This window comes from Vibrio sp. Isolate22 (genome assembly GCF_022398115.1).
Taxonomy (GTDB): Bacteria; Pseudomonadota; Gammaproteobacteria; order Enterobacterales; family Vibrionaceae; genus Vibrio.
In genome coordinates, this window is sequence record NZ_JAKEUW010000005.1 from 1 (window position 1) to 57,671 (window position 57,671).

A 57,671-nucleotide genomic window follows, 5' to 3' on the forward strand; every position below is an offset into this window, starting at 1 on the left:
TATGAGTAGGAAAGGAAACTGCTGGGACAATGCTTGTGTTGAGAGTTTCTTCCATTCTATGAAAGTGGAAGCGATCCAATATGAGCCGATTATGACGAGAGAGCAGATGCGCCAAACGATCTTCGAGTACATAGAGGTTGATTATAATCGAACGAGAAGGCACAGTGCTCTTGGGTATCTAAGCCCAGTTAACTTTGAACAACAAAATGTCGCTTAATGAAGTGTCCAGTCTGGCTGGAGCAGATCAGTGCAAGAAAAGCGACTCTTCAATACACTCTCTAAACGATAGCAAGCACCAAATGTCGGCAGTGGATTGGACAATAACTTGATGAGTGCAGCCAAAGCAGGCTAATAAGTCGGCACAAGCGAGTCGTTCCCCCTCTTTTGCTAACCCTTGCTTATACGCTTTCTTGGTGTATTTGTCAGACTTACTTCCGAAAGGGGCGTCGCAACTACTGCCATTTGATGTACGACTAAGGTTCGGTATATAAATCGCATTCTCTTTTTCAATCACAAGAACATCAATACCAAGGTTCTTTTGTGCATCTTCTGGCGACACACCATTCTTTATTTGTTCTTCACGAATGGCCAGAGAGTCTTGCAGCATCCCATTATTGCTTTGCTTATTACCCTGACTGTAATGTTTTTTCCGAACATTAGGTGTATTTCCAAGCATAATGTCGTTAGTTATTTCACCTTGATGGTATGCGGTTAATTGAGCGCCCGTTTCACGGAATCGACTAATGACAGGGCGCAATCGTCGTCCTGTTTGATCGGTGAAAGTAAAGTACTTTTCCATCCAAGATTGAAGGAAGCTTTGTAGGGTTGCCCTTTTGATAGGTTGAACTTTTTTCGAGGCAATGTTTTGCAGTAGTAGGGCATTTTCACCAGTAGAAATTAATCGTGAAGCCTCAAGTAACTTATCGAAAAAATCCATCGAATACTTTGGTATTTCTAGTTCGTGCTCACCCACTTCAACACTAATGGTTTTAAAAGCTCGGCGCTTAAATGCTGGCATTGTATACCACACTTCACCCACCTTAAGTGATGCATTTGTAGGCTGCTTTAACTTAAACAAGTCACCTGTATTGGCATAGGTGTAATACGCCATTAGAAATGTACCAGCTGCCATCATTTTTGTTATGCCACTACATAATTGATATTCACTTCCTTTCCAGATAAAGGTCATGGTTGGTATGCTTTGGTGAGCCTGAATATGCTTATCAGGGACGCTTACAAATTGTTGATGCGTTTGTTTAAATAGTGCTCGTAAAAAAGGCAGTATTTGTTTTAAATCGCTTCGTGTATAGGCTTCAAAAGGCTCGACATCACTACAATATCGCACAACAATATTGTCAAAGTACGATCGAGGCAAATCTAGGTATTGAGTAAAAAGATTCAATAATAACGTATGAGTTTTTCTATAGGTTGAGTTTTTGATTTGCCCTAACATCACACGCTCATTTTGATGCGTCATATATTCCTCAATTGAGGACTGAGTAAAGGATTTAACATCGCTCTTGTCACACCATCGAAGGTATTGCAATAATTTGAAGAAATAGGAGTGTAGTTTTTCGTGACTACCACCTTCCTCGATAGCTTCGTCAAATCGAGCTTTTATTTGATGAATACAGCCTTTTCTATCGGCACTTTCAAACTGTTCACCTTGCTGTAAAGCTTCAGTGGATGGAGCGTTTTTAACCAAAAATCGATTAAAATCAGCTAGTTTGTTCCCCTCTACCTTCAAGTGAATACACAAGTCGGGATTCCAGTTATGAAGGTACGTGATGTTACTCATTATCTGCCACCAACACTTCATGCATAATGTTATCTAGAATGCCAAATTTTACTTTGAATGCTTCCTTACGTTTTAGGTAACGCAGGTACTTCCAAGTGGTAGATTCATTTTTATGTCCCATCCAACTCATTAGTAGTTCCATACATTCCACAACAGGCAAGCCAGCTTCAAGAAGGTCATTGAGGCGATAAGTGCAGTATGTTGAGCGAAAGTCATGATAACGGTGCTCAAAGGCAGGGTGCGCTTGCTTGATTTTTGTCCTTAATTCTCCCCATCTTGCCTCTATGGATTTTGCTGAAACAGGGTTGCCCTGTTCACTAATAAATAAGGGTTCATGATTTAGGCAAAACTCTAGTTTTCCGACCATTTCATGGCTTAACCCTTTTGTGGACTCTTCGAAATTATCTAGCTTTGTATTGAGCTTGTTTGCTCGCTTCAAACGACGATTGGAGGTGCGGTAAGCCCCTAGCTCAATAAGTAATACTTTAGATATTTCAATGGTTCTCTCTTTGCCGTATTTAGTGTGAACCCCGTTACGATGGGGAGAGGTGGTTATTTCATATCGGTGCTCAGACTCGGCAAGAGGTCGAGCAATATCAAGTGCATCAAGCGTTAGTGTCGCGACTTCTTGAATTCGTAACCCTGTATCAATAGAAATCAGAATTTGTAGTCTAAGCTCTTCGGATGCCATAGGTAAGTAGCTGGTTAACGTGGATAAGTCTTCTTGGCTTAATGGTGTTAAAGGGCGTATGTTTTTACTATCGTTGTCTCTTGGTACTTTGATGCGTAAATCGCTCGTTTCTACCATGAAGCTTGGAGTGGTATGAGCTAGCATATCGGTTCGATTAACAGAAACAAACTCGATATTAAATGGTGCTTCTTTCTCATTCTTAATCTTTAGATAACCATCGTGCATCAACCATTTGTAGTAATTTACCACCTGATTCATGCGTACACTGGCTGTAGAGTGAGCCAGGTCCTCCCTTTTTATTAATTTCAATAAGTAAGAACGAAATAGGTAAGTCGGTTTTAAACGCTTGATGGGTGGGAATACATCCCATTGAAGACTGCTGTCCTCAAGAAATTGGTAGTAACTTTTTAAAGCTTGAGCATATGGCTGTAAATCTATCGTTTGCTTGACCGCTTTTTGATAGAAGAAGTAGCTGTTTGCTTGGTGATTAAATTCACCGTTTTCTGAATAGAGAGTCGGTAGGGAGCTGATATTATCAGCAGAAGGTGTAACAAAGCATTGTCCATCACTTATAGATAGCTGAGATTCTTTAAAAACATTGTCGGAACTGATTAGAAACGCCATAAAATCCTCATGGAAAACACTGTTCATACACCCAGTATGGTCGGTAGTGATATATTTTCCAGATTTATTTATATGTGTAAGATGCTTTTCCTACATTAACCTGTCATAGTACCTAATTCTATCCTGTAGCTCCTATAGAAAAGCACCCCAATAGTATGAATAAATCTGAGCTCCGCCAAATAATCTTAGAGCAACTTGAAGCCCGATTACGTATCGCGCAGTCCGCTACACAGCGTGCCATTGACGCAGCTACTGATGAAGAGACGGTACCTGAACACAAGTACGATACGTTGGCGTTAGAAGCCTCGTACCTTGCTCACGGGCAAGCGGTGAGAGTGCTAGAGTGCGAAGAGGATATTCAGTGTTACCGAAACCTAGTTTTACGGGATAGTGAGAAAGTGACAGTGAGTAGCTACGTTGTGGTGATTGACGAGCATGACCAATATAAGCATTTTTTCATGGGGCCAAGAGTCGGTGGGCTTTCTGTTACCTGGAACGGTAATGAAGTATCTATTGTGACTGCGAATGCACCGTTTGGTCGGGCTCTTATGGGGAAAGAAGTCGGCGACGAGGTTGAGTTTAGCGTCGCTGATAAACCGTTTTGTTACGAAGTGGTTTCTATTGATTGAGCTCCGAGTGAATTGATATAAAACCTAGCCCTGACAAAGAAGCATAAACTCAGGGTATAGTAATCTGGCAGATTGATGAGAGGATGTTATGAAAAGCAATGTATTTATGAAAAACAGTGTGTTAATTGCATCGTTAACAGCGGCGATCTCTGTTGTGAGCCTGCCAACATTTGCAGCTCAATGTCGAGTTGATTTGAAGAATGAATTGCGAATCGATGACCAAAAAGTCGAAATTCATCAGGTAAATGGTGATACCGCCGTGTTCGATAACAACAACGATCTCTATATTCATGGCGAGAAAGTTGAGCTTGATGCTGACCAACAAGCGGCGATTGAAAAATATCGCGAGAGTATGAGTGAGTACATACCGCGAGCTAAGCAGATGGCAAGCGAAAGTCTCGCATTAGCCAATGATGTGATTGATGATATTGCTGTTAGTTTAGACTCTCCAGAATCGTTTGATAACGTAAAAGAGTCGATGAAAACGTTTTTCGCAGACCTAGAAGCCCGCTACTACAAAGACGGTGAATTGGTTTTGCCTGCAGACAGCTTTGAGTCGATGACCAATGGTTGGTCTGAAGACTTCGAAAAAGCTAAAGAGATTTTTAACCAAGAGTTTATCTCTAGTGCTTTTAATGCCATGTCAGAAAAGATGAAACAAGAAGGCGGACTTAACCTGACAGAATTGACGGACAGCATGGCTGAACTCAAGCTGAAAGTTGAAGAGCGAATGAAGCAGCACGCCAAGCTGATGGAAGAAGAAAGCGCAGAGCTCTGTGACTCTCTTGATGAGATGGCGGAACAAGAGCAAGAGCTGCATGAAATCATTCCGAACCTAAAAGATTATCAAGTATTCACGATTTAATTCGAGTCTAGTGATGAATAGCAAGAGCACCGATGGGTGCTCTTTTTGTTTGTGTTGCTTGCCCAACGAACAATATCTGACTTGGTTTTGGGCGTTCTGATAATCCTTGTGTTTATGGTGATGGAAAACTATCGAACTGGATTTTTGTTAATTTTGCGGTTCTAAATAGCGCATTGATTGTAAAAATTAGAGAATTGTTCATTTATTGGTTGTGTCTATCATTGCTTTTTATTACCGTACTTCTCAACTAGTTCACTGATTCTTTGTGCGAGCAATATGGACCAACAATCTTCTTCTTCAAGAGAGCTGTTTAGTTCTCGTTTAGGCTTTATTTTAGCTGCGGCTGGTGCTGCTGTTGGCTTGGGTAACATTTGGGGTTTTCCAACTCAGGTAGCGAGCAATGGCGGTGGTGCCTTTCTACTGGTTTACCTAATCATGATTTTCGTGGTTGCGTTTCCTATGCTGGTGGTTGAAATGGCGATTGGTCGTCATGGCCAAGCCAACCCAGTTGATAGCATGCGCTCACTAACGAGTAACCCGCTAGGAAAGAAGGTCGGTGAATTTGTTGGTTGGATTGGGTTAAGTGTCCCAAGTGCCGTATTGGCTTTTTACAGCATTGTTGGTGGCTGGTTGATCTGCTTCCTAATTGGTGCTGTCGCTGATCTTATTGGTCTAGAGGCGGCTGCTGATTGGTTCAAAGGCTTCAGTGTTGAGCGTAATGTATTTGGTACTGTAGCGTTCTACGTACTGACCATTCTCATTGTACAGGGCGGTGTTAAGCAAGGTATCGAGAAGTGGTCGACGCGCTTAATGCCAGCGCTGTTTGTTTTGTTCGGCTTGTTGTTCGTATACATCATGACTCAAGCTGGCGCAATGGAAGGCTTGAAGCATTACCTAGTGCCTGATTTTGAAAAGGTGTGGGATAGAAAACTGATTCTAGCGGCGATGGGACAAGGCTTCTTCTCGCTAACGATTGGTGGCTGTTCAATGTTGGTTTATGGATCTTACTTAAGTAAGAAAGAAAACCTGCCAAAAATGGCAATGAACGTGACGCTGGTAGATACTGCAGTGGCTTTTATTGCTGGTTTGGTAGTAATGCCAGCAATGTTTGTTGCGATGCAAAAAGGCGTTCAAATCTATGCAGAAGATGGCTCGCTGTTAAGTTCTGACACGCTAGTGTTCACTGTTCTGCCTTTGATGTTTGATAGCTTGGGTGTGCTCGGTCAGATCTTCGCAATTGTTTTCTTCTTGTTGCTAACCATTGCAGCACTAACGTCTTCTATCTCAATGTTAGAAGGCCCGGTAGCGTTAGTGAGCGAGCGTTTTAATACTAGACGTACGCCAACAAGCTGGGTGATTGGCGGTGCAATCGCACTATTTAGTGTGGTGATTGTTTACAACTTTGCTGCGATGTTTGGCATGGTTGCGATGATTGCGACACAGTACTTGCAGCCAATTGCTGCATTGATGTTCTGTCTGTTTGGTGGATTGGTGTGGAGCCGAGCTTCAAAAGTGAAAGAGCTTGAGCAAGGCTGCCCGGACTTTCAACTTGGCTGGTTTGGTAAGGTTTGGCCGATGTATGTGAAGTTCGTGTGCCCAATCTTAGTTGCAACGGTAATCTGGGCTTCTTTCGGCTAATTCGCCGTTATTGTTCACTTGTCTATTGTTTAGACCTGAATTTACCAAAGCCGCTCTCATAGAGCGGCTTTGTTGTATTTGAATGATAATGTAACGGTTTGTTGATAAGAAAAAGGCGCATCCCCGAGGGAATGCGCCTTTGAAACTTAGGAGATAAGTACTCGCTTACTTGATTTCCATACCTTGTGCTTGCAAGTCTGCATGGTAAGAGGAACGTACAAACGGACCACATGCTGCGTGAGTGAAGCCTAGCTCTAGAGCAATCTCTTTTAGCTCGTCGAACTCTGAAGGTGGCACGTAGCGTTCTACAGGTAAATGGTGACGGCTTGGCGCTAGGTATTGACCAAGAGTCAGCATAGTTACGCCGTGCTCACGAAGGTCTTTCAGTACTTGAATGATCTCTTCTTTGGTTTCACCAAGGCCCATCATAACGCCAGATTTTGTTGGGATATCTGGGTGCTGCTCTTTGAACTTCTTCAGTAGATCAAGAGACCACTTGTAGTTCGCACCTGGACGCGCTTTACGGTATAGGCGTGGCGCAGTCTCTAGGTTGTGGTTGAAAACATCTGGCGGATTGTCTTTCAGTAGCTCTAGTGCAACGTCCATACGACCACGGAAGTCTGGAACCAGCGTTTCGATGCGAATGTTTGGGTTTAGCTCGCGGATCTCACGGTTACAGTCTGCAAAGTGCTTCGCACCACCGTCACGCAAGTCATCACGGTCTACTGAAGTGATTACAACATACTTCAGTTTCATGTCTTGAATTGTCTTAGCCAGCTTTTTCGGCTCTTCTGCTTCAGGAGCAACAGGACGACCATGGGCAACATCACAGAACGGGCAGCGACGAGTACAGATAGCGCCAAGAATCATAAACGTTGCCGTACCGTGGTTGAAACACTCGGCTAGGTTAGGGCAAGACGCTTCTTCACAAACTGAGTGCAGGTTGTTTTTGCGCATTGCTGATTTGATTTCTTGGATACGATGGCTGTCTGAAGGAAGTTTAATCTTCATCCATTCTGGCTTACGTAGTACTTCTTTCTGTTCAGCAGGCATATTCTTTACGGGAATTAATGCCATTTTGTCAGCGTCACGATATTTAACGCCTTTTTCCATTTGGATTGGTTTGCTCATGATTTTATGCTTCTGCTGTAATGTTACTGGTGGCTTGAATGTCTACTTGGTCATAGCCGAGCAGCTCTACGAGCTCTTGTATTAACTGTTGCTCAACGTTCTCTAATTCACTTGGTCCGCCTAGTTGGCTTACCTGTGCCATTTCCATACCTTGGTAACCACATGGGTTAATGCGTAGGAATGGGGACAGGTCCATATCAACGTTTAGTGCTAGCCCATGGAATGAGCAGCCACGTCGAATTCGTAATCCGAGTGAACAGATTTTCTTGCCATCGACATAAACACCAGGAGCGTCAGGTCGGGCAGCTGAATCTATATTGTAAGCTTTCAGAGTGTTGATTACGAGGTTCTCGATATGAGTAACCAAATCGCGCACTCCGAACTTCTTGCGGCGGATGTTAATCAGAAAGTACGCAACTAACTGACCTGGGCCGTGATAAGTCACTTGGCCACCGCGATCGCTTTGTATCACAGGGATATCGCCAGCATTTAATACATGCTCAGCTTTGCCTGCTTGTCCTTGAGTGAAGACAGGGTTGTGTTCAACCAACCACACTTGGTCTACGTCTTCTTCTGTGCGTTCGTCTGTGAACTTATGCATGGCTTTCCATACAGGTTCGTAATCCTGACGGCCTAATTTTTTTACGATTAGCTTATTTTGCAAAGCGGCACTCCCTCAAGGATTAATAAAGTGAACGCATTATAAACGTGAAACATGATTCTAACTACAGATGGACTGCAAGGTTTTTCAACTTTCTTTGTATTTATTTAAAATTAAGTTGAATGAATTTGACCGCATTAGGGTGCTATAAACAAAAACAGCGGCAATAAGCCGCTGTTTTTCATGCGTAATCGAGGATTACAGAACCATACGAACGATTTCGATCTCGCCTAGTTCTTTGTATAGCGTTTCCACCTGCTCAATTGAAGTCGCAGTGATGTTGATAGAAACAGAGTGGTAGTTACCCTTTGCACTTGGTTTTAGTGTTGGGCTGTAGTCACCAGGAGCATGACGCTGGATCACTTCTAGCACTAGTTCAGTCAGTTCTGGCTTAGCGTGGCCCATTACTTTGTAAGTGAATGAACAAGGGAACTCTAAGAGGTCTTTTAGTTTTGCATCAGAATTGATGTTCATGATTAGCTCCAAAAGGCTAGACTCTCGCAAATTGGCGGAAGTCGATAAAAAGCGTGTTCGGTCAGTAGACTCGAGTAATAAGGCGGAATATTACGTGTAAATATCACTGAACTCAAGATCAACAAAAGCCGCACATGGCGGCTTTTGTTTCGCTAAAGAGTAAATAATGAACTTACTCATTAGGTTAGCTTTCCTACAAGCCAAGGTTTTGTTTAGAACAAAATCTTGGACTTACTTAGAATAAGCCTTTGAATAGTAGTACTAGGTAATCCCATAGGCGGCTAAATAGGCTGCCTTGCTCTACGTCTTCAAGTGCTAGTAGTGGGTATTCCGCAACGTCTTCACCATCAACTTGGTAGAAAAGTTTACCAACAACATCACCTTTGCTGATTGGCGCTTCTAGCTCTTTCTCAAGTACAAAGCTTGCTTTAAGGTCTTTAGCTTGGCCGCGAGGCAGAGTGACGAAAGTATCTTCATCAACACCTAGCGCTACCGTATCTTTGCTACCCATCCAGATTTTTTCTTCTACGAAAGTTTCACCAGCAGTGTGTGGTGCTACTGTTTCGAAGAAGCGGAAGCCGTAGCTAAGCAGCTTTTTGCTTTCTGTTTTACGAGCGTTTGCATTCTTAGTACCCATCACAACCGCAACTAGGCGCATTTTGCCTTCTGTTGCTGAGCTTACTAGGCTGTAACCTGCATTGCTTGTGTGGCCTGTTTTAATGCCATCAACGTTCATGCTCTTGTCCCACAACAGACCATTACGGTTGTATTGGGTGATGCCGTTGTATGTGAATTTTTTCTGTGAGTAGATACGGTACTCATCAGGAACGTCACGAATTAGCGCCTGACCAAGCAGTGCCATATCGTAAGGCGTTGAGTATAGGTTCGGGTTGTCTAGACCGTGCACGTTAGCAAAGTGCGTGTCTTTCATGCCGATAGAGCTTGCCCATGCGTTCATTAGGTCCACGAATGCGTCTTCTGAACCTGCAATGTGCTCAGCCATTGCAACACAAGCATCGTTACCTGATTGAATGATGATACCGCGGTTCAGTTCTTCAACTTTAACCGTTGTGCCAACTTCAACGAACATTTTAGATGAGTCTGGGAAGTTTTTAGCCCAAGCATTTTCACTGATTACAACATCGTCGTTTAGGTTGATGTTACCACGCTCAAGTTCTTGACCGATTACGTAGCTCGTCATCATCTTGGTTAAACTTGCTGGAGAAAGTTGAGTATTCATCTCTTTCTCTGCTAGTACTTTGCCTGAATGGTAATCCATCAGAACAAAACCTTTAGCGGCGATTTGTGGTGCATCAGGAACAACAATTGGAGCAGCGAATGACGATGTAGCTATTGTTGCTGAAAGCGCAACAGAAGTAGCAAAAATCGTTTTAACAAGTTTATTAGATTTAATCATTTTGAATGCAATTATTTGGTGAACTATTCATATCTTACCAGAATCACTCTGTCACACCAGAGCGCTGATTACCAGAGGTTACTGTCAGATTAATTAGCGAGTTAGCGTGTGTTTCTTGATATAAGCAGAAGGGTAACCCATCAGCTTAACCTGTTCTAATTTCTCTTGAGTCAGAGCATAGTCATGAAATGGCCCAAGCATCAGTCGGTATTGACCATCATTTGGCTGCAAGAAGCTTGCTACTGCTAGCTTTTCGCTGAGATCTTTGGCTAACTTCTCCGTTCTGTCTTCATGTTGCGATGTCGCGACTTGAATAATAAATTGTGGCAAAGCCGCCTTCTTTTTAGCGTCAGTTGGCATTGCAACTTTGATTACTTCAATCTCAACATTTGCGGTGCCTGTCCTTAAGACATCAAGCTTGTAAGCCGCCGCATAACTGAGGTCAATGATTCGCCCTTCATGGAATGGGCCGCGATCATTAATACGCACAATCGTTGTTTTGTTGTTGTCGGTATTAGTGACTTTGACATAACTTGGAATCGGCAATGTTTTGTGTGCCGCCGACATCGAATACATGTCGTAAATCTCGCCGTTAGATGTCAAATGACCATGAAATTTTTTGCCGTACCAAGACGCTTTGCCTTTCTCGGTGAAGCCTTCGGTTTCCTTTACGATTTTGTAGTCTTCACCACGTAGGGTGTAGTCACTGTTACCACCTAGGCTGTATGGTTCATATTGAGGATGTGCGTCCTCTAAATGCTCGACCGAGATAGGAGCATCAGGCGCGATATCTGAATCGATATCGTAGCGGCCACTTGGCTTCTGCGAGGAACAGCCATTGATTAAAATCGCTAAGCCCAGAATTGAGACTATTTTTTTGATTGGCAGCTCATCAACCAAAGATGCTTTTTTTGAAAACGTTGTAATAGACATCGATTAGGTCGCCTTTGAGAATGCTTTTCTGTGTGTGTGGATCGACATTAAAATACCAAAACCAGCCATTAAGGTAACCATAGAGGTACCGCCATAGCTGACCAAAGGAAGAGGTACACCTACAACCGGTAGAATGCCACTTACCATGCCAATATTTACAAAAATATAAACGAAGAAGCTCAGTACAATACTGCCGCCCATCATTCGACCAAAGGCCGTTTGCGCTTGGCTTGCTAGGTACAAACCACGTCCAATAATGAATAGGTAGATAGCCAGTAAGAACAAGATACCTATCATGCCCCATTCTTCAGCGATAACCGCAAAGATGAAGTCAGTATGGCGCTCTGGAATGAACTCTAGTTGAGACTGAGTCCCTTGTAGCCAGCCTTTTCCGGATATACCGCCTGAACCTATCGCAATCTTACTTTGAATGATGTGGTAACCCGCACCTAATGGATCTGATTCAGGATCAAAAAGGGTTCTTACACGCACCTTTTGGTATTCACGCATTAAGAAGAACCACAGAATTGGGATAAATGCGCCCAAGGCAACTGCTGCACTGGCAATGATCTTCCAGCTAATACCTGCTAGGAATATCACGAAGATACCCGATGCCGCGATAAGGATAGATGTGCCTAAATCGGGTTGCTTAGCAATTAGAATGGTAGGTACAAACACCATAACCAGCGAGATCGCCAAGGTTTGGAATGTCGGTGGTAGTGAACGTTTACCAATAAATCTCGCCAGCATTAAAGGCACGGCTAGCTTTAAGAGCTCTGAGGGCTGGAAGCGAACAAAGCCGAAATTGAGCCAGCGCTGCGCACCTTTAGAGGCTTCGCCAAAAAAGAGTACGCCTAATAGCAAAACAACGCCGCCAGCGAATAGCACTGGGGCTAAAGTCTCGTAGGTACGTGGTGATATCTGAGCTAAGAAGATCATTACGCCCAAAGAGAGTGCCATACGCATCGCCTGGCGATCCATCATCGCTAAGCTCTGTCCACTCGCGCTGTACATGATTAATAAGGCAAAGCCCATTAAAACTAGAATGCCGAGTAAGAGTGGCAGATCGATATGGAGCCTTTCAAATAAGGCTCTGTTTCGTCCTGTTGAAGGATCAAGTTTCATTATTTTATTGGCTCGCTTTGATAATCTTCTGCAAGGATAATGTGGTCTAGAATTCGTCTTACTACTGGAGCACCATTAGAAGAACCACCACCGGCATTTTCTAGAACAATGGTAACAACGGCCTCTGGAGATTCGATAGGTGCGTAGCCAGTAAACAATGCGTGGTCACGTAGGTGCTCAGCGATTTCATCGGCGTTGTACTCTTCATCTTCTTTCAGACCAAAGACTTGTGCTGTACCTGACTTACCTGCGGTAACGTAAGACATATTTTGGAATGAGCGTCTTGCCGTTCCTTTTTTGCCGTGGTTAGCCAGCTTCATACCTTCTTGAGCGATATCCCAGTACTTCTTCTTAACGCCTGTTAGCGGCGGGTAAGTTTCAATGTCCGACATAACTTGCTCGTCGAATGGGTGACCGTTTTCAATGGTGGCCCGCAATAGGTGAGGTGCTGTCACCTCGCCCTTATTGACCAGCACAGAGGTCGCTTTTGCAATCTGCATTGGTGTAGCTGTCCAGTAGCCTTGCCCGATACCTACAGGGATTGTGTCACCTTGGTACCATGGCACACGGTGTCTGGCCATTTTCCAGTCTCGGGTTGGCATGTTGGCTTTACTTTCTTCGTAAATGTCGATGCCCGTGTAATCACCAAATCCAAACATCATCATCCATTTGGATATGCGGTCTATACCTAGGTCATACGCGATCTGGTAGAAGAAAGTGTCCACCGACTCTTCGATGGCTTTTACGATATCGACTTTACCGTGTCCCCAACGTAACCAATCTCGAAATGGTCGAGTTTTAGAGTTCGGGATCTTCCAATAGCCAGGATCGTTACGCGTGGTATTTGGAGTTATGACACCTTCTTGTAAAGCTGCAACGGCCATAAACGGTTTGATTGTTGATGCTGGTGGATAGATGCCAAGTGTGGTTCGGTTTACCAGAGGGCGGTTCTTATCCTGAAGCAGTGCGTTGTAACCTTTAGAGGAAATGCCATGTACGAACGCATTCGGGTCATAGCTTGGGCTTGAAACCATCGCCAATACGCCGTTATCTTTTGGATCCAATACAACTGCTGAGCCACGGCGTCCATCGAGTAGCTTATGAACATAAAGCTGAAGGTTGATATCCAGGTTCAGTACAATATCTTTACCCGGAACAGAAGGGACAAATTTTAGCGTGCGGATAACTCGACCGCGGCTGTTGACTTCAACTTCTTGATAGCCGGCTGTGCCGTGTAGCAAATCTTCGTAATAGCGTTCGATACCGAGCTTACCGATATCACGAGTCGCTTGGTAATTGGCGTCTTTTTCTTCCCGTACTAAGCGTTGCATATCACGGTCGTTGATACGAGAGACATAACCAATAACGTGGGTAAGCACATCACCATACGGGTAGAAGCGCTTTAAAGTACCTGTAACTTCAACACCTGGGAATTTGTGTTGATTTACCGAGAATATAGCAACTTGCTCTTCTGTCAGCTGGTTAAGAATAGGTACTGATTTAAAGCGTCGTGAATTACGGCGCTCACGGTTAAACCGTTCAATACGCTCTGGTGGGATCTCAATTAACTCTTGTAGACGGACAAGTGTGTCGTCCATGTCTTTAATTTTTTCTGGTGTGATTTCTAGGTTGAAAACCGGACGGTTCTCGGCAAGAAGTACACCGTTTCGATCGTAAATCAAACCGCGGTTTGGTGCGATTGGCACTACCTTAATACGGTTGTCGTTAGAGCGAGTTTTATAGTCTTGATATTGGTTGACCTGAATGTTGTACAGGTTAACAACCAACAAGGACATCATGACTATGATGCCTGCAAACGCAACAAAAGCACGGCTAGTAAATAGTCGTGCTTCTGCTTTGTAATCACGGATTTGGCTACGTTTACGTAACATTAACGCTTATTCTCGATGATAAGGGTGGTTAGCAGTGATGCTCCAAGCTCGATACAAGCTTTCAGCCATGATAACGCGTACTAATGGGTGAGGGAGAGTAAGCGCAGACAGAGACCAACTTTGGTCCGCGGCCGCTTTACATGCAGGTGCTAATCCTTCAGGACCGCCAATCAGGATAGAAACATCACGTCCATCCAACTTCCAGCTTTCCAATTGCTCAGCAAGTTGTGGTGTGTCCCACTTTCTTCCTGGGATATCTAGAGTGACAATTCGGTTGCCTTTTGGCACTGCTGCCAACATGGCTTCGCCTTCTTTTTGAAGAATACGAGCGATATCAGCGTTCTTACCACGCTTACCTGCAGTTATTTCAACGAGCTCTAACGGCATGTCGTGAGGGAAGCGGCGTTTATATTCGTTAAACCCTTCTTCAACCCACTTCGGCATTTTCGTGCCAACCGCGATTAACTGGATCTTCAAGTTTTAGCCCCAAAGTTTTTCTAGTTGGTACAGTTCACGATGCTCTTCTTGCATAACGTGAAGCATACTTGTACCCATATCTAGTACAACCCATTCACCTTCTTGCTGGCCGTCCATACCAAGTGGTTCAAGACCGGCTTTCTTTACTTCGTCTGCAACATGCTGAGCAATTGAAGCTACGTGGCGCTTAGAAGTACCAGTACAAACGATCATGTAATCCGTCACACTTGATTTGCCTTCTACATCGATGGTCACAATAGATTCTGCTTTCATGTCGTCAGCTTTGTCTGCAAGAAAGTCTTTTAGTTCTTCACGTAACACTGGGTGTTCCTTAAATCTGAATTTGGTTCTACTAAGATCATAACACGCTTTTATGCGTGAGATGGTATTGAAGCTGAAGGGATACAAAACTCAACACTCAACTGATGGATTAGTGGCCAAGGCGACTGCTCATACTGCGCTTTTGTTATCAATTCTGCTTGGGTCAGCAACGCAAACAGTGAGTGTAATTGAGAAATTGAAACTCTTGTTAGCGCGGCGTTATAAAGCGGCTTTTTCGATTGCCAGATACGATGTTTTTCGAAAACCTGACCGATAGGCATGAGTTTCATTTGTTGCTGCATTTGCAGTAGTAACGCAAGCTCTCTTTGCACGCTTCGCAGCAGAATAACCGGTTCGACACCTTCAGCTTCGAGTTGTCTGAGAATCCTCTGTGCTCGATTCCCTTTCCCTGCCAATAGGGCATCACTCCAATGGAATGGAGTAAAGTGGTTGTGGCGGCTCAGAGACTCTTCTAAGCGTACTAAGGTTAGCTTTCCATCTGGATACTGAAGCGCCAGTTTTTCGAGGCTTTGTGTGAGTGCAAATAGGTTGCCCTCATGCCACTGTGCCAGCATTTGAACAGCTTCAGGATCTGGTGATAATCCGACTTGACGACAGCGTGCTTGAACAAACTGAGGTAGCCTGCTGACATCAGGCGTCAGGCAGCTTACCCAATGCCCTTGGTTAGAGAGTGCTTTAAACCATTTAGCGTTTTCTTGAGCTTTTGTCAGTTTGGTGCCAACAAGAATTAGCAAGATATCGTTGTGGATATGCTCAGAGATAGCCAACAGTTCTTTGGCTATTGCGGCATTCACGCCTGATTCTGGTAGCTCAAGTTCAATGATTTGACGGCTAGAAAATAGGCTTAGTGCTTGAGTACAGTCATAGACTTGGTACCAGTCCATACTGTTATCAATCGCAAAGCGGTGACGCTCTTCGAAACCTTGTTGTTTAGCCGCTTTTTGAATCGCTTCTCGGCTTTCTTGCAAGAGCAGTGGTTCGTTACCAAAAATCAGGTAAACGTTACTCAGCTGCTTAGCAAGTTGTTCAGGTAATCGGTCAGCAAAAATACGCATCAAATAAACCTATTATTGAGCAGATTCGCTGAGCTCTGGCTGTTCTTCTGTACTTGGATCAATTTCAACGTCGTCAATCTCAACATTCTTGATGTTGTATTGCTTCTCAAGTTCTTTAACTTGAATGTGTTCTAGCGCTTCAAGGTCCATGCTGTCTGCGGCGATGTTGGCTTTTAGGCGAGCCATCTGGCGAAGGATTTGGCTAGTTGCTAGCTTGCGCATTTCGTCTTCGATCATGTCGCGTTCAACCGACTTTGCAAGAGCCGTTAACGGGTTATCTAGGTAGCTTCGAGTTACGCTAGTCGCAAATGTCTTAGAGCCAAGATCTGGGATAGTTACTCGATATGAAGCGTTAAATGTCAGCTCAATTTCAGCAGCGCGAGTATTCTGATACAAAGAAAGTGTACGCTCACCAACGCCTTCACTAATGATATGCAGGTTAGGGGTATTTTCTGCAGGTGGCACAATTTCTACATCACTCATACGAAGCTGGCTCTTCATCATACGTGTGAACGTACTGTATTGGTCGTAACTGGTTACCGAGATCTTATTGAGTTCCTCCGGTACCGAGTAGTCACCACGCAGGTGAAAACCACAGGCACTAAGTAGGCTAACGGTTAGAACAACAATAGTAACTTTCAATGAAGATAGTGAAATCAGGCGCATTATTTGATGGCTCTCATGAAGGTAGAATACTTATTTAAAGGCTTTAGCTTGTTGAAGTGAGGTTAATCACTGAAAGTAAAGCGTTTAAATAAGTAGACAGGGTAATGTCATTACCCTGTCTAGAGACTGCAAAAAACGAATTAAGTTCGTTTTAGTCTATAAAGATTAGTTAGCAACGATGTTTAGAAGCTTACCAGGTACGAAGATAACTTTACGGATCGTTAAGCCATCTAGGAACTTCTTCGCGTTCTCATCGTTCAGACCAAGCTCACGAACCTGCTCTTCTGTTGCATCAGCTGCCACAGTTAGCTTCGCACGCAGTTTACCGTTGATCATAACAACGATAGTCTTCTCGTCTTCAACCAGTGCTTTCTCGTCAAATGTTGGCCATGTTGCTGAGTCAACATCTGATTCACCAAGAGCAATCCACATTTCGTAAGAGATGTGAGGAGTCATTGGGTAAAGCATGCGAACTACTGCTTTCAGTGCTTCGTCAAGGATTGCACGATCTTGTGCTGATTCTTGAGGTGCTTTCGCTAGCTTGTTCATCAGTTCCATGATCGCAGCGATCGCTGTGTTGAACGTTTGACGACGGCCGATATCGTCCGTTACTTTCGAGATAGTCTTGTGAACATCACGACGAAGCGCTTTTTGGTCACCAGAAAGTGCTGCAACGTCAACAGATTCAGCTGCGCCCTTAGAAGAGTGAGCGTGAACCAGTTTCCAAACACGTTTAAGGAAGCGGTTTGCACCTTCAACACCAGATTCTTGCCACTCAAGTGTCATATCTGCAGGTGATGCAAACATCATGAATAGACGCACTGTGTCAGCGCCGTACTTGTCTACCATCTCTTGTGGATCGATACCGTTGTTTTTCGACTTAGACATCTTGATCATGCCTGAGTGAGCAACGTCACGGCCTTGGTTGTCTTTCGCAGAAGTGATACGGCCTTTACCGTCACGCTCTACAGCAACATCAGTAGGAGCAACCCACTCTTTAGTGYCTTTCTCGTTCTCGTGGTAGAACGCATCTGCTAGTACCATGCCTTGACATAGTAGCTGCTTGAATGGTTCGTCAGACGTTACGTAACCAGCGTCACGTAGCAGTTTGTGGAAGAAACGAGAGTACAGTAGGTGCATACAAGCGTGCTCGATACCACCGATGTACTGGTCTACTGGTAGCCAGTAGTTCGCTTTTTCTGGATCTAGGATATCGTCAGCTTGTGGTGAACAGTAACGAGCGTAGTACCAAGAAGACTCCATGAACGTATCGAACGTGTCTGTTTCACGTAGAGCAGGTTCGCCGTTGAATGTTGTTTCTGCCCAAGACTTGTCAGCCTTGATTGGGCTAGTCACACCATCCATTACCACATCTTCAGGAAGAATCACTGGTAGCTGGTCTGCTGGTACTGGGTGAACTTCACCATCTTCAGTCGTTACCATTGGGATTGGCGCACCCCAGTAACGTTGACGAGATACACCCCAGTCACGTAGACGGAAGTTTACTGTTTTCTTACCTTTGCCTTCCACTTCTAGCTTCGCAGCAATTGCGTCGAATGCTTCTTGGAAAGCAAGACCATCGAACTCACCAGAGTCGAACAGCACGCCTTTCTCAGTGTAAGCTGCTTCAGATACATCTAGCTCAGAACCATCTTCTGGCTTGATTACTGGAATGATGTCGATGCCGTACTTAGTTGCGAACTCGTAGTCACGCTGATCGTGAGCTGGAACCGCCATTACCGCGCCTGTGCCGTAATCCATAAGTACGAAGTTTGCTACGTATACAGGAACAACACGACCGTTAAGAGGGTGGATAGCCGTTAGGCCAGTATCCATACCTTTCTTTTCCATCGTTGCTAGTTCAGCTTCAGCAACTTTGGTGTTGCGACACTCTTCAACGAATGCTGCAAGCTCAGGGTTGTTCTTAGACGCTTTCTCTGCAAGAGGGTGACCTGCAGCGATACCAACGTAAGACACACCCATTAGCGTATCAGGACGAGTTGTGTAAACTTCTAGTGGCGCTTCTTCACCGTTAACAGCGAAAGACAGCTCAACACCTTCAGAGCGACCGATCCAGTTGCGCTGCATGGTTTTAACCATTTCAGGCCAACCGTCAAGGTTGTCTAGGTCATCTAGTAGCTCTTGAGCGTATTCAGTGATCTTAATGAACCACTGTGGAATTTTCTTTTGCTCTACTGGAGTATCACAACGCCAGCAGCAACCATCTTCTACTTGCTCATTTGCAAGTACAGTTTGGTCGTTTGGACACCAGTTAACGGAAGAGGTCTTCTTGTACACTAGGCCTTTTTCGTAAAGCTTAGTGAAGAACTCTTGTTCCCAGCGGTAGTATTCTGGCGTACATGTTGCGAATTCACGATTCCAGTCGTAACCAAAGCCAAGAAGCTTAAGCTGGTTTTTCATGTATTCGATGTTTTCGTAAGTCCATGGCGCAGGCGCTGTGTTGTTTTTTACAGCTGCGTTTTCTGCAGGTAGGCCGAATGCATCCCAACCGATTGGTTGCATTACGTTTTTGCCTTGTAGACGTTGGAAACGAGATACCACATCACCGATGGTGTAGTTACGCACGTGACCCATGTGCAGTCGGCCACTTGGGTACGGGAACATAGAAAGACAGTAGAATTTTTCTTTGTTTGGGTCTTCACTTACAACGAAAGTTTCGCTGTTATCCCAGTGTTGTTGAACCTTTTGTTCAATCTCTTGCGGGTTATATTGTTCTTGCATCGATGGTATCCGGTTATCTTGGAATTTGTGAGTTCGGTTAGAACAGAATCTTACAGATCGTCATAGAATACCTAAAGGAGCTTAGTACAACAATAGTTATACCCTTCATACTTGCAGTTGCTGACTTGTAGATGGCGTAATTTTCACTGAATTTCGCAGGGCAACTATACTTAAGCGTATGAATTGCATTTGTTTGTAAGCGAGAGTGCATAGCAGCGCTTCGTTTACTCACTATAACGTTGGTTATCTTAAGGAGGTTGTTATGCCGAAGAAAAAAGCACTCTATGAAGAAGTGGTTGAAGAGGTTATCGAAACGCTGAAGCATAGTCCTGAAGAGCTCAACAACAAAATCGAAACATCAGGCAAATATGCGAAAGCCGCCAATGACATGACCAAAGATGAGCTATCGCTGATCTCGGCCTATGTGAAGTCAGACTTGAAAGAGTTTTCTGAGAGCTACGAAGAGAGCAAAAGCGGCCCATTTTATCTGATGATTGCAGACTCTATTTGGCAGGGGCTTCTCGATATTACCGATCGCACTAAAGTCGAGTGGGTCGAGCTGTTCAAAGATCTAGAGCACCAAGGCTTGTATCAAGCTGGCGAAGTGATTGGCTTGGGTACGCTTGTCTGTGATGAGTGTGGTCATCAAACCGAATATAATCATCCAACGACCATCATCCCGTGTATTAAGTGTGGCTCGAAAGGATTTAGTCGCAAAGCACTGAAACCGTAAACCTCCCCAAATACGACATAAACAAAAAGGGTTGACCAAACGGCCAACCCTACAAATTACTTTACGTCCAATCTTGAACTTAGCTCTTTGGTTTTCTCATAACCCAACAAATTACCAAGCTTAGTAGTACCCAAATATACAATGGCCAAGTACCGACCACGCGGTAAGGAGTTTGGCCATCTGTTGAAACAAGCTCAGCTTTTAGTACTGCCGTTTCAAACTGAGGTATTTGCTTGATGATATTGCCTTTGTAGTCCGTCACCGCTGTCACACCGTTGTTAGTCGAGCGAATAAGCGGCTTACCAAGCTCTAGGGCACGCATTTGCGCGATTTCCATATGTTGTAGTGGGCCAATTGAACGGCCAAACCACGCATCGTTAGAGAGCGTTAGAATAAAGTCCGTATCGTCCGTCACATTCTGTCTTACTTGATCATTAAAGATGATCTCATAACACAGAGCGGGCGCTAGATGACGACCGTTAGCAACAATATTTGGCTGGATGAAATCGCCACGACTGAACGAAGACATTGGCAAGTTAAAGAACGGTGCTAATGGACGCAATATGTCTTCAAACGGCACAAACTCACCAAATGGTAATAGGTGATGTTTATGGTAGCGTTCATCTGGGTCGTAGCTGTATTCACCGTACGGGTTTACACCCAGAGAAAGAATACTGTTGTAGTATTTCTTATCCTCAGACTGGTTCAGTACACCTGTGATGATGGAACTGTTGTTCATCTTAGCTGCGCTGTCTAAGTTACGCAGAAAAGAGGGTATCTCGACTTCAAAAGCAGGGATCGCGGCCTCTGGCCAGATGATGATATCGGCATCCCAGTTTTCTCGGCTGAGGTCTGTGTATTTCATCATGGTCGGCCAGCGGTGACTTGGCAGCCATTTGCTGTCTTGGTCGACGTTGCCTTGAATCAATACCACTGAGGTTGTTTTTTCAGGATTCGGCGTTACCCAATCGATATTTCGAATACCAAAGCCAGTACTAAATACAACAGCAGGGATGACAGCGATGCTCCAGGCTCTATTGATAACAGCATAAGCAAACGCGGATGCTGAAATGATAATGGCAAGAGTCACTAACTCCACACCACCAATTGGTGCGAAAGAGCCCAGTGGAGAGTCGATTTGGCTATAGCCTAACCATAGCCACGGGAAGCCTGTCATTACCCAACCGCGTAGCCAATCACTGATTAACCACAGTGCCGGAGCGGCTAGGAAGAATCGGCTTAAATTATTAGCGGGGAAGAACTTGTTCAAACTCCAGGTAAATAGACCTGAATAAACAGCTAGGTAGCCAACAAGGAGTGCCATCAAAAATAGGTTGGCTGCTAATGGCATACCGCCAAAGCCGTCAATACTGACGTATACCCAGCTGATTCCTGTGGTGAACTGACCTAGGCCCCATGCATAACCAATCCAAAGCGCATTCTTAGGGGAGCGATTGTGGATCAATAGCAGTAATAAAGCTGGGCTGAGAATAGCAAGAGGCCATATTGAATATGGAGCGAACGAGAGGGTGGTTATAGCGCCAACAAAAACGGCCGCAAGCGGCCGTAATAGGCGATGAATAAAAGTCTTAGTCATCTAATTTCTGTCATCTCTTTAGAGAGAAGTGGTTATTCTTCGATAGTCGGAAGAGGCTGCTCGTCAGGAATGGTTACCTGCAGCTGAATCACGCGACGATTATCTGCTGATGTTATTTTGAAATGGTAGTTTTCGATTTCTACAATTTCGCCACGAACTGGCAGATGACCGAGTGCTGTCATAACCATGCCGCCTACTGTATCCACTTCATCGTCACTGAAAGCAGTATCAAACGTGTTGTTGAACTCTTCAATGGTGGTTAAAGCTTTAACAGAGAAGGTATGCTTGCTCAGCTTGCGGATATCTAACTCTTCTTCATCGTCGAACTCGTCTTCAATTTCACCAACGATTTCTTCGAGGATATCTTCAATGGTTACTAGGCCAGAGACACCGCCAAACTCATCTACAACGATAGACATGTGGTAACGCTCTTCACGGAACTCCTTAAGCAGGCGATCAACACGCTTACTTTCAGGAACAACAACCGCAGGGCGAATCACTTGTTCGATATCAAATGGGGCACTGTCTGAACCCAGGTACTTAAGTAGGTCCTTCGCTAATAGAATGCCTTCAACATGGTCTTTATCTTCACTGATCACTGGGTAGCGAGAGTGTTGAGCATCAGTAATCAACGCAATCAATGTATCTAAATCATCGGTGCGTTCTACTGTAACCATTTGAGAGCGAGGCAGCATGATATCGCGTACTCGCATCTCTGAAATTTCCATAACACCTTCGAGCATGTCGCGAGTGTCGTGGTCAATTAGGTCATTAATTTCTGAGTCGCGGATTACATCTACGAGCTCTTGGCGGTCTTTTACCTCGCCTTGAAATAGTTGGCCTAGGCGTTCAAAGAAGGACTTTCTACTCGGACCTTCAGATTTTTTACTTCCCTCAGAAGTGGGGGGGTTACCTTCGTTCATGATTTCTCAAAAAATAACGCTATCAGAAGTGTGATAGCACACATCGCAACTCAGATTCCTGAATAATACAGGTTCGATGAGTTATTGTTTCTCTGCAATCTACTTAACTAGAATCGATTTACTTTTCTAGAATATATGGGTCTTCAAACCCCATAGCTTGCATGATTTCTGTCTCGAGTGACTCCATCTCTTCAGCTTCATCATCTTCGATATGATCATAACCTAGCAGATGCAGACTGCCATGTACAACCATATGAGCCCAGTGTGCTAGCAGAGGCTTATTTTGCTCTTCTGCTTCTTTTTCGACAACTTGGCGACAGATAATGAGGTCACCTAGAAGATCTAACTCGATCCCAGGAGGAGCCTCGAATGGAAAAGATAGCACGTTAGTTGGCTTGTCTTTACCACGATATTCATGATTTAGCTGGTGGCTTTCTTCTGTATCTACGATACGGATAGTAAGCTCAGCGCTCTTTTGAAACTGAGGTATAGTCTTGTCCAACCAAAGCTGAATGTCCTGCTCTGTTGGAAGACCTTGCTCATTTTCGACCGCTAATTGTAGGTCTAGTTCAATAGACATCTATTTATCACCTTGTTCTGCAATCACAGAACTATTTTGTGTTGCTAATTGTGTCGTAACCGCTTGCTGAGTCTCAAGAAGTTTTGCTTCACGCTCTTCACGTTTACGTTTCTCAAACTCTTTACGCTCTTTTTGGTCTTTCGCTTCCCATTTCTCGTAAGCATTAACAATACGAGCAACCACAGGGTGGCGAACTACGTCTTCCGACATAAAGAAGTTAAAGCTGATGTCATCGACTTCACTTAGAACTTCGGTCGCATGACGCAAGCCAGATTTTGCACCACGAGGTAAATCGATTTGAGTGATATCACCTGTGATTACCGCGCGAGAGTTGAAGCCAATACGAGTTAGGAACATCTTCATCTGTTCAACAGTCGTGTTTTGGCTCTCATCAAGAATGATGAAGGCATCGTTCAGTGTACGACCACGCATGTACGCAAGAGGTGCAACCTCAATCACGTTACGCTCAATCAGCTTCTCAACACGTTCAAAGCCCAGCATTTCAAAAAGTGCATCGTAAAGAGGTCGCAAGTACGGATCTACTTTTTGGCTTAAATCACCAGGCAGGAAACCTAATTTCTCACCCGCTTCAACTGCAGGGCGCGTCAATAGAATACGACGGATCTCTTGGCGCTCTAATGCGTCTACGGCAGCTGCGACAGCTAAATATGTTTTACCCGTACCAGCAGGACCAATACCAAAGGTGATGTCATGCGTCACCATGTTCATTAGGTATTGGGCTTGGTTTGGTGTGCGCGGCTTAATCACGCCTTTTTTGGTCTTAATGAACACTTCTTTACCGTGTTCAATATCAAACTCTACATTCTGTTCTAGAACACCAGACTCTTTGATAGCCAGGTGAATTTGTTCTGGCTCGATATCTGGAATCGTGCCTTTGACCGGAGCAGATTCAACATACAGGCGCTTAACAATATCGAGTGCAGCAGCAGCCGTATGAGGCTTACCAACAATAGTGAAGAAGTTGCTGCGGTAGTTAATCTCGACACCTAAACGGCGCTCAAGGTGTTTGATGTTGTCATCGAATGGGCCACAAAGGCTTGCAAGGCGATGGTTATCTGCGGGTTCTAGATTGATTTCTAGGGTAACGATTTTATTGCTCAAATTAGCCTCTCATTTTGTGCCACCCACTCTTTTCAACAAACAAAGAGCAAGAAGCCCGATTGGGACCGGGCTTCTAGTGGCGATTTCCCTATTTCTAAGATGGTCACTTAGTTAGGTAATTTCAAGCTTTGTTGGTCAGCTTTTTGCTGAACCTAGATGTTTTGCTTATGGCGTAAATGTTGCCACACCCAGTTCATCTTCACGTTTTGTGTTAGCCATCATCTGTGTTGGAGAGATGAGGCTACGTAGGTCCATATCCTTCTCTGTACGAACCAACTCACCACGTAGAGAGTTTGCGAATACGTCAGTGATCTTCACATCAACAAATTGACCGATTAGATCGGCGTTACCTTCGAAGTTAACAACACGGTTGTTCTCTGTACGTGCGCGAAGTTCCATTAGGTTCTTCTTCGACGGACCTTCAACCAGTACACGTTGCTCAGTACCAAGCATTAAGCGAGAGTAGCGCATTGCTTGTGAGTTTACGGTTTGTTGTAGTTCGTATAGGCGATCTTTCTTCTCTTGCTCAGGCACGTCACATGGGTAGTCTGCAGCAGGTGTACCCGGACGAGGAGAGAAGATAAAGCTGAAGCTCATATCGAAATCAACGTCTTTGATCAGTTTCATCGTGTCTTGGAAATCTTGGTTAGATTCACCAGGGAAACCAACGATAAAGTCAGAACTGATTTGAATGTCAGGACGTGCTTTACGAAGCTTACGAATAATCGACTTGTACTCGATAGCTGTGTGAGGACGCTTCATCATCGTAAGGATACGGTCACTACCACTTTGTACTGGTAGGTGGAGGAAGCTCACAAGTTCAGGTGTATCTTCGTATACTGCGATGATGTCATCACCAAACTCAAGCGGGTGGCTTGTGGTGAAACGAATACGGTCGATACCATCGATAGAAGCCACAAGACGAAGCAGTTCTGCAAATGTGCAGATATCACCTTCGTGAGTTGGACCACGGTATGCGTTTACGTTTTGACCTAGTAGGTTAACTTCACGTACACCTTGCTCTGCAAGTTGAGCAACTTCGAACAGTACATCGTCCATTGGACGGCTAACTTCTTCACCACGAGTGTAAGGTACCACGCAGTAAGTACAGTACTTAGAACAGCCTTCCATGATAGAAACGAATGCCGTTGCACCTTCAGCACGAGGCTCTGGTAGGCTATCGAACTTTTCGATTTCAGGGAAAGAGATGTCCATCACTGGCGCTTCGTTAGATAGAGAAGACTTGATCATCTCAGGAAGACGGTGCAGTGTTTGAGGGCCAAAGATAACGTCTACGTATGGTGCACGTTGACGGATGTGGTCGCCTTCTTGAGTCGCTACACAGCCACCCACACCGATTACCACACCTTCTTTTTTATCTTTTAGCGTTTTCCAACGACCAAGCTGGTGGAATACTTTTTCTTGCGCTTTTTCACGGATAGAACAAGTATTCAGTAGTAGTACATCTGCTTCCTCAGGTACTTCAGTTAGCTCATAGCCATTTGCGGCATTTAGCAGGTCAGCCATTTTTGATGAATCGTATTCGTTCATCTGACAGCCCCAAGTTTTAATTAGCAGTTTCTTACTCATTTTTTGTTCGCTCGATCGTTAGTTTAATTTAAGGGAGCAAATCGCCCGGTATCTATCCGCAAGAGTCGATGGCCATAATTAGGTATTCATTTTATGTATCACCCTAGCGGCAAGCGGCGTATTGTACTGGTTTCAAAACCGACTGACTAGTAGTCTGATAAAATCTCTTCGGAAGTGGTTTTTATTCTCGTTAACACTAGATGTAGCAAGGGGTAACCCATTTTTCAAATAAGGTTTTTGGTTACAAATTCGTTGTGAAAACGTACAATCAAAAACAGTCAAAGAATCAAACTGATAAGTACAAAATATGAACAGTTACGATATTGTGGTCGTTGGTGGCGGCATGGTTGGTGCGGCAACAGCGATTGGTTTTGCTAAGCAAGGAATGCAGGTGGCTGTGATCGAAGGTTTTGCGCCCCAAGCATTTGATGAGTCGCAAGCGATGGACATTCGAGTATCAGCGATTTCTCAGGCGTCAGTCGATTTACTTGACGATCTTGGCGCATGGCAGAACATAGCAGCAATGCGAGTGTGTTCTTACAAGCGACTAGAAACGTGGGAGCATCCAGAATGTCGTACTCGATTTGATGCAGCGTCACTTGATTTGCCTCGCTTAGGCTATATTGTTGAAAACCGACTCATTCAATTGGGCTTATGGTCTCAGTTTGATGCTTATGACAACTTAGACCTGCTGTGTCCAGAAAAGTTGGACTCTATCGAATTTGGCGAAACTAGTATTGTTAAGCTTCAATCTGGCACCGAGTTGTCAGCGAAGTGGGTGGTTGGTGCCGATGGTGCGAACTCTGCAGTTAGACAGCAAGCTGGTATTGGTATTACTGCTTGGGACTACCGTCAGCACTGCATGCTGATCAATGTAGAAACCGAGCTCCCTCAGCAAGACATTACTTGGCAACAGTTTTTGCCTAGCGGCCCACGTTCATTCCTCCCTTTGTGCTCTTTTAATTCAGGAGACCAGGAAGTTGGGCTGGGCTCTTTAGTTTGGTACGACTCGCCATCTCGCATTAAGCAACTGTCGGCAATGAGCCCAGGCAAGCTTCGCAATGAAGTGCTTGCTAACTTCCCTGCGGAATTAGGAGACATCAAAGTACTCAACTCTGGTTCGTTCCCGCTTACTCGACGTCATGCGCAATCTTATTTTAAGAACAGCTGCATTCTGGTTGGAGACTCAGCGCACACGATCAACCCACTGGCAGGGCAGGGTGTAAATTTAGGCTTTAAAGACGTTGCAGCGCTATTGGATGTAACTAAAGAAAAAGGCGAGCTGAACCCTTCTGTAGCGAGACGTTACGAGGTGATGAGAAGAGGTGACAATCTAGTGATGCAAAGCGGTATGGACTTCTTCTATAAGACGTTCAGCAATGATATTGGCCCACTTAAGTTTGTGCGTAATGCTGCACTCAAGCTAGCAGAGAACTCAGGGCCAATTAAAGCCCAAGTACTGAAGTATGCCTTGGGCCTTTAATTGAGTGTTTCAGACAGTTTAAAAAGAGAAGGAGAGCGAATGCTCTCCTTTTTTGTATTCGATGATGATTATCGCTGCTGTGTCACACAAACGGGCTTATCTAGTTCTAATGAGTAGCCAGTGTAAACCAGAGATCCGTCTTCATTATTCCGCTTGAAGGACGTGATGTTATTAGAGTGCTGGTTTGCGGCGATAAGCCATTCACCATCATGAGTAATATGAAAATCACGAGGGAAATTGCCTTCGGTACTATAGCTATCAATAAAAATAGGCATTTTTGTTTTGGGCTCGATTCTGAAGCAACTGATCATCGATTGATGTCGACAAGAGACGTAGAGGAATTGCTCATCAGGTGATAGCTTAATTGCTGCTGCGGCTTCTCCCTTTTCCATATTAGGTAATGCATCAACCTCTTCCACTATATTCCAAATGCCTAAAACCTTTTCCAAAATCAGTAATGTTTCAGAGAGTTCACAGACCACATAGGCTCTGTCTTCTGCTTTGTTAAAGATTAAATGGCGAGGTCCATTGCCGGCTGGCACTTTGATCGACTGCATTGGCTCATCAAGGAACTCTTCTTGCTCTTCATCAAAGCAATAGAAGTTGATCCGATCGGTTCCGAGATCGACAGTCACAAACTGTGGCGAATTTTGTAAGAACAGACATTGATGGGCGTGTGGCGCAGTTTGCCTCTCTTTGTTCGGGCCTGAGCCAACCATCTTGATTGTTTTGAGTCGTTTATCGATGCTGCCATTGATGCTTAAGCTAAAAATATCGAATGTGCCTGATGAGTATTGCGACGTGATAGCAAATTTATTGTGTGGATCTATCGCGATGTGACAGGGGTGATCTCCGGAGATGAGACTTGCGTTAGACGTTATCTTGGAATCAACATTGGGTATATGAATCAGCTGAGGCTGTTTTGGTTGATCCACTTCAGACACGGTATAGATACCAAGCTCTGTCGCGACAACAAAAGATGGGTTAGAACACTCTGTAACGAGCTCTAAAGGTAATAGTTTACCGCTTTCCAAGTCTAACTGAGCCTGATTCACGCCTTGGCTTTTACTGGGAGTGTCTGTGTAGCAACCGATCGTTAAAGTGAGGTTTTTCATAAGGCGTCATACTCAATTGGAAAGTGGAGCAGACATTGTCTTATAAAAAAGTCATGAAGTGATTAAATAGGGAGAAATACTTGGTGACGTGGTTATCAGATTTACATATTCCAGATAAAACAAAACCCAGCTAAAAAGCTGGGTTCTATTTAATGATGGTGCGGTCGGAGAGACTTGAACTCTCACACCTCTCGGCGCCAGAACCTAAATCTGGTGCGTCTACCAATTCCGCCACGACCGCAGCAAATCTTTGTAGTTATACTGAGTATTGGTGACTCAATAAAACGTTGTGCTCTTTGCTTTTGCAAGGAGTTATAAATAGTGGCTGGGCTACCTGGATTCGAACCAGGGAATGCCGGCATCAAAAGCCGGTGCCTTACCGCTTGGCGATAGCCCAACAATGATATCATTTAAGATATCTAAATAATGGTGCGGTCGGAGAGACTTGAACTCTCACACCTCTCGGCGCCAGAACCTAAATCTGGTGCGTCTACCAATTCCGCCACGACCGCAGCAAATCTTTATAGTCATACTGAATATTGGTGATTCAATAAGACGTTGTATAAGTGGTGGCTACTGCGGGATTTGAACCTGCGACCCCATCATTATGAGTGATGTGCTCTAACCAACTGAGCTAAGTAGCCAATAATGAATCTAATAGACTCACTATTTGTTCTCTAATGRAAGAGAAATAATGGTGCGGTCGGAGAGACTTGAACTCTCACACCTCTCGGCGCCAGAACCTAAATCTGGTGCGTCTACCAATTCCGCCACGACCGCAGCAAATCTTTATAGTTATACTGAGTATTGGTGACTCAATAAAACGTTGTGCTCTTTGCTTTTGCAAGGAGTTATAAATAGTGGCTGGGCTACCTGGATTCGAACCAGGGAATGCCGGCATCAAAAGCCGGTGCCTTACCGCTTGGCGATAGCCCAACAATGATATCAATTAAGACATCTAAATAATGGTGCGGTCGGAGAGACTTGAACTCTCACACCTCTCGGCGCCAGAACCTAAATCTGGTGCGTCTACCAATTCCGCCACGACCGCAACAAATCTTTATAGTTATACTGAGTATTGGTGACTCAATAAAACGTTGTGCTCTTTGCTTTTGCAAGGAGTTATAAATAGTGGCTGGGCTACCTGGATTCGAACCAGGGAATGCCGGCATCAAAAGCCGGTGCCTTACCGCTTGGCGATAGCCCAACAATGACATCAATTAAGACATCTAAATAATGGTGCGGTCGGAGAGACTTGAACTCTCACACCTCTCGGCGCCAGAACCTAAATCTGGTGCGTCTACCAATTCCGCCACGACCGCAGCAAATCTTTGTANACTCAATAAACGTTGTGCTCATTGCTATTAGCAAGGAGTTATAAATAGTGGCTGGGCTACCTGGATTCGAACCAGGGAATGCCGGCATCAAAAGCCGGTGCCTTACCGCTTGGCGATAGCCCAACAATGACATCAATTAAGACATCTAAATAATGGTGCGGTCGGAGAGACTTGAACTCTCACACCTCTCGGCGCCAGAACCTAAATCTGGTGCGTCTACCAATTCCGCCACGACCGCAGCAAATCTTTGTAGTTATACTGAGTATTGGTGACTCAATAAACGTTGTGCTCATTGCTATTAGCAAGGAGTTATAAATAGTGGCTGGGCTACCTGGATTCGAACCAGGGAATGCCGGCATCAAAAGCCGGTGCCTTACCGCTTGGCGATAGCCCAACAATGACATCAATTAAGACATCTAAATAATGGTGCGGTCGGAGAGACTTGAACTCTCACACCTCTCGGCGCCAGAACCTAAATCTGGTGCGTCTACCAATTCCGCCACGACCGCAGCAAATCTTTNTTGTGCTCTTTGCTTTTGCAAGGAGTTATAAATAGTGGCTGGGCTACCTGGATTCGAACCAGGGAATGCCGGCATCAAAAGCCGGTGCCTTACCGCTTGGCGATAGCCCAACAATGACATCAATTAAGACATCTAAATAATGGTGCGGTCGGAGAGACTTGAACTCTCACCCCTCTCGGCGCCAGAACCTAAATCTGGTGCGTCTACCAATTCCGCCACGACCGCAGCAAATCTTTGTAGTTATACTGAGTATTGGTGACTCAATAAACGTTGTGCTCATTGCTATTAGCAAGGAGTTATAAATAGTGGCTGGGCTACCTGGATTCGAACCAGGGAATGCCGGCATCAAAAGCCGGTGCCTTACCGCTTGGCGATAGCCCAACAATGACATCAATTAAGACATCTAAATAATGGTGCGGTCGGAGAGACTTGAACTCTCACACCTCTCGGCGCCAGAACCTAAATCTGGTGCGTCTACCAATTCCGCCACGACCGCAGCAAATCTTTATAGTCATACTGAACATTGGTGATTCAATAGGACGTTGTCTTTCTATTTCAAAGAAATAGTGGTGGCTACTGCGGGATTTGAACCTGCGACCCCATCATTATGAGTGATGTGCTCTAACCAACTGAGCTAAGTAGCCATCTGAGAGCGAGACAATATAATATAATCTTGCTTTCAATGCCATTATCTTTTTAAAGATAATTACACTTTAAATTGTGGCTGGGCTACCTGGATTCGAACCAGGGAATGCCGGCATCAAAAGCCGGTGCCTTACCGCTTGGCGATAGCCCAACAATGATATCAATTAAGACATCTCAATATGGTGCGGACGGAGAGACTTGAACTCTCACACCTTGCGGCGCCAGAACCTAAATCTGGTGCGTCTACCAATTCCGCCACGTCCGCTTTATTTCCTAAAAACTCTGTATAGTTAAAAACAAGTGTTTAATAACGAATAGAGTGCTTAGGAAATGGTGGCTACTGCGGGATTTGAACCTGCGACCCCATCATTATGAGTGATGTGCTCTAACCAACTGAGCTAAGTAGCCATTTCCAAATTGTTGCTCATTTTGAAACGTTGCCGCTTCGCTGTGAACGGGGCGCATTATGCGTAGTTGAGTGAAACCCGTCAACTTTTTTTTTGAATAAATCACGAATAAACATCTGTTCGGTTTCTTTTTAGTCAAAGAGGCGTATTTGTCGGCAAAAAACAGGTCAAAAAGGCGATATATATAGGAAGTTAACTTTCTGATGTCGAACTCTTGCTATAGAGTAAAAACAAAAAGGCCAGTGAAATTCACTGGCCTTTTAACCGATATTTAATCAGCAATTATACGTTGAAGCGGAAGTGAACAACGTCGCCATCTTTTACGATGTATTCTTTGCCTTCTAGACGCCATTTACCTGCGTCTTTTGCACCGCTCTCACCGTTAAATTCGATGAAGTGATCAAAACCAACAACTTCAGCTCGGATGAAGCCTTTTTCGAAGTCAGTGTGGATCTTACCAGCCGCTTGTGGAGCTGTTGCGCCTACAGGAATTGTCCAAGCGCGAACTTCTTTAACACCCGCTGTGAAGTAAGTTTGAAGAGTAAGTAGTTCGTAACCAGAGCGGATCACTCGGTTTAGACCTGGTTCTTCGATACCCATGTCCGCTAGGAACTCTTCACGATCTTCGTCGTCAAGCTCAGAAAGCTCAGATTCGATAGCAGCACATACTGCAACAACAACGTTGTTCTCTTTTTCAGCGTATTCACGAACAGCGTCTAGGTAAGGGTTGTTTTCAAAACCATCTTCAGCAACGTTTGCGATGTACATTGTTGGCTTAAGTGTTAGGAAGTTTAGGTAGCCGATTGCTGCCGCTTCTTCTTTCGCTAGTTCAACAGTACGCGCCATACCACCTTCAGTAAGAACTGGTAGTAGCTTTTCTAGTACAGTGATTTCGAATTTAGCGTCTTTGTCGCCGCCTTTTGCTTTCTTAGCATTACGTTGAATTGCACGCTCACAGCTGTCTAAGTCAGCCAGTGCAAGTTCAAGGTTGATCACTTCGATATCTTCGATTGGAGATACTTTGCCAGAAACGTGAACGATGTTTTCGTTTTCAAAGCAGCGTACAACGTGACCGATCGCGTCAGTTTCACGGATGTTCGCTAGGAATTTGTTACCAAGACCTTCACCTTTAGATGCACCAGCAACTAGGCCAGCGATATCAACGAATTCCATCGTTGTTGGAAGGATCTTTTGTGGATTAACAATTTTTGCTAATGCATCCAAGCGTAGATCTGGAACCGGAACGATACCTGTGTTTGGTTCGATCGTACAAAATGGAAAGTTTGCTGCTTCGATGCCTGCTTTAGTCAGTGCGTTAAACAGAGTTGACTTACCAACGTTTGGTAGGCCAACGATGCCACATTTAAAACCCATGATATAAACCTTATTCTGCTTTGAACGTATGTAAGCGATTTTGTGCTTTTGGTAGGCCATCTTTTAATAAGATGTCTAGGCTGCGAACCGATTCGTCAACGACGGCCTCGATACACCCTTGCTCTTTTTGTGGAGCTTTGCCTAATACATAACCTGCAACTTTATCTTTGTGTCCAGGATGGCCGATGCCTAATCTCAGACGATAGAATTCTTTATTGTTACCCTGTTTGCTGATGATGTCTTTTAGACCGTTGTGTCCACCATGACCACCACCTTTTTTGAACTTTCCAATACCAGGAGGAAGGTCTAACTCATCATGAGCAACCATGATCTCTTCTGGTTTAATTTGGTAGAACTTTGCCAAAGCTGCAACTGCTTTGCCTGACAAGTTCATAAAAGTCGTTGGGATCAGCAAACGAAGATCTTCACCATGAACCATGATACGACCCGTTAGGCCAAAGAACTTTGGTTCGTTCTTCAGTGTTACGTTGTGTACACGTGCTAATTCTTCAACTACCCAAGCACCCGCATTGTGGCGAGTTTTGGCGTATTCTGGACCTGGATTAGCCAGTCCAACGAGAAGTTTTATTTGTTGGCTCAAGGTATGGATCTCTCTTGGGATTTCAAAAAGCGCCGTATGATATCACAGTTTATGAAAAAGGTGCGAGCTAGCTGATGGCACCATGATTATTCCGAGCTGTGATAAACAACAGTCACCAGATATAAAAAAAGCACTTCATTGAATGAAGTGCTTAATTTATTTCTCTAACGAGTTTCTAAAACAAAGCTAAATAGCCTTGATTAGTTGAACATCGCTGAGATTGATTCTTCGTTGCTGATACGACGAATCGCTTCAGCAAGCATGCGAGAAAGGCTAAGTGTTGTTACTTTGCCTGTCGCAGCCATCTCTGGAGATAGAGAGATAGAATCCGTTACGATAACTTGGTCTAGAACAGAGTTCTTGATGTTGTTCGCAGCAGTACCAGAGAAAACAGCGTGAGTTGCGTAAGCGAATACACGCTTAGCACCGCGCTCTTTAAGCGCTTCAGCTGCTTTACATAGTGTGCCACCTGTATCGATCATGTCATCAACGATAACACAGTCGCGGCCTTCAACATCACCGATTAGGTTCATTACTTCAGAAACGTTAGCGCGTGGACGACGCTTATCAACGATAGCGATATCAACGTCACCTAGCGCTTTAGCCGTTGCACGAGCACGTACAACACCACCAAGGTCTGGAGAAACCACAACTGGGTTTTCTAGGCCACGGTTAGCCATGTCTTCTAGAAGAACTGGAGTACCGAAGATGTTATCAACTGGTACATCGAAGAAGCCTTGGATTTGCTCTGCGTGTAGGTCGATAGTAAGAACGCGGTCTACGCCAACGTTAGAAAGGAAATCTGCAACAACTTTTGCAGTAATTGGCACACGTGCAGAACGTACACGACGATCTTGACGGGCATAACCGAAGTAAGGGATTACAGCAGTAATACGGCCAGCAGAAGCGCGGCGCATTGCGTCAATCATTACCACCAATTCCATTAGGTTGTCATTGGTTGGTGCACAAGTTGATTGAATCAGGAATACATCGCTACCACGAACGTTTTCATTGATTTGAACAGCGACTTCGCCATCAGAAAAACGGTCTACAGTAGCATCGCCAAGAGAGATGTATAGACGATCAGCAATACGTTGGGCTAGTTCAGGTGTTGCGTTACCAGCAAATAGCTTCATATCAGGCACGGTGGAAACCTCGGGTTGCGTCCAGTTTTAAATAGATTGTGGGTGGGCTGAGTGGTATTCAGCCAACGTTTCTTTCAAAGGAGAAATGTTTCGTCCTTTCGCTACAAATGCGGAAACGGTGTCAGGCAGTTTTTCTAGCACCAATTCGGCTTCTTTTTTGCTGCTAAATTCAGCAAAAACGCACGAACCTGTGCCAGTCAATCTCGACGGCGCGTATTGTAGCAGCCATGAAAGTTGCTTATCAACCTCTGGGTACAGCATTCGAACAATTTTTTCGCAATCGTTTACGTATTCTTGCTCTAGAAGCGTTGATAGCGCTCGCTTTGGCGTATTTCTGGTTAATTCTGGATGTGTGAATATGTCCACAGTTGCTATGCTCACTTGAGGCTTAACCACGAGATACCATTTTTCATCCGGATTAGCTGGCAACAGCTGCTCACCGACGCCTTCAGCAAAGGCGGCATAGCCTCGTACAAACACTGGAACATCTGCACCAAGCTTCAGACCGATCTCTGCAAGTTGATCATCAGAAAGGTTTAGTTGCCACAAGTAATTAAGCGCAACCAACACTGTTGCAGCATTTGAAGAGCCTCCGCCAATACCACCCCCCATTGGTAGCACTTTCTTTAGCTCAATATCGGCACCGAAAGAGGTTGAGGTGTATTGTTGAAGTGCTGTAGCGGCCTTCCAAATTAGGTTGTCTTCAAGCGCTACGCCAGGTATTTCTGGCGTGATGGTTATCGAACTCGTTTCTGAGTTTGCGGTAACCGTCAGTTCATCACCAAAGTCAACGAACTGAAATAGCGTTTGAAGTTCGTGGTAACCATTATCACGTCGGCCAGTGATATAAAGAAATAGATTCAGCTTTGCTGGAGAAGGCCAGTGTGTTGGTGTTGTAATCATTTTTTCAGTGTCCACTTCGAAACTACGATGTTGATTTTGTTTTGGTCTTGCTTGAAAGAGAGTCGAGTAGGGAGCGGAATCGTCTCTACATTTGCTGTGTCTTCACCAGATTGCAGCGTACTCGGCATCTCTGTGTTGCGATAGTTTGCAAAACTCAAAGTCCATAGTTGGTTGCTGACTTGCTTAGTCAGTGACTCAAGGGTATTCGTTGTATTTAGCTGGTAGCTATCCGCTTGGTCTGGAATGCCCAGGAACCATTGTGGCAGATGATCAACTGGGATCTTCAAGCCTGTAAGTTGTTCAACCAAGATAGAGGCGCTTGCGTGGGTAAATATTTGGTCATCATAAGTGACGACTTTGGCGCCAGATGGATCAATCGTCAGGTTTAATGCGGTCTGACCAAGGAAGGTGGTGAGTCTTAATTGGCTTTTGTTTGGAGCGTGCTTCCAAACAAAATTGAGGCTTTGGCGCTGCTCGGGAGATATGTACGCAAGCTTACCGGAAGCTTGGTAGTTTTCTATCTGTAATAGGCGGCTTTGATGCGTTTGCCATTCAACACTTGTCGGTTGCTCCGGGATAGACGAGCAACCCACCATGATTATGGTAATAAAAATAAGAGACGCGATTTTACGAAGCTTGCCCATATTTGCTCACAACTTGTTCAAATTCATCTAAAAAACGCTTCAACTATAGCATTGAATTCACGAAGTCAGGAAAACAAATCCCGCTTGCTCTTTAAATAGAGCCATGCATCAAGTAAAATTCGCCCCTTGTTTCCATTCCCTGATCGAGAACTTCTGATACATGTCTTTGCTTGCCGTAGGTATCAATCACAATACAGCGTCGGTTGAATTGCGAGAAAAAGTCGCTTTTGGTCCAGATAAACTGTCTGAGGCACTCAAGCAACTTAACGCAAATGCACACGTAAATGGAAGTGTCATACTTTCTACCTGTAACCGAACTGAAGTGTATTGTGACGTTAAAAGCGGAGCAAAAAATAAGCTTATCGATTGGTTGTCGGTTTTCCACCAAGTGAGCCCTGAAGAGCTAAAGCCAAGTCTTTATATCCATGAAGAGCAGGCCGCCATTAAACATTTAATGCGCGTTGCTTGTGGTTTGGACTCTTTGGTTTTGGGTGAGCCGCAAATTTTAGGTCAGGTTAAGCAAGCTTATACAGACTCTCGTGGTAGCAAGTCTGTTGATGCTTCAATGGAAAAGCTGTTTCAGAAATCATTTTCTGTGGCGAAGCGCGTTCGAACTGAAACAGAAATCGGCGGAAGTGCGGTGTCTGTGGCTTACGCAGCTTGTACTCTAGCTAAACATATTTTTGAGTCGATTGCTGATTCTACTGTGCTGTTAGTTGGTGCTGGTGAAACGATTGAACTCGTGGCTAAGCATCTTTCAGCAAATGGCTGTACTAAAATGATTGTGGCTAACCGAACTCGTGAGCGTGCTTTAGGGCTAGCCGAAGAGTTTGGTGCGGAAGTGATCAGCTTAAATGAAATTCCAGATCACCTGCACAGAGCAGATATCGTGATCAGTTCAACCGCAAGCCCGCTGCCAATTATTGGTAAAGGCATGGTTGAGACCGCTCTGAAGAAAAGAAAACATCAACCTATGTTATTGGTTGATATTGCGGTGCCTCGTGATGTGGAATCACAGGTTGGCGAACTGAACGATGCTTACCTATATTCGGTGGATGATTTGCAGTCGATTGTTGATGGCAACATCGAGCAACGTAAAGTGGAAGCAATCCAAGCTGAAGCGATAGTCAGTGAGGAAAGTGCTGCGTTCATGAGTTGGATGCGCTCACTGCAAGCGGTTGACAGCATTCGTGAGTACCGAAAGTCGGCGAATGAAATCCGCGAAGAATTATTGAGTAAAAGTTTACAATCACTTGCCGCTGGCGGTGACCCTGAGAAAGTTTTACTAGAGCTTAGTAATAAGCTCACAAACAAATTGATCCATGCTCCAACCCGCGCACTACAAAGTGCTGCTGAGCAAGGAGAACCTGCGAAATTAACGGTCATTAGACAGAGTTTGGGCCTAGAAGACCCTCAATAATATTAGACCTCCAACAAGATAAGACATTATGAAAGCCTCGATTCTAGTAAAGCTTGAAACACTTGTTGAACGCTACGAAGAAGTTCAACACCTGCTTGGCGATCCAGATGTGATCGGTGATCAAAACAAATTCCGTGCACTATCTAAAGAGTACTCTCAGTTAGAAGAAGTGACTAAGTGCTTCCAAGCTTACCAGCAAGCTCAAGACGATCTAGAAGCTGCCGAAGATATGGCGCAGGAAGACGACGAAGAGATGCGCGAAATGGCGCAGGAAGAGATTAAAGAAGCGAAAGAAGCAATTGAGCGTCTAACTGATGAACTTCAGATTCTTCTTCTACCTAAAGATCCAAACGATGAGCGTAACTGTTTCCTAGAGATCCGTGCCGGTGCGGGCGGTGATGAAGCGGGTATTTTCGCAGGTAACCTTTTCCGTATGTACTCTAAGTTTGCTGAGAAGAAAGGCTGGCGCGTTGAAGTAATGAGCAGCAATGACTCAGAGCAAGGCGGCTACAAAGAGATGATCGCTAAAGTAAGCGGTGAAGGCGTTTACGGCGTGATGAAGTTTGAGTCAGGCGGTCACCGTGTTCAACGTGTACCAGAGACTGAATCTCAAGGCCGTGTTCATACTTCTGCATGTACTGTTGCTGTTATGCCTGAAATCCCAGAAGCGGACCTTCCAGAAATTAAGGCTGCAGACCTGAAAATTGATACCTTCCGTGCATCTGGCGCGGGTGGTCAGCACGTTAACACCACGGATTCAGCTATCCGTATTACTCACTTGCCAACAGGTACAGTAGTAGAGTGTCAGGACGAGCGTTCTCAACATAAAAACAAAGCGAAGGCGATGGCTGTTCTTGCTGCTCGTATTGTACAAGCTGAAGAAGAGCGTCGTGCTGCTGAAGTTTCAGACACTCGTCGTAACCTGCTAGGTTCGGGTGACCGTAGTGACCGTATCCGTACTTACAACTACCCACAAGGTCGTGTTTCTGATCACCGCATCAACCTAACACTTTACCGTCTGAACGAAGTGTTAGAAGGTGACATGCAAAGTCTGATTGATCCGGTTCTACAAGAGCACCAAGCAGACCAACTTGCTGCGCTAGCTGAGAACAACTAAACCCTATGCAATCTGCCTATACGGTTGAAAGTGCATTAAAAGCAGCAATCGTAGCGCTTCAAGAGGGTGACAATACGTCACCCTCAATTGATGCTGCGGTACTGCTTTGTCACGCCTTAGATAAACCAAGATCTTACCTGTTAACTTGGCCTGAGAAGCACCTTACCTCAGAACAAGAATCTGAATTTCAAGCCCTTTTAAAACGTCGTTTAACCGGTGAGCCTGTGGCTTACATTGTCGGTGAACGTGAGTTTTGGTCGCTGCCGTTAAAAGTTTCGCCATCTACTTTAATTCCTCGCCCGGATACTGAGCGCTTGGTTGAAGTCGCGTTGGATAAAACCTATGGGAAACAAGGTGCGATTCTTGATTTAGGTACAGGTACGGGTGCTATTGCATTGGCGCTAGCGTCTGAGATGCCAAATCGACCAGTGACAGGCATTGACCTTCGTCCTGAAGCTCAAGCGCTTGCAACAGAGAATGCAAAACGCTTAAACATCACCAATGTCACGTTCTTGCATGGCAGTTGGTTTGATCCGCTTAGCGATCTGGTTTCTGATGGCGATGAGGTTAAGTTCTCTATGATTGTCTCTAACCCACCTTACATAGAGAAAGATGATCCTCATCTATCTCAGGGCGATGTGCGTTTTGAGCCGATCACTGCGCTTGTTGCTGAAGAGAAAGGGCTTGCTGATATTCGCTACATTTCTGAAAACGCACGTGGCTTTTTAAAAAATGAAGGTTGGTTGGCGTTTGAACACGGTTACGACCAAGGCTTGGCTGTACGTGAGATAATGCAAGCGCTAGGTTATCTCGATGTAGTCACAGAGAAAGATTACGGTGGCAATGACCGAGTGACATTGGGTCGTTATTGCTCATAGTTCGTTGTCGTTTGCTTAGGGCTAGTAGTTGCTAGCCACTCATGTAATCCTAGAGGGCGAACTTACGAAATTGATATCTTTAACGCGAAATTACATTTGACTCGGTAATGCATTTAACGCAGAAATACAGAGCAACAACGGGTCCAATGTCGCTCGTGTTAACGAAAGCACATATAAAAATATAAAGGAATACCATGTACGAAGGTTTAAAACATTTTCACCTACTAACGATTGCGATAAGCGTGTCACTTCTTTCAATTCGTTTCGTTCTTATGATGGCGAATTCACCAAAGCTTAAGCACCCTTTCTTGCAGCGTTTCCCTCATATCAATGACTCGTTGCTGTTGCTATCGGGTATTGGTTTGATTTTTATCACTGGCTTTATTCCATTTACTCCAGCTGCGCCATGGCTAACAGAAAAGCTAACTTGTGTGATGGCTTATATCGCACTCGGTTTCTTTGCGCTTAAGTTGGGTAAAAACAAATTATTGAGAGTATTCTCGTTCTTCGGTGCGCTTGGCTGGTTAGCGATGGCTGGCAAAATTGCGATGACGAAGACACCAACATTTTTCGGTTAATGATCTCCTTATTTCGGTTAACTACCTATGTACGAATTTTTTGACGAAGACTTTGACCAGCTAGAATTAGCTGAAGGTGCATTGATCTTAAATAAAGCGATTAACCCAGAGACTCAAGATAGTTGGGCTGAGCAAGAACTGGCGAGATTGTTTAAAGAAGCTGAGTTTGCTTTGGTTCATGAAACCGACGAGCAACAGAAGTTTGAGTCCTTTATTCGACTATTCTTCTATGAATGGGGCTTTGCGGGTGATAAAGACGCTTACTTCTCTTCAGAGAACGCTTTCATCGATAAAGTGCTAGAGCGTAAGAAAGGCATTCCTGTCAGTCTCGGCGCGATCTTTCTTTTTCTAGGTCGCAAGCTAGGCTTTCCTGTAGAGGGTGTCTCTTTCCCGACTCAGTTTCTACTTAAAGTGACTTGGTATGGCCAAGCAGCAGTGTATATCAACCCATACAATGGTGAATACGTTGGTGAGCAAACACTACGAGCGTGGCTTATTGGCCATGATGGTCCGTTAGCTGAGCTTAAATCTGAGCATTTAGAAGTGGCTGATCATCCAACAATCATTGGCAAGTGGTTAGCGCTATTAAAGAGTGCGTTACTGAGAGAAGAGCGCTATACGCTAGCATTGAAATGTACAGACCTTGCATTAACGTTTGTACCTGACGACCCGTATGAAATCCGCGACCGTGGCTTTATCTATCAGCAGTTGGATTGCCACCAAGTGGCAGCGACGGATTACCAATATTTTATCGACCAATGCCCAGATGACCCTGCGTCTGAGTTACTGAAATCTCAAGTGAACGTCATGAACGAAAAGACCGTGGTTGTTCACTAATTAATAATTATTTAGAGAGAATATGATGGAACAGAAAACAGTTCATATTGGCGATATGCCAATTGCTAACGACAAGCCATTTACGCTATTTGCAGGCATGAACGTTCTTGAATCTCGCGATCTAGCAATGCAGATCTGTGAGCACTACGTGAAAGTAACTGAAAAGCTGGGTATTCCTTATGTATTTAAGGCGTCTTTCGATAAGGCTAACCGTAGCTCAGTTCACTCATACCGTGGACCTGGTATGGAAGAAGGTCTAAAAATCTTCCAAGAGTTGAAAGACACATTCGGCGTGAAGATCATCACTGATGTTCACACTGAAGCACAAGCTCAGCCGGTTGCTGATGTGGTTGATGTTATTCAACTTCCAGCATTCTTAGCTCGTCAAACGGACCTTGTTGAAGCGATGGCTAAGACTGGCGCAGTTATCAACGTGAAGAAGCCTCAGTTCATGAGCCCGAACCAAGTTGGTAACATCGTTGATAAATTCGCAGAATGTGGCAACGACAAGATTATCCTTTGTGAACGTGGCTCTTGCATGGGTTACGACAACCTAGTTGTAGATATGCTTGGTTTTGGCGTAATGAAGAAAGCTTCAAACGGCAGCCCAATCATCTTTGACGTGACGCACTCTCTACAGATGCGTGATCCTTCAGGTGCTGCATCTGGCGGTCGTCGTGAGCAAACGGTTGAACTTGCAAAAGCGGGTCTTGCGACAGGTATTGCTGGTCTATTCATTGAAGCTCACCCGAACCCAGATCAAGCACGCTGTGATGGTCCATCTGCACTGCCTCTAGATAAGCTAGAGCCGTTCTTGAAGCAGATGAAAGCACTTGACGACCTTATCAAAGGTTTTGACCACATCGATATTAAATAGTCGAAAAGTCTAGAATTCAAAGCCGGCGTAATTGCCGGCTTTTTTGTACCTATAGCTAAGCGAATGGCGCTAGCGTTAGTATGGTATTGTAATGTTATAACGTAATCATTAAGGCTCTGATAAATCGAATAAATTTAACGAAGGTCACTTTGTAGCGCTTTCGAACTGAGTAAATCACAAATAATCTAAAAAATGATGAAAACGTTTGCCTGTGATCACTTATTAGCTCAACTGCAACTTTGTCGCTTTGTTACACACTCGATAGGGGATTATGGTGATCTATCCTACATAAATATGAAATCACTCTGTTAGGTTTACCGTCTTAATTTAAACTACTTCAAGTTTTACCATTCTCTAACCATGTTTATTAACTAAACACGGGCTCTATGGGAGTGGAAGAAGCAGTGGATTCCCCTAAAAAGTTCAAAGGTATGACAATGAAGCAACGCCTTATTCTAAAGACAGCACTAAGTGCTGCAATTCTAGCGACTTTAGCTGGTTGTGCGTCTCAATCTGCTCATGATTGGAACCAAGACGAAACTTACAAGCTAACGATTCTTCACACTAACGACAACCATGGTCGTTTCTGGCAGAACAAATACGGCGAATACGGCATGTCTGCGCGTAAAACGCTGATTGATCAACTTCGTGCAGAAGTTGAAGCAGAAGGCGGTAGCGTGTTGCTTCTATCTGGTGGTGACATCAACACAGGTGTACCAGAGTCAGATCTTCAAGATGCAGAACCTGATTTCAAAGGCATGAACAAGATTGGTTACGATGCAATGGCACTTGGTAACCATGAGTTTGATAACTCACTAGACGTACTACAAAAGCAAATCGATTGGGCTAACTTCCCAATGCTATCTGCAAACATCTACGATAAAGCGACTGGTGAACGTAAGTTCCAAGCTTACGAGATGTTTGAAAAGCAAGGTATTAAAATCGCGGTTATTGGTTTAACAACTGAAGATACCCAAAAGATTGGTAACCCTGAGTTCATCGCAGGTATCGATTTCCGTGACCCTAAAGAAGAAGCGAAGAAACTGATCGCTGAACTTAAAGAAACAGAAAAACCAGATCTTATCTTTGCTGTGACTCACATGGGTCACTACGAAAATGGTCAGCGTGGCGTTAACGCACCAGGTGATGTTGCACTAGCGCGTTACCTAGACGAAGGTGACCTAGACATGATCGTTGGTGGTCACTCTCAAGAGCCTGTATGTATGGAAGGCCCTAACGTTGCGAAGAAAAACTTCAAGCCGGGTGATGAGTGTAAACCTGACCTTCAAAACGGTACTTACATCGTTCAAGCTCACGAATGGGGCAAATACGTAGGCCGTGCTGATTACGAATTCCGTAATGGCGAGCTAGAGATGGTGAGCTATGACCTAATCCCAGTTAACCTGAAGAAAAAGGTTAAGATCGACGGTAAGAAGCAACGCGTACTTATCCAAGACGAGATTGCGCAAGATCCAGAACTACTAGAGTTCCTACGTCCTTTCCAAGAGCAAGGCCAAGCACAGCTTGAAGTTAAGATTGCTGAAACAAATGGCAAGCTTGAAGGTGACCGTAACGTGGTTCGTTTCCAACAGACTAACCTAGGTCGTCTGATTGCAACTTCTCACATGGAGCGTGCAAAAGCAGACTTCGCAGTGATGAACTCTGGTGGTGTTCGTGATTCGATTGAAGCGGGTGAAGTAACATACAAAGATGTACTAACAGTACAACCTTTTGCAAACATCCTGACTTACACAGACATGACAGGTAAAGAAGTTCTAGATTACCTAAATGTAGTGGCAACTAAACCAATCGACTCAGGTGCTTACGCACAATTCGCTGGTATCTCAATGACGGTAGCGAACGGTGAAGTGTCTAACGTATTCATCGGCGGCAAGCAACTTCGTTTAGACGAAACATACCGCTTCACAGTGCCAAGCTTTAACGCTGCTGGTGGTGACGGCTACCCTAAACTGTCTGACCACCCTGGTTACGTAAACACTGGTTTTGTTGACGCTGAAGTACTGAAAGAGTACCTAGAAGCGAACAGCCCAGTTGACGTGAACAAGTATGCACCTTCTGGTCAAATTGTTTACAAGTAATTGGATCATTAAGCGCTAAATTCGATTGACTCTAGCGCCATGATAAATTTAACTAAAGCGACGCTCCTGCGTCGCTTTTTGTTTATTTATCGTTTGGATTTGTTATGACCCCTGCAATCAATCTTGCCAAGAAAAAGAAAATCGCTCATACGGTGCATCAGTATCACCATGATGCCAACAATACTAACTATGGGTTAGAAGCCGTTGAGGCGCTTGGTCAGGATCCTAAACGTGTATTCAAAACGCTTCTATTCTGCCTAAATGGTGTCGCTAAAGACTTGGCTGTTGCGGTGATTCCTGTGGATCAAAAGCTAAATTTGAAACTTGCGGCCAAAGCGGCAAAAGGTAAAAAAGCAGAGATGGCCAACCCTGATATTGCTCAGAAAACCTCAGGTTATGTAGTAGGAGGGATCAGTCCGCTTGGTCAGAAGAAAGCGCTACCGACTTTTGTTCATTCCAGTGCGACGGAGTTTGAAACGATCTGCGTAAGTGCAGGAAAGCGAGGGTTAGAAATTGAACTCGACCCTAAAGATTTAGCTCAACTGACTCGAGCTCAGTTTGCGGATTTGTGCTTGTAAGCTGATGATTAGCTGTCATTAGTCATGATGTATGAAACAACAAATAAAAACGCCCACTACTAAGTGGGCGTTTTTGTATAAGGAATCACTCTACTTTTTCAGACCTAGAGTGCCACCAACACGTTTTGCTGCTGGCTTATTTGGTCGGTTTGACTCTTGGTGGCGATTAGTTGGCTTACCACCTCGATGGTCGGCACTACCACGGCCAGTGCGATTGCGATCTGAACTCTTATTGTCTGAGTTAGAGCGCTCAGAGCGAGAGCTCGATTTCCAATTCTCTGTGTTGCCTTTGCTTTGGCCTTTGTTTTCACCATTTGATGAATTACGACCGCGCTTTGAATTAGGCGCATGACGGAATTCATCCGCGTTATTACCACGGTAAGTACGAGTGCGATTCTCTTTTTGATTACGTCGAGCAGTAGAAGCTTGGTTCTCTTCACGGCTATCAAATAGCTTAGCGTCTGTCGCCTTGCGTATACGCTGACCCTTTGCATTAATTTTAGATGCGTCTTCTGTACTTACAGAACCTTCACACATCGCTAGAATTTCTGCGATCTCTTCTTCGCTCAAGTAACGCCACTTGCCATTAGGGATACCGTCCAAAGAGATGTTCATGATACGAACACGACGTAGTTTGAAAACTTCATAGCCAAGAGCTTCACACATACGACGAATTTGGCGGTTCAGACCTTGCGTTAATGTGATTCGGAATGAGAACTTAGTTTCTTTCTCAACTTTACACGGCAACGTCACCGTATCCAGAATAGGCACACCCGCTGCCATTTTCTGTAAGAATTCACCGGTGATTGGTTTATCGACACGAACCACATACTCTTTTTCGTGGTTGTTACCAGCACGAAGAATCTTATTTACGATGTCACCGTCGTTTGTCAGGAAGATCAAGCCATCAGATGGTTTATCTAAGCGGCCAATTGGGAAGATACGCTTATGGTGACCGATGAAATCGACGATGTTCCCTGGAATATCACGTTCAGTGGTGCAGGTAATGCCTGTCGGCTTATTTAAAGCGATGTAGATAGGCTTCTCTTTTGAGCGAACTGGTTTGTTGTCGATCTCAACATCATCACCTGGCATTACTTTGGTGCCCATTTCTGGGATCTTGCCGTTAATAGTAACTCGACCTGCATCAATCAGTTTGTCGGCTTCGCGGCGTGAGCAAAAACCAGTTTCACTGATGTATTTGTTAAGGCGTTTAGCTTGGGATTCTTGTGACATGATATTCTCTTAGCGTTTCACAACGGAAATATAGGGAAACAAAAAAGCAACTACAGAGCAGTTGCTTTACGTTTGAATTCGTTAACTGACGACAATTTTAGCACTTGGTTTGAGTCTAGGCACTAAATATCGATCTTGGGGTGAAAGCCCGCTCCAGAATTTCGATGCTCAGCTAGTGCGCTTTTGATGACGCTCTCTGTTTTCTAACTTTTTCTCGTTGCTTTTTCTAAGCATGACATAAACAGCACCGGTACCACCGTGAAATTGCTGTGCTGAGTGTACACATTGCACATCGTTGATCTGAGTTAGCCAGTTAGTCACGTAGCTTTTCATCATCGCTGGTGGATTTGAGCGTTCTCCTTTCCCATGAACGATAATGACAGTGCGAACATCCATTCTTAAGCATTGGCGTAAAAATGACAGCACTTCGTTGCGAGCATCTTTCAGCGTCTTTCTATGTAGATCGAGTTTGGCCTGAATGGGGTACTTACCAAGGCGCAGTTTTTTGTATACGCCTTCCTGAACACCATCCTTCTTATAAGCAATAACGTCGTCTGGCTTAACCATCGGAGAGTAATCGAGTGATAGGTAATCTTTCTCATCATCAGAGAGCCACATAGCGGCTTCACGCTTAGCAAGCTGAGACTCTGTAACGCGATGTACTTTCTGGTGTTCTGCGGTGTCATGGTCGATACGTTTAACATCGCCCATCATTTGTTGGAATAGATCTAAATCGTCATCATGAGACATAGTGTGCATCTCAAGTTGGTAAGAATAGAGTAAGTATACCTAAGTTGGGGTAGGGTTTAAAAATGAAAAAACCGGAGGAGACAAGAGAAGTCAGCTCCGGTGCAAAGCGTTTTCAAATTTACCTATAGCAATGAGACTTTAGGTAAATGATTTAGGCTGAGCGACTCTAGTGAGGAGATTTGTCAGTCATAACTTTGTAGATGAAGAAGCCTCCATAAAACATCATGAGACCCAGAGCCCCGAAGATTACTACCATTGAAGATAGTCCCACCGCATTACCAAATAGGAGATCTAGCCAAAAGTCCATGTGTATACCTCAAAGTTATATGACATGGGTTAGTGTATTAACAAGCATTATCAATTCACTGATCTGGATCAATCCTGTTTCATAAGTTAAATACTTGTTGGCAACTGTGTGTTTTTCGTCACATCATGCTCGTTGTTGTATGTCTTTTGTTCGAACGATTCAAAATCGCAATAAATATGAGAAAAAGCCCTTGCGGATAAATTCAGAACCCGTATTATACGCTCCATCGACAGGCAATCAGCCAGTTAGATATCTCGGTGAATAGCGCAGCTTGGTAGCGCATCTGGTTTGGGACCAGAGGGTCGGGGGTTCGAATCCCTCTTCACCGACCACATTAAAGAAAGCCGTAGCAGAAATGCTACGGCTTTTTTGCATTTGAACGTTTTATTTCGGAACTCGGGGTGGGACTGGAATGCCAGTCCAATCGAATTCCTCTTCATCGACCACTTTTTAGAAAGCCGTAGCACTATTAGTAATAGAAGGGGCTACGGCTTTTTTGCTTTTTGGTATATGTGTCATTCCTTAGAGCGACGAAGGCACGAGTCGGGAATCTCTTTTTGTTCTATATCTAGCATAGACTCAATAAGCCAGTCCCAAATCTATTTACTTAACATCACAGGTAATGTCTTTGATTGGCGTCTCTGAGGTAACAAAACAAACATAAGCGTCAACAGGGTTATTTGGACCAATTCGAATGTAACCTGCCTGTACTTCATCTTCGTTAAAAGTCACCGAGTGAGAATTACCCGTCTGACCATCGTAGAAGCTTGCGTCAAAATTACCGTTCATTTGGCTTGCGATACGGTTGCGTGTCGTTGATGTCGTGAACGTAATATTCGCGCATCGCATTGGTGGCTTTTCAGTAATCAGAAACTGTCCGCTTTCTTTATCTAACACACCGCCTTTGGTGTCTGGCTGAATGTCTATCGGCTGGAATTGTTCGATCGTACAAGTTTCTTTGGCAGACGCTGCAGTGGGCATCAGAATCGCTAGGGCTAGAGGGAAAGCAAAAAGTACTGGTTTCATGAGAACAACACCATATGTAAAAGAGCGAAAGATAATAGCACCGCTATGGTGCCATTAAATGTAAAAATTCTGTTATTAAGGACATGCTTTTATAATGAAAAGGCCATGCCCTAACTAACTGTCTTCGTCAACCTCGAACTGACACTGAGCTTGTTGGCTTTGTGATTGTTGAGTCACACTGAACCCCTTATCTTCTAACAATTGTATAAGGTTACCATCTCCAATCAGGTGTAAAGTACCGACGACCAGCACGTAGTGTCCATTTGAGTCGAGTTTCCAATCTTTGGCAGAGAGTTTGTTTGCCCAATCAACGTTGCGATCCGTTAGAAATGCTTTCTCAAGCTCGGTGGGCATTTCAGACAGCTTCGCAAAGTCCTCAAGTTTGGTTACATCACCTGCTTTCCAACTCTCAATTAGGCAATGAACCACACGGTCTGTTTGGTCAAACTCTTCAATGCTTGTCACTAGCCACTCTTTACCAGAATCTTTTTGCCCTGCAATGAGGTCTATTTGAAATTGTAGTGGCTCTAAGCTGATCACTGGAACGTCTTGTATTGTCGCTTTATAGGCGAGTGTTGCGTCGACACCGCCCGCTGAGCCGTAACCAAGGTTCTTTAACTGCTGCATTTGTATCGACAGAGATGTTGCCCAAGGTGGGGACCTCAGTAGTTGTTGTGTCGACATACCCAAAGATTTGGAAATGCTTGTTAATAACTGTTGTTGATCTTCGCTTAATACATCGGCTGTAGTGACCGTGGTGGTAGGGTACACGACGCCTTCTGTCTTTCTTATATCCGTCTCGACAATTAATCCGTCGCTCTCTTTTAACGTGTCTGAGATTTGTGTGGGAAGCGGGTACATGCTCTCGTCTCCAACATGCACAGAACCTAAGATGGTGAGGGTCAGGTCATCCTTTTTGGCTTGCCAATAAAGTGGTTCGGCGACAGCTTGCTTTGCTGAAAAGGCAAGTGTGAGTAGCGTAAGGTACAAGAATGTGCGCAAAGAAAGCTCCTTTAGAAAGACATAAACTCGTTAAAAAAGATTTTGACGGAGTTTTTTAACGGTTTTTTTTGAGAACGATGTCACGTTGTTTATACGAAAAGTATAACAACACGAGCAAACTCTAAAACTTTTCTCTCCAAGAACGACACGATTTTATGAAATCCTGTGAAAAGATTGTGATTTAATTCTCAGTTATTACGTCAAAATAAAAGTGACGGAAGTGCCGTTAAGCATAACCTTATGATTTAATTAAAATTAAATTTATCAATATTTTTGAGATTTGAAGCCGATCACTGAATTGGCCTGATTTAATTCACGCCAAAAAATAAGACCATATAGTTTGTCTAACTTTCAGAAGCGCTCCACTTTGCTTCTTACTCAATTTTTTAAATTTATGGGTGAATACGATGTTGAAGAGAAACTTAATATCTGTAGCGGTATTAGCTGGCTTGACGGGTTGTGCAGTAACACAAGCACCAGAACAAAAAGTAGTGAATGCACTGGCTGACAATCTTGATGTTCAGTACGAAATTCTAACTAACCACGGTGCGAATGAAGGCTTGGCTTGTCAGGACCTAGGCGCTGAATGGGCGTCATGTAACAAAGTAAACATGACACTAACCAATGACGGTGAAGCGATTGATTCTAAAGATTGGAGCATCTACTTCCACAGTATTCGTCTTATTTTAGATGTTGATAATGAGCAATTTAAGATCACTCGCGTTACTGGTGACCTTCACAAGCTAGAACCTACTGAAAAATTTGACGGCTTTGCGGCTGGTGAAGAAGTGGTTCTTCCGTTAACGAGTGAATACTGGCAACTGTTTGAAACTGACTTTATGCCAGGTGCATTCGTGACGGCGCCAAACGCAGAACCTAAGATGATTGCATCATTGAATACAGAAGATGTTGCATCGTTTGTAAGCGGTCTTGAGGGTAATAACCTTAAACGTACGCCTGATGATAATAACGTAATGGCGACAGCGGTGACGCGTTTTGAAAAGAATGCTGATCTAGCAACTCAAGATGTATCAACAACGCTATTGCCAACGCCAATGTCGGTAGAAGCGGGTGAAGGTTCAGTAAGTATTGCTGGTGGTATTGCTTTACCAAAAGACTCATTCGACGCTGATCAGTTCGCTGCAATTGAAGAACGTGCAGATGTGGTAAACGTAGATGTGAGTGGTGACCTTCCTGTAAGTGTTGCTGTTGTTCCTACTCAGTTTACGGGTGATTTAGCAAAATCTGGCGCTTATGAACTAAGCATCTCGGAAGAGGGAATTGCAATTAAAGCGTTTGATAAAACGGGGGCTTTCTACGCAGTCCAGTCTATTTTTGGCCTAATAGACAGTCAGAACGCTGAATCATTACCACAACTGTCAATTAAAGATGCACCGCGCTTTGATTACCGTGGTGTGATGGTGGACGTTGCTCGAAACTTCCACTCAAAAGATGCCATCCTAGCAACGCTAGATCAAATGGCGGCATACAAGATGAATAAACTGCACCTTCACCTAACGGATGATGAAGGTTGGCGTTTAGAAATCCCAGGTTTACCAGAGCTAACGGATGTAGGGTCTAATCGTTGTTTTGATTTGGATGAACAAAGCTGCTTACTGCCTCAGCTAGGTTCTGGTCCAACAACAAACAACTTTGGCTCTGGTTTCTTTAGTAAAGCGGACTACGTCGAGATCCTAAGCTACGCTAAAGCGCGCAGCATCGAAGTTATCCCTGAAATTGATATGCCAGCACACGCTCGTTCAGCTGTGGTATCAATGGAAGCGCGTTACACTCGTCTCATGGCGGAAGGCAAAGAAGCAGAAGCGAACGAATACCGCTTGATGGATCCGCAAGATACATCGAACGTAACCACGGTTCAGTTTTACGATAAGCAAAGCTTCATTAACCCATGTATGGAGTCATCAACTCACTTCGTCGATAAAGTAATCTCTGAAGTGGCGGCAATGCACCAAGAAGCGGGCGTTCCGCTAACGACTTGGCACTTCGGCGGCGATGAAGCGAAAAACATCAAGTTAGGTGCAGGCTTACAAGATATTAATGCAGAAGATAAAGTGGCTTGGAAAGGCAACATCGATTTGTCTAAGCAAGATAAGCCGTTCCAACAATCGCCACAATGTCAGTCATTGATCGCTGATGGTACTGTAAGCGATTTCGGTCATCTACCAAGCCACTTCGCAGAACAGGTGTCTAAGATTGTTGCTGAGAAGGGTATTCCACACTTCCAAGCATGGCAAGATGGTCTGAAATACAGCGAAGGTGAAGAAGCATTTGCAACCGAAAGCACTCGCGTGAACTTCTGGGATGTTCTTTACTGGGGCGGAACGTCATCAGTATACGATTGGTCAGCTAAAGGGTATGACGTGATTGTTTCTAACCCAGACTACGTATACATGGATATGCCATACGAAGTTGATGCAGCTGAGCGCGGTTACTACTGGGCAACACGTGCAACCGATACTCGTAAGATGTTTGGCTTCGCACCAGAAAACATGCCACAAAACGCAGAAACGTCACTAGATCGTGATGGTAATGGTTTTACTGGTAAAGGTGAGGTTGAAGCGAAACCTTTCTACGGTCTGTCAGCTCAACTTTGGTCTGAAACAGTGCGTACTGACGAGCAATATGAATACATGGTGTTCCCTCGCGTACTAGCAGCTGCAGAGCGTGCATGGCACCGAGCAGATTGGGAAAACGACTACAAGGTTGGCGTTGAATACTCTCAAGAAACTAACCTAGTTAATAAGCAAGCGCTAAACAGCGACTTCAATCGCTTCGCGAATATCGTAGGTCAACGTGAGCTGGCTAAGCTAGAAAAAGCAGGCATTGACTACCGACTACCTGTACCGGGTGCGAAGGTTGTTGACGGTAAGCTAGCGATGAACGTTCAATTCCCAGGTGTAGAGCTTCAATACTCAGCAGATGGTGAAAACTGGCTAACGTATAATGAGCAGCAACGTCCATCGGTTTCTGGTGAAACTTACATCCGCTCTATCTCTGAAAGTGGTGAGAAAGTAAGTCGAGTGACCTCAGTTAAATAATCGATAAGCACGACTAGTGAAAGGGCTCCCGAAATTTATCTTGTTCAAGATAAAACGGGAGCTCTTTTTGTTTGCTGCGAATTAGGTGCATATCCAAAACTGAAATATATAGAAATCTTCTTTGTTTATATCGTCAACAATGCACATAAGGTGACTTTAATCCCAAAAGTGACGAGCCTCTCATTATTCTCTTCAAAAAATAAGTCCTCAGTAAAAAACTCTAAATCAGGTGTGATTCAACTGTCTAAATCTAATTTTTCTTCGTGAAATAACGTGATTCCGATCTGTATATTTTCTGTTCTTTAGCTTTTTACCAATTTTTAGTTTTTTAAGTTGTTGATTTTATTGCGTTAAATATCTTGTCTTTTTTTGATAGTGAGAAGGATCACTCTGTTGCTTCTTTTATTTTGAAACGCAAATTAATTCGAGCAACATAGATTGCATGCCAGGGAGGCTACCAATTACTCAAGCGGTGAAGGTGAATGATGTACCGAAGATATGCCGCTGAAAAAAATCAAACTAAGGCAGTTTACTATGAAAAAAATTATCGCTCTAAGTGCTCTTTCTCTTGCTTTCGCTTCTAGTGCTTTTGCTGGTTCTTCTTACGTAACAGGTAACATCCAAATTCACGATGATGGCCGTATTCACGGTTCTGACATGACTTCTACGCTAGAAGCTGGCCACACGTTTGATAACTCTCTAGGCGGCTTCACGGTTTACTCTGAGTTTGACGGCATCCAACTGGGTAAACTTGAAACTGAAAACGGCGGTGTGGGTAACACTACTCCTGGTATTACTGTGGGTGGTGAGCAATCTTTCAACATCACTGACAACCTATGGGTTGCTGCTGGTTACCAACACCTATTCTCTGCAGGCGAGAGCATCCAGTTCCGTCCATTAGTTAAGATCGGCTACAACTTCGATAACGGTATCTCTATCAGCAACCGTACTCGTGCACACATCGATGATACTTCTGCTAATGCAGATACTGACTACCGTATGGATAACCGCATTGCATACACAGTGAACGAAGACCTAGCACTTAGCTACAACAACGTTTACATGATCGAAGCTGAAGCGATGGACCACGAGTTACGTGCAACATGGACTCGTCAAGGCGTACAGCCTTACTTCGAGTTCCGTAGCCAAGCTAACGGTGTAGATTTCGCAAATGGTGATTCTAAGCAGAACAACGCATTCGTATTCGGTGCTTCTTACGGCTTCTAATCTGATTTATTTAGTGGCTTAGTCAACGAGACTATCCGCTAAATAATCTTTGCCTAAGCACTTCCTTCGTGAATGAGCGAGGGGATTGAGCGGCACTAACAGCCCGGTTGGTGTCGCGACAAGATTTGCTTTACTGTCCAAAAGCAAAGAGCCTAGTAAGTAAATCACTGTCTTGGGTTTACTTAATACTAGGCTCTATTTTTATGTTTTCATTTCTAGTTAGGGCGTACTTTAGTTACCTTTGTAATGACGGTACTCAAACACCTGACCTTTATCATTAAACGCGTACACCGAGTATTCGTCTTTCTTATCGCCATACTCCATACCTGGTGAGCCCATTGGCATACCCGGAACCGCCAAACCAATCGCATTGCGTGGTGGGTTTTCTAAAAAGGCTTTCACGTCTTCTGCTGGGATGTGTCCTTCAAATACGTAACCGTCAATCTCTGCCGTGTGACAAGATGCAAGCTCAGGTGTAACCCCTAGCTTTTGCTTGATTGGGTTCATATCATCGTGGAGCTTCTCTGTTACATCGAAACCAGCATCACGCATGTGCTCTGTCCATTCTGTACAACAGCCGCAGTATGGTGATTTATGGTTTAGAACATCAGTTGCGAGAGCTTGTCCTGATATTGCAGCGAGTGCAGTAAGAGTCATAATTTTACGAATCATGGCTAACCTCATGAATAGGATTATTGTTGATATTAGAATGGGTCGGTTTGAACAGTCTCAGCCTATTGGCATTACTTACCACAGTAATGGACGACATCGCCATGGCTGCGCCTGCCACCACTGGGCTGAGTAAAAATCCGAAAAACGGGTAGAGCACACCAGCCGCGATAGGAATGCCCAACGAGTTGTAGATGAAAGCACCAAAGAGGTTTTGCTTCATGTTTCTCACCGTTGCTTGGGACAGCTCAATCGCATTACTAACAGAGAGAGGCGACGAGTTGAGGAGTGCCATTTGTGCACTCTCGATCGCCACATCACTGCCACTGCCCATGGCGATACCTATATCGGCCTGAGCCAGTGCAGGTGCGTCGTTTATACCGTCTCCAACCATGGCTACACTCTTATATTGTTGTTGAAGCTGAACAATATGTTGCGCTTTCTGCTCTGGAAGTACCTCAGAGATAACCTCATCGATACCGACGCTTTTGCCAATCGCTTGAGCAACCGAGTCGTTGTCGCCAGTGAGTAGCACTGTGTGAATTCCGGCGGATTTTAGTTGAGCAATAGCTTGTTTGCTATCTATTTTTAACGCGTCTGAAATACCTAATATGCCCTCCAGTTTTTGGTCGATGACTATGAAAATTGGCGTCCATGCTTGTGTGCGGCAAAGTTCAATAAAGTCACGGCCCACTTGAGTATCAATACCGAGTTGGGTTAGGTATTTCAGAGAGCCGACTTGAACGTGTTTTCCGTTAATGTTGGCTTGTACACCAAGGCCTCGGCGGTTTTCAAAGTCGCTGTGTGGGAGTGCTGAAACTTCTAAGTTCTCTGCATATTGGCAAACGGCTTTGGCAAGCGGGTGTTCTGAACCGACTTCAACAGAATAGGCGTAAGCCAACAGTTCTTGTTCTGATAGGTTGTGGTAAAACGCTTGCTGTACGCTTGGTTTACCTTGGGTTAGGGTACCCGTCTTATCAAATACTACAGCATCGATTTTGCTCGCTGACTGCAATACATCAGCATCTTTGATTAGAACGCCAAACTCAGCAGCTTTGCCTACACCGACTGTAATAGAAAGCGGCGTTGCAAGGCCTAAAGCACACGGGCAAGCGATGATCAGCACAGTCGTCGATATGACAAGCATGTAGCTTGCACTTGGTTGCGGACCAACAAAGAACCAAACTAGGGCGGCAACGGCTGCGATCGCGACGACAACAGGAACGAAAACGGCAGAGATAGAGTCGGCAAGCTTTGCAATTGCAGGTTTACTGCTTTGTGCTTGGCGAACCATCTGAATGATGCGAGCCAACATAGTGCTTGAGCCAATACCTGTCGCTTCAATAATTAAGCTGCCATCACCATTAATGGTGCCTGCAGAAACGCCATCACTAACCGACTTTACGTTGGGAAGCGGTTCACCGGTCAACATGGATTCATCGATGTAAGACTCTCCTGATACCACAACACCATCAACCGGTACTTTCTCCCCAGGTTTGACGCGTATATGCATACCCACTTGGATAGCCTCTACTGCAATAATTTGCTCTTTGCCATCAACGATAACCATCGCTTTTTGAGGCTGTAAATTAATCAGTGCCTGTAGCGATTTTGTAGTGCGAGCTTTGGCTTTGGCTTCGATATAGTGACCCAAAGAAATAAGGCCAATGATCATCGCGCTCGCCTCAAAATAGACGTGGCGAGAGGCTTCAGGGAACCATGATGGAATGAGCACAACCAACATTGAGTAGAACCATGCTGCGCCTGTACCCAAAGCTACTAGCGTGTCCATGGTCGCGCGTTTATGCATCAAGGATTGCCACGCGTTAGTGAAGAAACTGCGTCCAGAGGTGGCTAGTAGCACTAGGCAGATCACACCAATGAATCCCCAAGCCAGTTGATCATTTTGTGTTGCGATGGTCATGCTGCCACCGAAGACGCCCCATGCCATTAATGGTCCGCCAAGTAGCAGCGCACTCACTGAATTTTTCAGGAAGGCCTGTTGAGTGCGAAGTTGTTGCTCTTGCTGTTTTTGTTGTTGTGTTCCCGCATCATCAACAAACTCAGCGCCATACCCTGCGTTTTTCACCGATTCGATGAGCTTGTTTTCGATCAGAACGCGTGTTTGAGAGGTGAAAACCAAGGCCGTTTGCTCGGCAAGGTTGATCTGAGCTTGATCGACGAACTCGTTCTTTTTCAGTGCTTTTTCGACTGAAGAAACGCAACTCGCGCACGTCATCCCCTCAAGAACAAGGTGGTAAGTATATTGACTTGCAACGGGTTCAGTTGACGTTGTTTTTGTAGGTGCTGGCTTTTTATCTTCTTCTAAATCTGAACTTGATGACAGGTCATGTGCTTCAGAGTAGGGGACAGCGTGATAACCGATACTTTCGACCAGCTCAATAACCTCGGACTCAGAAAGCAAAGTGACCAGTGATAATTCTTGTTTGCTGACTTCTAGGTTTGAGGCTTGCTCAGTTTGTTCAAGCGCTTGAGCCAGTTTGCTCACGCACTTACCGCAACTAAGGCCGGATAGAGAAAAGTGCAGTTGATTACCCATAGAATAACCAAGCGTTGCTAACTGTTCGTTGAGCTCAATGTAACTGGAAGGAGTCGAAATATCGATATAGGTCGGCGATATATCATTAATCGTCGTATTGTCGAGATCGCCAAACAGTATGCGGACTTTCTTCGCACAACCCATGCAATTTAGGCCGTTGAGCGCGGTTGTGTAGTGGTTCATATCGATACTCCAATTCTCATCTACGCCTAACATAAACCTTCCCGTAAGGGTAAGGTCAAACATAAATTCAATAATTTGATCTTGGTGGTGTGCTAGCTGGTGGGTTCAATCTGGAATGGAAGCGGGAAATTAAGAATGTGCGGCTATAATCTACTGGCTAAGACTATTGATTTACGACTTTAAGGGCTTAATTGGTCTTTCAATAACGGCTTTCGTACAACAACAGCACATTAATCATTCACTACTGATTGTAGATTTAAGCGGTGGTGATAAAATAGCGCCCAAAATTTAGTGATGGTTGACTATTGCAGGCCTTGTAATAGGCTCCACTAAAAGAATCACCTACATAATCAAGGTATTTAAATGACGGTTAAAACTCGTTTTGCTCCTAGCCCAACTGGCTATCTTCACGTTGGTGGTGCACGTACTGCACTTTACTCTTGGCTATTCGCTAAAAACCAAGGCGGTGAATTCGTTCTACGTATCGAAGACACAGACCTTGAGCGTAACTCTCAAGAAGCGGTTGATGCAATTCTAGAAGGCATGCAATGGATGGGTATGGAATGGGATGAAGGTCCTTACTACCAATCTAAGCGTTTTGACCGTTACAACGAAATGGTTGATAAGCTTCTAGCTGAAGACAAAGCATACAAATGCTACGCGTCTAAAGAGCTGCTTGATGAAATTCGTGCAGAGCAAGAAGCAAACAAAGAGATGGCTCGTTACGATGCGAACCACCCTAAAATTATTGCAGCTAACGAAGCAGCACAAGAAGGCGATGCGTGCGTTATCCGTTTCCGCAACCCTAAAGAAGGCAGTGTAGTATTTGATGACCAAATCCGTGGTCGCATTGAAATTTCTAACAGCCAACTTGATGATCTAATCATTCGTCGTACAGACGGTGCTCCTACTTACAACTTCGTAGTAGTAGTGGATGACTGGGACATGGGTATCACACACGTTGTTCGTGGTGAAGACCACATCAACAACACACCTCGTCAAATTAACATCTACGAAGCACTAGGCGCGCCGGTTCCAACTTTCGCTCACTGTGCAATGATCCTAGGTGATGACGGTGCGAAACTGTCTAAGCGTCACGGCGCTGTATCAGTAATGCAATACCGCGACGAAGGTTACCTACCGAACGCACTAAACAACTACCTTGTTCGTTTAGGTTGGTCTCACGGTGACCAAGAGATTTTCTCTCAAGAAGAGATGATCGAGTTCTTCAGCCTGAACGCAATCAGCAAGTCTGCATCTGCATTCAACACTGAAAAGCTACTTTGGTTGAACAACCATTACATCAAAACCTCTGAGCCTGAGTACGTTGCAAAATACCTGCAATGGCACCTAGACGCGCAGAAGATCGATACAACAAACGGCCCTGC

49 protein-coding genes and 22 tRNA genes (1 of these 71 running past the window's edge) are annotated in these 57,671 nt (G+C 44.5%); 18 read left to right on the forward strand and 53 right to left on the reverse strand.

Annotation, left to right across the window (positions count from 1 at the left end):
* Positions 1-217, forward strand: a 217-nt coding sequence (locus L1D55_RS04720; RefSeq protein ID WP_239915817.1) for an IS3 family transposase, incomplete at its 5' end; no start/stop codon positions are given.
* Between the two features lie 27 nt (positions 218-244).
* Here the strand turns inward: L1D55_RS04720 and L1D55_RS04725 are convergent.
* Both L1D55_RS04725 and L1D55_RS04730 read right to left on the reverse strand, forming a co-directional pair.
* The gene (locus L1D55_RS04725) at positions 245-1,798 is read right to left on the reverse strand and encodes a hypothetical protein (protein WP_239916675.1); all 1,554 of its coding nucleotides are present in this window, start codon (positions 1,796-1,798) and stop codon (positions 245-247) included.
* Positions 1,791-3,113, reverse strand: coding sequence for a site-specific integrase (locus tag L1D55_RS04730; RefSeq protein ID WP_239916676.1), 1,323 nt, complete (start codon positions 3,111-3,113; stop codon positions 1,791-1,793). The genes L1D55_RS04725 and L1D55_RS04730 overlap by 8 nt, the downstream gene beginning before the upstream one ends.
* Positions 3,114-3,268: 155 nt before the next feature.
* On the opposite strand from L1D55_RS04730, the gene L1D55_RS04735 reads away from it, so the two are divergent.
* From L1D55_RS04735 to L1D55_RS04745, 3 genes are all read left to right on the forward strand, one after another.
* Positions 3,269-3,742, forward strand: a complete 474-nt coding sequence (locus L1D55_RS04735) for a GreA/GreB family elongation factor (RefSeq protein WP_239916677.1) — start codon at positions 3,269-3,271, stop codon at positions 3,740-3,742.
* A gap of 88 nt (positions 3,743-3,830) precedes the next feature.
* On the forward strand, positions 3,831-4,607 hold the full coding sequence (locus L1D55_RS04740) for a YggN family protein (protein ID WP_239916678.1): 777 nt from the start codon (positions 3,831-3,833) through the stop codon (positions 4,605-4,607).
* A gap of 276 nt (positions 4,608-4,883) precedes the next feature.
* Complete coding sequence (locus L1D55_RS04745; RefSeq protein ID WP_239916679.1) at positions 4,884-6,245, forward strand: sodium-dependent transporter; 1,362 nt, start codon at positions 4,884-4,886, stop codon at positions 6,243-6,245.
* A 165-nt stretch (positions 6,246-6,410) separates the two neighbouring features.
* On the opposite strand, the gene lipA is transcribed toward L1D55_RS04745, so the two are convergent.
* The 12 genes from lipA to leuS form a co-directional block, all read right to left on the reverse strand.
* On the reverse strand, positions 6,411-7,376 hold the full coding sequence (lipA, locus tag L1D55_RS04750) for a lipoyl synthase (RefSeq protein WP_004737631.1): 966 nt from the start codon (positions 7,374-7,376) through the stop codon (positions 6,411-6,413).
* Between the two features lie 4 nt (positions 7,377-7,380).
* Positions 7,381-8,040, reverse strand: a complete 660-nt coding sequence (gene lipB / locus L1D55_RS04755; RefSeq protein ID WP_004737632.1) for a lipoyl(octanoyl) transferase LipB — start codon at positions 8,038-8,040, stop codon at positions 7,381-7,383.
* Between the two features lie 195 nt (positions 8,041-8,235).
* On the reverse strand, positions 8,236-8,514 hold the full coding sequence (ybeD, locus tag L1D55_RS04760) for a DUF493 family protein YbeD (RefSeq protein WP_026084358.1): 279 nt from the start codon (positions 8,512-8,514) through the stop codon (positions 8,236-8,238).
* 232 nt (positions 8,515-8,746) lie between these two features.
* Positions 8,747-9,928, reverse strand: coding sequence for a serine hydrolase (locus L1D55_RS04765; RefSeq protein ID WP_081090352.1), 1,182 nt, complete (start codon positions 9,926-9,928; stop codon positions 8,747-8,749).
* A gap of 93 nt (positions 9,929-10,021) precedes the next feature.
* Positions 10,022-10,861 carry a septal ring lytic transglycosylase RlpA family protein gene (locus L1D55_RS04770; protein ID WP_102425037.1) on the reverse strand — a complete coding sequence of 280 codons (840 nt, stop codon included), beginning with the start codon at positions 10,859-10,861 and terminating at the stop codon, positions 10,022-10,024.
* Between the two features lie 3 nt (positions 10,862-10,864).
* Positions 10,865-11,986 (reverse strand): rod shape-determining protein RodA, encoded by a 1,122-nt coding sequence (rodA, locus tag L1D55_RS04775; RefSeq protein ID WP_061033222.1) that lies wholly within the window; start codon positions 11,984-11,986, stop codon positions 10,865-10,867.
* Positions 11,986-13,878 (reverse strand): penicillin-binding protein 2, encoded by a 1,893-nt coding sequence (gene mrdA, locus L1D55_RS04780; RefSeq protein WP_239916680.1) that lies wholly within the window; start codon positions 13,876-13,878, stop codon positions 11,986-11,988. The genes rodA and mrdA overlap by 1 nt, the downstream gene beginning before the upstream one ends.
* Before the next feature lie 6 nt (positions 13,879-13,884).
* Positions 13,885-14,355 (reverse strand): 23S rRNA (pseudouridine(1915)-N(3))-methyltransferase RlmH, encoded by a 471-nt coding sequence (gene rlmH / locus L1D55_RS04785; RefSeq protein ID WP_004737638.1) that lies wholly within the window; start codon positions 14,353-14,355, stop codon positions 13,885-13,887.
* A gap of 3 nt (positions 14,356-14,358) precedes the next feature.
* Positions 14,359-14,676: a ribosome silencing factor gene (rsfS, locus tag L1D55_RS04790; RefSeq protein WP_008224165.1), complete on the reverse strand. Its 318-nt coding sequence runs from the start codon at positions 14,674-14,676 to the stop codon at positions 14,359-14,361.
* Between the two features lie 50 nt (positions 14,677-14,726).
* Positions 14,727-15,752, reverse strand: a complete 1,026-nt coding sequence (gene holA, locus L1D55_RS04795; RefSeq protein WP_239916681.1) for a DNA polymerase III subunit delta — start codon at positions 15,750-15,752, stop codon at positions 14,727-14,729.
* 12 nt (positions 15,753-15,764) lie between these two features.
* On the reverse strand, positions 15,765-16,418 hold the full coding sequence (gene lptE / locus L1D55_RS04800; protein WP_239916682.1) for an LPS assembly lipoprotein LptE: 654 nt from the start codon (positions 16,416-16,418) through the stop codon (positions 15,765-15,767).
* A gap of 165 nt (positions 16,419-16,583) precedes the next feature.
* On the reverse strand, positions 16,584-19,160 hold the full coding sequence (gene leuS, locus L1D55_RS04805) for a leucine--tRNA ligase (protein WP_239916683.1): 2,577 nt from the start codon (positions 19,158-19,160) through the stop codon (positions 16,584-16,586).
* Between the two features lie 262 nt (positions 19,161-19,422).
* Between leuS and L1D55_RS04810 the strand changes: the two genes are divergently transcribed.
* Positions 19,423-19,893: a zinc ribbon-containing protein gene (locus L1D55_RS04810; RefSeq protein ID WP_239916684.1), complete on the forward strand. Its 471-nt coding sequence runs from the start codon at positions 19,423-19,425 to the stop codon at positions 19,891-19,893.
* A 79-nt stretch (positions 19,894-19,972) separates the two neighbouring features.
* On the opposite strand, the gene lnt is transcribed toward L1D55_RS04810, so the two are convergent.
* The 5 genes from lnt to miaB form a co-directional block, all read right to left on the reverse strand.
* Positions 19,973-21,490, reverse strand: coding sequence for an apolipoprotein N-acyltransferase (gene lnt, locus L1D55_RS04815; protein ID WP_239916685.1), 1,518 nt, complete (start codon positions 21,488-21,490; stop codon positions 19,973-19,975).
* A gap of 32 nt (positions 21,491-21,522) precedes the next feature.
* Complete coding sequence (corC, locus tag L1D55_RS04820) at positions 21,523-22,413, reverse strand: CNNM family magnesium/cobalt transport protein CorC (protein ID WP_004737645.1); 891 nt, start codon at positions 22,411-22,413, stop codon at positions 21,523-21,525.
* 118 nt (positions 22,414-22,531) lie between these two features.
* On the reverse strand, positions 22,532-22,993 hold the full coding sequence (gene ybeY / locus L1D55_RS04825) for an rRNA maturation RNase YbeY (protein WP_061033215.1): 462 nt from the start codon (positions 22,991-22,993) through the stop codon (positions 22,532-22,534).
* Positions 22,994-24,115, reverse strand: a complete 1,122-nt coding sequence (locus L1D55_RS04830) for a PhoH family protein (RefSeq protein ID WP_239916686.1) — start codon at positions 24,113-24,115, stop codon at positions 22,994-22,996.
* Positions 24,116-24,280: 165 nt separating this feature from the next.
* Positions 24,281-25,705 carry a tRNA (N6-isopentenyl adenosine(37)-C2)-methylthiotransferase MiaB gene (gene miaB / locus L1D55_RS04835; protein WP_239916687.1) on the reverse strand — a complete coding sequence of 475 codons (1,425 nt, stop codon included), beginning with the start codon at positions 25,703-25,705 and terminating at the stop codon, positions 24,281-24,283.
* Positions 25,706-26,012: 307 nt separating this feature from the next.
* Here miaB and L1D55_RS04840 point away from each other — a divergent pair, with 307 nt between their 5' ends.
* On the forward strand, positions 26,013-27,188 hold the full coding sequence (locus L1D55_RS04840) for a 2-octaprenyl-3-methyl-6-methoxy-1,4-benzoquinol hydroxylase (RefSeq protein WP_239916688.1): 1,176 nt from the start codon (positions 26,013-26,015) through the stop codon (positions 27,186-27,188).
* A gap of 68 nt (positions 27,189-27,256) precedes the next feature.
* On the opposite strand, the gene L1D55_RS04845 is transcribed toward L1D55_RS04840, so the two are convergent.
* The 27 genes from L1D55_RS04845 to lolB all read right to left on the reverse strand — a co-directional run bounded on the left by L1D55_RS04845 (position 27,257) and on the right by lolB (position 35,880).
* On the reverse strand, positions 27,257-28,303 hold the full coding sequence (locus tag L1D55_RS04845; RefSeq protein WP_239916689.1) for a lactonase family protein: 1,047 nt from the start codon (positions 28,301-28,303) through the stop codon (positions 27,257-27,259).
* A gap of 156 nt (positions 28,304-28,459) precedes the next feature.
* A tRNA-Leu gene (locus L1D55_RS04850) sits at positions 28,460-28,544 on the reverse strand.
* An 81-nt stretch (positions 28,545-28,625) separates the two neighbouring features.
* Positions 28,626-28,700 (reverse strand) — tRNA-Gln (locus L1D55_RS04855).
* 30 nt (positions 28,701-28,730) lie between these two features.
* A tRNA-Leu gene (locus L1D55_RS04860) sits at positions 28,731-28,815 on the reverse strand.
* A 55-nt stretch (positions 28,816-28,870) separates the two neighbouring features.
* A tRNA-Met gene (locus L1D55_RS04865) sits at positions 28,871-28,947 on the reverse strand.
* Between the two features lie 51 nt (positions 28,948-28,998).
* Positions 28,999-29,083, reverse strand: a tRNA-Leu gene (locus tag L1D55_RS04870).
* Positions 29,084-29,164: 81 nt separating this feature from the next.
* Positions 29,165-29,239, reverse strand: a tRNA-Gln gene (locus L1D55_RS04875).
* A gap of 30 nt (positions 29,240-29,269) precedes the next feature.
* A tRNA-Leu gene (locus L1D55_RS04880) sits at positions 29,270-29,354 on the reverse strand.
* Between the two features lie 81 nt (positions 29,355-29,435).
* Positions 29,436-29,510, reverse strand: a tRNA-Gln gene (locus L1D55_RS04885).
* A 30-nt stretch (positions 29,511-29,540) separates the two neighbouring features.
* Positions 29,541-29,625, reverse strand: a tRNA-Leu gene (locus tag L1D55_RS04890).
* Positions 29,626-29,688: 63 nt separating this feature from the next.
* Positions 29,689-29,763 (reverse strand) — tRNA-Gln (locus L1D55_RS04895).
* A gap of 30 nt (positions 29,764-29,793) precedes the next feature.
* Positions 29,794-29,878 (reverse strand) — tRNA-Leu (locus L1D55_RS04900).
* Positions 29,879-29,959: 81 nt separating this feature from the next.
* Positions 29,960-30,034: transfer RNA gene (locus L1D55_RS04905), tRNA-Gln, on the reverse strand.
* Between the two features lie 30 nt (positions 30,035-30,064).
* Positions 30,065-30,149 (reverse strand) — tRNA-Leu (locus L1D55_RS04910).
* 47 nt (positions 30,150-30,196) lie between these two features.
* Positions 30,197-30,271: transfer RNA gene (locus L1D55_RS04915), tRNA-Gln, on the reverse strand.
* Positions 30,272-30,301: 30 nt separating this feature from the next.
* Positions 30,302-30,386 (reverse strand) — tRNA-Leu (locus tag L1D55_RS04920).
* Between the two features lie 81 nt (positions 30,387-30,467).
* Positions 30,468-30,542 (reverse strand) — tRNA-Gln (locus L1D55_RS04925).
* Positions 30,543-30,572: 30 nt separating this feature from the next.
* Positions 30,573-30,657 (reverse strand) — tRNA-Leu (locus tag L1D55_RS04930).
* Between the two features lie 71 nt (positions 30,658-30,728).
* Positions 30,729-30,805: transfer RNA gene (locus L1D55_RS04935), tRNA-Met, on the reverse strand.
* 77 nt (positions 30,806-30,882) lie between these two features.
* Positions 30,883-30,957 (reverse strand) — tRNA-Gln (locus tag L1D55_RS04940).
* A gap of 29 nt (positions 30,958-30,986) precedes the next feature.
* A tRNA-Leu gene (locus L1D55_RS04945) sits at positions 30,987-31,071 on the reverse strand.
* A gap of 66 nt (positions 31,072-31,137) precedes the next feature.
* Positions 31,138-31,214 (reverse strand) — tRNA-Met (locus L1D55_RS04950).
* A gap of 281 nt (positions 31,215-31,495) precedes the next feature.
* The gene (gene ychF / locus L1D55_RS04955; RefSeq protein ID WP_061034150.1) at positions 31,496-32,587 is read right to left on the reverse strand and encodes a redox-regulated ATPase YchF; all 1,092 of its coding nucleotides are present in this window, start codon (positions 32,585-32,587) and stop codon (positions 31,496-31,498) included.
* Between the two features lie 10 nt (positions 32,588-32,597).
* Entirely contained in the window at positions 32,598-33,188 is a 591-nt protein-coding gene (pth, locus tag L1D55_RS04960) for an aminoacyl-tRNA hydrolase (protein WP_239916690.1), read from the reverse strand.
* 200 nt (positions 33,189-33,388) lie between these two features.
* On the reverse strand, positions 33,389-34,333 hold the full coding sequence (locus L1D55_RS04965; RefSeq protein WP_004739814.1) for a ribose-phosphate pyrophosphokinase: 945 nt from the start codon (positions 34,331-34,333) through the stop codon (positions 33,389-33,391).
* A gap of 27 nt (positions 34,334-34,360) precedes the next feature.
* The gene (gene ispE / locus L1D55_RS04970) at positions 34,361-35,236 is read right to left on the reverse strand and encodes a 4-(cytidine 5'-diphospho)-2-C-methyl-D-erythritol kinase (RefSeq protein WP_239916691.1); all 876 of its coding nucleotides are present in this window, start codon (positions 35,234-35,236) and stop codon (positions 34,361-34,363) included.
* Positions 35,233-35,880, reverse strand: coding sequence for a lipoprotein insertase outer membrane protein LolB (lolB, locus tag L1D55_RS04975; protein WP_239916692.1), 648 nt, complete (start codon positions 35,878-35,880; stop codon positions 35,233-35,235). Before lolB ends, ispE begins: the two co-directional genes overlap by 4 nt.
* Before the next feature lie 160 nt (positions 35,881-36,040).
* Between lolB and hemA the strand changes: the two genes are divergently transcribed.
* From hemA to ybaK, 8 genes are all read left to right on the forward strand, one after another.
* Positions 36,041-37,300 (forward strand): glutamyl-tRNA reductase, encoded by a 1,260-nt coding sequence (gene hemA / locus L1D55_RS04980; RefSeq protein ID WP_171367668.1) that lies wholly within the window; start codon positions 36,041-36,043, stop codon positions 37,298-37,300.
* A 28-nt stretch (positions 37,301-37,328) separates the two neighbouring features.
* Entirely contained in the window at positions 37,329-38,417 is a 1,089-nt protein-coding gene (gene prfA / locus L1D55_RS04985) for a peptide chain release factor 1 (protein WP_004739807.1), read from the forward strand.
* Between the two features lie 5 nt (positions 38,418-38,422).
* Positions 38,423-39,295 (forward strand): peptide chain release factor N(5)-glutamine methyltransferase, encoded by an 873-nt coding sequence (prmC, locus tag L1D55_RS04990; RefSeq protein WP_239916693.1) that lies wholly within the window; start codon positions 38,423-38,425, stop codon positions 39,293-39,295.
* 194 nt (positions 39,296-39,489) lie between these two features.
* A complete protein-coding gene (locus L1D55_RS04995; protein WP_004739804.1) occupies positions 39,490-39,873 on the forward strand; it encodes a SirB2 family protein in 384 nt (127 codons plus the stop codon).
* 27 nt (positions 39,874-39,900) lie between these two features.
* The gene (locus L1D55_RS05000) at positions 39,901-40,710 is read left to right on the forward strand and encodes a SirB1 family protein (RefSeq protein WP_239916694.1); all 810 of its coding nucleotides are present in this window, start codon (positions 39,901-39,903) and stop codon (positions 40,708-40,710) included.
* A 25-nt stretch (positions 40,711-40,735) separates the two neighbouring features.
* On the forward strand, positions 40,736-41,587 hold the full coding sequence (kdsA, locus tag L1D55_RS05005) for a 3-deoxy-8-phosphooctulonate synthase (protein ID WP_004739800.1): 852 nt from the start codon (positions 40,736-40,738) through the stop codon (positions 41,585-41,587).
* 437 nt (positions 41,588-42,024) lie between these two features.
* The gene (gene ushA, locus L1D55_RS05010; RefSeq protein ID WP_239916695.1) at positions 42,025-43,686 is read left to right on the forward strand and encodes a bifunctional UDP-sugar hydrolase/5'-nucleotidase UshA; all 1,662 of its coding nucleotides are present in this window, start codon (positions 42,025-42,027) and stop codon (positions 43,684-43,686) included.
* A gap of 104 nt (positions 43,687-43,790) precedes the next feature.
* On the forward strand, positions 43,791-44,264 hold the full coding sequence (gene ybaK / locus L1D55_RS05015; RefSeq protein ID WP_239916696.1) for a Cys-tRNA(Pro) deacylase: 474 nt from the start codon (positions 43,791-43,793) through the stop codon (positions 44,262-44,264).
* Positions 44,265-44,354: 90 nt separating this feature from the next.
* On the opposite strand, the gene rluF is transcribed toward ybaK, so the two are convergent.
* The 3 genes from rluF to L1D55_RS05030 form a co-directional block, all read right to left on the reverse strand.
* Positions 44,355-45,500: a 23S rRNA pseudouridine(2604) synthase RluF gene (rluF, locus tag L1D55_RS05020; protein WP_239916697.1), complete on the reverse strand. Its 1,146-nt coding sequence runs from the start codon at positions 45,498-45,500 to the stop codon at positions 44,355-44,357.
* Between the two features lie 168 nt (positions 45,501-45,668).
* Positions 45,669-46,250 carry a DNA endonuclease SmrA gene (smrA, locus tag L1D55_RS05025; protein ID WP_004739792.1) on the reverse strand — a complete coding sequence of 194 codons (582 nt, stop codon included), beginning with the start codon at positions 46,248-46,250 and terminating at the stop codon, positions 45,669-45,671.
* A 166-nt stretch (positions 46,251-46,416) separates the two neighbouring features.
* Positions 46,417-46,557 (reverse strand): DUF3149 domain-containing protein, encoded by a 141-nt coding sequence (locus tag L1D55_RS05030; RefSeq protein WP_239916698.1) that lies wholly within the window; start codon positions 46,555-46,557, stop codon positions 46,417-46,419.
* 255 nt (positions 46,558-46,812) lie between these two features.
* Here L1D55_RS05030 and L1D55_RS05035 point away from each other — a divergent pair.
* Positions 46,813-46,889: transfer RNA gene (locus tag L1D55_RS05035), tRNA-Pro, on the forward strand.
* A 271-nt stretch (positions 46,890-47,160) separates the two neighbouring features.
* Here L1D55_RS05035 and L1D55_RS05040 read toward each other — a convergent pair.
* Both L1D55_RS05040 and L1D55_RS05045 read right to left on the reverse strand, forming a co-directional pair.
* The gene (locus L1D55_RS05040; RefSeq protein WP_239916699.1) at positions 47,161-47,583 is read right to left on the reverse strand and encodes a hypothetical protein; all 423 of its coding nucleotides are present in this window, start codon (positions 47,581-47,583) and stop codon (positions 47,161-47,163) included.
* Between the two features lie 114 nt (positions 47,584-47,697).
* Complete coding sequence (locus tag L1D55_RS05045) at positions 47,698-48,585, reverse strand: TraB/GumN family protein (RefSeq protein WP_239916700.1); 888 nt, start codon at positions 48,583-48,585, stop codon at positions 47,698-47,700.
* Between the two features lie 407 nt (positions 48,586-48,992).
* On the opposite strand from L1D55_RS05045, the gene L1D55_RS05050 reads away from it, so the two are divergent.
* Together L1D55_RS05050 and L1D55_RS05055 are read left to right on the forward strand one after the other, a co-directional pair.
* Positions 48,993-51,644 (forward strand): beta-N-acetylhexosaminidase, encoded by a 2,652-nt coding sequence (locus L1D55_RS05050; protein WP_239916701.1) that lies wholly within the window; start codon positions 48,993-48,995, stop codon positions 51,642-51,644.
* A 534-nt stretch (positions 51,645-52,178) separates the two neighbouring features.
* Complete coding sequence (locus L1D55_RS05055) at positions 52,179-52,871, forward strand: oligogalacturonate-specific porin KdgM family protein (RefSeq protein ID WP_128161697.1); 693 nt, start codon at positions 52,179-52,181, stop codon at positions 52,869-52,871.
* A gap of 231 nt (positions 52,872-53,102) precedes the next feature.
* Here the strand turns inward: L1D55_RS05055 and L1D55_RS05060 are convergent, their stop codons facing one another.
* A complete protein-coding gene (locus L1D55_RS05060) occupies positions 53,103-53,543 on the reverse strand; it encodes a DUF411 domain-containing protein (RefSeq protein WP_008218183.1) in 441 nt (146 codons plus the stop codon).
* The gene (locus L1D55_RS05065; RefSeq protein WP_239916702.1) at positions 53,533-56,346 is read right to left on the reverse strand and encodes a copper-translocating P-type ATPase; all 2,814 of its coding nucleotides are present in this window, start codon (positions 56,344-56,346) and stop codon (positions 53,533-53,535) included. The genes L1D55_RS05060 and L1D55_RS05065 overlap by 11 nt, the downstream gene beginning before the upstream one ends.
* Before the next feature lie 300 nt (positions 56,347-56,646).
* Between L1D55_RS05065 and gltX the strand changes: the two genes are divergently transcribed.
* Positions 56,647-57,671: the 5' portion of a glutamate--tRNA ligase gene (gene gltX / locus L1D55_RS05070; protein WP_008218185.1), read on the forward strand. Its footprint extends 403 nt past the window's final position; 1,025 of the gene's 1,428 nt are visible here — the first part of the coding sequence; the start codon lies at positions 56,647-56,649; the stop codon falls past the right edge of the window.

What these genes read in the sequence shown, in the direction of transcription:
- L1D55_RS04725 (WP_239916675.1), bottom strand. Translation starts at nt 1,798, where the DNA reads ATGAGTAACATCACGTACCTTCATAACTGGAATCCCGACTTGTGTATT.
- L1D55_RS04730 (WP_239916676.1), bottom strand. Translation starts at nt 3,113, where the DNA reads ATGGCGTTTCTAATCAGTTCCGACAATGTTTTTAAAGAATCTCAGCTA.
- L1D55_RS04735 (WP_239916677.1), top strand. Translation starts at nt 3,269, where the DNA reads ATGAATAAATCTGAGCTCCGCCAAATAATCTTAGAGCAACTTGAAGCC.
- L1D55_RS04740 (WP_239916678.1), top strand. Translation starts at nt 3,831, where the DNA reads ATGAAAAGCAATGTATTTATGAAAAACAGTGTGTTAATTGCATCGTTA.
- L1D55_RS04745 (WP_239916679.1), top strand. Translation starts at nt 4,884, where the DNA reads ATGGACCAACAATCTTCTTCTTCAAGAGAGCTGTTTAGTTCTCGTTTA.
- lipA (WP_004737631.1), bottom strand. Translation starts at nt 7,376, where the DNA reads ATGAGCAAACCAATCCAAATGGAAAAAGGCGTTAAATATCGTGACGCT.
- L1D55_RS04765 (WP_081090352.1), bottom strand. Translation starts at nt 9,928, where the DNA reads ATGATTAAATCTAATAAACTTGTTAAAACGATTTTTGCTACTTCTGTT.
- L1D55_RS04770 (WP_102425037.1), bottom strand. Translation starts at nt 10,861, where the DNA reads ATGTCTATTACAACGTTTTCAAAAAAAGCATCTTTGGTTGATGAGCTG.
- rodA (WP_061033222.1), bottom strand. Translation starts at nt 11,986, where the DNA reads ATGAAACTTGATCCTTCAACAGGACGAAACAGAGCCTTATTTGAAAGG.
- mrdA (WP_239916680.1), bottom strand. Translation starts at nt 13,878, where the DNA reads ATGTTACGTAAACGTAGCCAAATCCGTGATTACAAAGCAGAAGCACGA.
- holA (WP_239916681.1), bottom strand. Translation starts at nt 15,752, where the DNA reads ATGCGTATTTTTGCTGACCGATTACCTGAACAACTTGCTAAGCAGCTG.
- lptE (WP_239916682.1), bottom strand. Translation starts at nt 16,418, where the DNA reads ATGCGCCTGATTTCACTATCTTCATTGAAAGTTACTATTGTTGTTCTA.
- L1D55_RS04810 (WP_239916684.1), top strand. Translation starts at nt 19,423, where the DNA reads ATGCCGAAGAAAAAAGCACTCTATGAAGAAGTGGTTGAAGAGGTTATC.
- lnt (WP_239916685.1), bottom strand. Translation starts at nt 21,490, where the DNA reads ATGACTAAGACTTTTATTCATCGCCTATTACGGCCGCTTGCGGCCGTT.
- corC (WP_004737645.1), bottom strand. Translation starts at nt 22,413, where the DNA reads ATGAACGAAGGTAACCCCCCCACTTCTGAGGGAAGTAAAAAATCTGAA.
- ybeY (WP_061033215.1), bottom strand. Translation starts at nt 22,993, where the DNA reads ATGTCTATTGAACTAGACCTACAATTAGCGGTCGAAAATGAGCAAGGT.
- miaB (WP_239916687.1), bottom strand. Translation starts at nt 25,705, where the DNA reads ATGAGTAAGAAACTGCTAATTAAAACTTGGGGCTGTCAGATGAACGAA.
- L1D55_RS04840 (WP_239916688.1), top strand. Translation starts at nt 26,013, where the DNA reads ATGAACAGTTACGATATTGTGGTCGTTGGTGGCGGCATGGTTGGTGCG.
- L1D55_RS04845 (WP_239916689.1), bottom strand. Translation starts at nt 28,303, where the DNA reads ATGAAAAACCTCACTTTAACGATCGGTTGCTACACAGACACTCCCAGT.
- ychF (WP_061034150.1), bottom strand. Translation starts at nt 32,587, where the DNA reads ATGGGTTTTAAATGTGGCATCGTTGGCCTACCAAACGTTGGTAAGTCA.
- ispE (WP_239916691.1), bottom strand. Translation starts at nt 35,236, where the DNA reads ATGATTACAACACCAACACACTGGCCTTCTCCAGCAAAGCTGAATCTA.
- lolB (WP_239916692.1), bottom strand. Translation starts at nt 35,880, where the DNA reads ATGGGCAAGCTTCGTAAAATCGCGTCTCTTATTTTTATTACCATAATC.
- hemA (WP_171367668.1), top strand. Translation starts at nt 36,041, where the DNA reads ATGTCTTTGCTTGCCGTAGGTATCAATCACAATACAGCGTCGGTTGAA.
- prfA (WP_004739807.1), top strand. Translation starts at nt 37,329, where the DNA reads ATGAAAGCCTCGATTCTAGTAAAGCTTGAAACACTTGTTGAACGCTAC.
- prmC (WP_239916693.1), top strand. Translation starts at nt 38,423, where the DNA reads ATGCAATCTGCCTATACGGTTGAAAGTGCATTAAAAGCAGCAATCGTA.
- L1D55_RS04995 (WP_004739804.1), top strand. Translation starts at nt 39,490, where the DNA reads ATGTACGAAGGTTTAAAACATTTTCACCTACTAACGATTGCGATAAGC.
- L1D55_RS05000 (WP_239916694.1), top strand. Translation starts at nt 39,901, where the DNA reads ATGTACGAATTTTTTGACGAAGACTTTGACCAGCTAGAATTAGCTGAA.
- kdsA (WP_004739800.1), top strand. Translation starts at nt 40,736, where the DNA reads ATGGAACAGAAAACAGTTCATATTGGCGATATGCCAATTGCTAACGAC.
- ushA (WP_239916695.1), top strand. Translation starts at nt 42,025, where the DNA reads ATGAAGCAACGCCTTATTCTAAAGACAGCACTAAGTGCTGCAATTCTA.
- ybaK (WP_239916696.1), top strand. Translation starts at nt 43,791, where the DNA reads ATGACCCCTGCAATCAATCTTGCCAAGAAAAAGAAAATCGCTCATACG.
- rluF (WP_239916697.1), bottom strand. Translation starts at nt 45,500, where the DNA reads ATGTCACAAGAATCCCAAGCTAAACGCCTTAACAAATACATCAGTGAA.
- smrA (WP_004739792.1), bottom strand. Translation starts at nt 46,250, where the DNA reads ATGTCTCATGATGACGATTTAGATCTATTCCAACAAATGATGGGCGAT.
- L1D55_RS05030 (WP_239916698.1), bottom strand. Translation starts at nt 46,557, where the DNA reads ATGGACTTTTGGCTAGATCTCCTATTTGGTAATGCGGTGGGACTATCT.
- L1D55_RS05040 (WP_239916699.1), bottom strand. Translation starts at nt 47,583, where the DNA reads ATGAAACCAGTACTTTTTGCTTTCCCTCTAGCCCTAGCGATTCTGATG.
- L1D55_RS05050 (WP_239916701.1), top strand. Translation starts at nt 48,993, where the DNA reads ATGTTGAAGAGAAACTTAATATCTGTAGCGGTATTAGCTGGCTTGACG.
- L1D55_RS05055 (WP_128161697.1), top strand. Translation starts at nt 52,179, where the DNA reads ATGAAAAAAATTATCGCTCTAAGTGCTCTTTCTCTTGCTTTCGCTTCT.
- L1D55_RS05060 (WP_008218183.1), bottom strand. Translation starts at nt 53,543, where the DNA reads ATGATTCGTAAAATTATGACTCTTACTGCACTCGCTGCAATATCAGGA.
- L1D55_RS05065 (WP_239916702.1), bottom strand. Translation starts at nt 56,346, where the DNA reads ATGTTTGACCTTACCCTTACGGGAAGGTTTATGTTAGGCGTAGATGAG.